Annotated in this window: 41 protein-coding genes, 1 tRNA gene and 2 pseudogenes (2 of these 44 only partly in view); 30 read left to right on the top strand and 14 right to left on the bottom strand. The window is 45.8% G+C overall.

Annotated elements, in window-relative coordinates:
- The 4 genes and pseudogenes from CEQ48_RS16505 to tyrS form a co-directional block, all read left to right on the top strand.
- Positions 1-6 carry the 3' end of a type IV pilus twitching motility protein PilT gene (locus CEQ48_RS16505; protein ID WP_089071979.1) on the top strand. Its footprint begins 1,032 nt before the window's first position, so only the last 6 of its 1,038 coding nucleotides appear in the window; its start codon lies beyond the left edge, outside the window; it ends in the stop codon at positions 4-6.
- A gap of 14 nt (positions 7-20) precedes the next feature.
- Positions 21-1,127, top strand: coding sequence for a PilT/PilU family type 4a pilus ATPase (locus CEQ48_RS16500; RefSeq protein ID WP_055043564.1), 1,107 nt, complete (start codon positions 21-23; stop codon positions 1,125-1,127).
- A 118-nt stretch (positions 1,128-1,245) separates the two neighbouring features.
- Positions 1,246-2,043 carry a helix-turn-helix transcriptional regulator gene (locus tag CEQ48_RS16490; RefSeq protein WP_198301182.1) on the top strand — a complete coding sequence of 266 codons (798 nt, stop codon included), beginning with the start codon at positions 1,246-1,248 and terminating at the stop codon, positions 2,041-2,043.
- A 108-nt stretch (positions 2,044-2,151) separates the two neighbouring features.
- Positions 2,152-3,433, top strand: a pseudogene (gene tyrS, locus CEQ48_RS16485) (tyrosine--tRNA ligase).
- Between the two features lie 38 nt (positions 3,434-3,471).
- Here the strand turns inward: tyrS and ruvX are convergent.
- From ruvX to metK, 7 genes are all read right to left on the bottom strand, one after another.
- Positions 3,472-3,894, bottom strand: a complete 423-nt coding sequence (gene ruvX / locus CEQ48_RS16480) for a Holliday junction resolvase RuvX (protein WP_000091869.1) — start codon at positions 3,892-3,894, stop codon at positions 3,472-3,474.
- Between the two features lie 80 nt (positions 3,895-3,974).
- Positions 3,975-4,538, bottom strand: coding sequence for a YqgE/AlgH family protein (locus CEQ48_RS16475; protein ID WP_001054771.1), 564 nt, complete (start codon positions 4,536-4,538; stop codon positions 3,975-3,977).
- Positions 4,539-4,573: 35 nt separating this feature from the next.
- The gene (gene gshB / locus CEQ48_RS16470) at positions 4,574-5,530 is read right to left on the bottom strand and encodes a glutathione synthase (RefSeq protein WP_089071976.1); all 957 of its coding nucleotides are present in this window, start codon (positions 5,528-5,530) and stop codon (positions 4,574-4,576) included.
- 13 nt (positions 5,531-5,543) lie between these two features.
- Positions 5,544-6,275 carry a 16S rRNA (uracil(1498)-N(3))-methyltransferase gene (gene rsmE / locus CEQ48_RS16465; RefSeq protein WP_089071975.1) on the bottom strand — a complete coding sequence of 244 codons (732 nt, stop codon included), beginning with the start codon at positions 6,273-6,275 and terminating at the stop codon, positions 5,544-5,546.
- A 138-nt stretch (positions 6,276-6,413) separates the two neighbouring features.
- On the bottom strand, positions 6,414-7,109 hold the full coding sequence (gene xds, locus CEQ48_RS16460; protein WP_089071974.1) for an extracellular deoxyribonuclease Dns: 696 nt from the start codon (positions 7,107-7,109) through the stop codon (positions 6,414-6,416).
- Positions 7,110-7,236: 127 nt separating this feature from the next.
- Positions 7,237-7,725: a SprT family zinc-dependent metalloprotease gene (locus CEQ48_RS16455; protein ID WP_000251289.1), complete on the bottom strand. Its 489-nt coding sequence runs from the start codon at positions 7,723-7,725 to the stop codon at positions 7,237-7,239.
- Between the two features lie 122 nt (positions 7,726-7,847).
- Positions 7,848-9,005 (bottom strand): methionine adenosyltransferase, encoded by a 1,158-nt coding sequence (metK, locus tag CEQ48_RS16450; RefSeq protein WP_089071973.1) that lies wholly within the window; start codon positions 9,003-9,005, stop codon positions 7,848-7,850.
- 329 nt (positions 9,006-9,334) lie between these two features.
- Between metK and tkt the strand changes: the two genes are divergently transcribed.
- Positions 9,335-11,332 (top strand): transketolase, encoded by a 1,998-nt coding sequence (tkt, locus tag CEQ48_RS16445; RefSeq protein WP_198301181.1) that lies wholly within the window; start codon positions 9,335-9,337, stop codon positions 11,330-11,332.
- Between the two features lie 66 nt (positions 11,333-11,398).
- Here the strand turns inward: tkt and CEQ48_RS16440 are convergent, their stop codons facing one another.
- Positions 11,399-12,295 (bottom strand): LysR family transcriptional regulator, encoded by an 897-nt coding sequence (locus CEQ48_RS16440; protein WP_089071971.1) that lies wholly within the window; start codon positions 12,293-12,295, stop codon positions 11,399-11,401.
- Between the two features lie 144 nt (positions 12,296-12,439).
- Here CEQ48_RS16440 and CEQ48_RS16435 point away from each other — a divergent pair, with 144 nt between their 5' ends.
- The 5 genes from CEQ48_RS16435 to mscS all read left to right on the top strand — a co-directional run bounded on the left by CEQ48_RS16435 (position 12,440) and on the right by mscS (position 19,282).
- Complete coding sequence (locus CEQ48_RS16435) at positions 12,440-14,398, top strand: ligand-gated channel protein (protein WP_089071970.1); 1,959 nt, start codon at positions 12,440-12,442, stop codon at positions 14,396-14,398.
- Positions 14,399-14,555: 157 nt separating this feature from the next.
- Positions 14,556-15,581: an erythrose-4-phosphate dehydrogenase gene (epd, locus tag CEQ48_RS16430; protein ID WP_076007799.1), complete on the top strand. Its 1,026-nt coding sequence runs from the start codon at positions 14,556-14,558 to the stop codon at positions 15,579-15,581.
- A gap of 148 nt (positions 15,582-15,729) precedes the next feature.
- Entirely contained in the window at positions 15,730-16,893 is a 1,164-nt protein-coding gene (locus tag CEQ48_RS16425) for a phosphoglycerate kinase (protein WP_000111267.1), read from the top strand.
- Positions 16,894-17,048: 155 nt separating this feature from the next.
- Positions 17,049-18,125: a class II fructose-bisphosphate aldolase gene (gene fbaA / locus CEQ48_RS16420; RefSeq protein WP_089071969.1), complete on the top strand. Its 1,077-nt coding sequence runs from the start codon at positions 17,049-17,051 to the stop codon at positions 18,123-18,125.
- 293 nt (positions 18,126-18,418) lie between these two features.
- Positions 18,419-19,282 carry a small-conductance mechanosensitive channel MscS gene (mscS, locus tag CEQ48_RS16415; protein WP_089071968.1) on the top strand — a complete coding sequence of 288 codons (864 nt, stop codon included), beginning with the start codon at positions 18,419-18,421 and terminating at the stop codon, positions 19,280-19,282.
- 63 nt (positions 19,283-19,345) lie between these two features.
- Here the strand turns inward: mscS and CEQ48_RS16410 are convergent, their stop codons facing one another.
- Positions 19,346-19,981, bottom strand: coding sequence for a LysE/ArgO family amino acid transporter (locus tag CEQ48_RS16410; RefSeq protein WP_001104702.1), 636 nt, complete (start codon positions 19,979-19,981; stop codon positions 19,346-19,348).
- Between the two features lie 164 nt (positions 19,982-20,145).
- Between CEQ48_RS16410 and CEQ48_RS16405 the strand changes: the two genes are divergently transcribed.
- The 3 genes and pseudogenes from CEQ48_RS16405 to CEQ48_RS20490 all read left to right on the top strand — a co-directional run bounded on the left by CEQ48_RS16405 (position 20,146) and on the right by CEQ48_RS20490 (position 22,301).
- On the top strand, positions 20,146-21,042 hold the full coding sequence (locus tag CEQ48_RS16405) for a LysR family transcriptional regulator ArgP (RefSeq protein WP_089071967.1): 897 nt from the start codon (positions 20,146-20,148) through the stop codon (positions 21,040-21,042).
- 100 nt (positions 21,043-21,142) lie between these two features.
- Positions 21,143-21,839 (top strand): annotated as a pseudogene (locus CEQ48_RS16400) (oxidative stress defense protein).
- Positions 21,840-22,169: 330 nt separating this feature from the next.
- Positions 22,170-22,301 carry a hypothetical protein gene (locus tag CEQ48_RS20490; RefSeq protein WP_000931888.1) on the top strand — a complete coding sequence of 44 codons (132 nt, stop codon included), beginning with the start codon at positions 22,170-22,172 and terminating at the stop codon, positions 22,299-22,301.
- 72 nt (positions 22,302-22,373) lie between these two features.
- On the opposite strand, the gene pykF is transcribed toward CEQ48_RS20490, so the two are convergent.
- Complete coding sequence (gene pykF, locus CEQ48_RS16390; protein ID WP_089071966.1) at positions 22,374-23,786, bottom strand: pyruvate kinase PykF; 1,413 nt, start codon at positions 23,784-23,786, stop codon at positions 22,374-22,376.
- Between the two features lie 427 nt (positions 23,787-24,213).
- Here pykF and CEQ48_RS16385 point away from each other — a divergent pair, with 427 nt between their 5' ends.
- The 17 genes from CEQ48_RS16385 to CEQ48_RS16305 all read left to right on the top strand — a co-directional run bounded on the left by CEQ48_RS16385 (position 24,214) and on the right by CEQ48_RS16305 (position 51,903).
- Entirely contained in the window at positions 24,214-24,984 is a 771-nt protein-coding gene (locus tag CEQ48_RS16385; RefSeq protein ID WP_089071965.1) for a DeoR/GlpR family DNA-binding transcription regulator, read from the top strand.
- 62 nt (positions 24,985-25,046) lie between these two features.
- A complete protein-coding gene (gene glmS, locus CEQ48_RS16380; protein WP_089071964.1) occupies positions 25,047-26,879 on the top strand; it encodes a glutamine--fructose-6-phosphate transaminase (isomerizing) in 1,833 nt (610 codons plus the stop codon).
- 158 nt (positions 26,880-27,037) lie between these two features.
- Entirely contained in the window at positions 27,038-27,865 is an 828-nt protein-coding gene (locus tag CEQ48_RS16375; RefSeq protein WP_089071963.1) for a TnsA endonuclease N-terminal domain-containing protein, read from the top strand.
- Positions 27,849-29,942 carry a TnsB C-terminal domain-containing protein gene (locus tag CEQ48_RS16370; protein WP_089071962.1) on the top strand — a complete coding sequence of 698 codons (2,094 nt, stop codon included), beginning with the start codon at positions 27,849-27,851 and terminating at the stop codon, positions 29,940-29,942. Before CEQ48_RS16375 ends, CEQ48_RS16370 begins: the two co-directional genes overlap by 17 nt.
- A complete protein-coding gene (locus tag CEQ48_RS16365) occupies positions 29,939-31,579 on the top strand; it encodes an AAA family ATPase (RefSeq protein ID WP_089071961.1) in 1,641 nt (546 codons plus the stop codon). Before CEQ48_RS16370 ends, CEQ48_RS16365 begins: the two co-directional genes overlap by 4 nt.
- 264 nt (positions 31,580-31,843) lie before the next feature.
- A complete protein-coding gene (locus tag CEQ48_RS16360; protein ID WP_089071960.1) occupies positions 31,844-32,029 on the top strand; it encodes a hypothetical protein in 186 nt (61 codons plus the stop codon).
- A gap of 278 nt (positions 32,030-32,307) precedes the next feature.
- Complete coding sequence (locus CEQ48_RS16355) at positions 32,308-32,517, top strand: hypothetical protein (protein ID WP_089071959.1); 210 nt, start codon at positions 32,308-32,310, stop codon at positions 32,515-32,517.
- Between the two features lie 179 nt (positions 32,518-32,696).
- The gene (locus CEQ48_RS16350) at positions 32,697-34,208 is read left to right on the top strand and encodes a TnsD family Tn7-like transposition protein (protein ID WP_089071958.1); all 1,512 of its coding nucleotides are present in this window, start codon (positions 32,697-32,699) and stop codon (positions 34,206-34,208) included.
- An 11-nt stretch (positions 34,209-34,219) separates the two neighbouring features.
- Positions 34,220-35,827 (top strand): Tn7-like element transposition protein TnsE, encoded by a 1,608-nt coding sequence (locus tag CEQ48_RS16345; protein WP_198301180.1) that lies wholly within the window; start codon positions 34,220-34,222, stop codon positions 35,825-35,827.
- Between the two features lie 235 nt (positions 35,828-36,062).
- Positions 36,063-39,665, top strand: coding sequence for a hypothetical protein (locus CEQ48_RS16340; RefSeq protein ID WP_089071957.1), 3,603 nt, complete (start codon positions 36,063-36,065; stop codon positions 39,663-39,665).
- Positions 39,666-39,681: 16 nt separating this feature from the next.
- Positions 39,682-41,670, top strand: coding sequence for a hypothetical protein (locus tag CEQ48_RS16335; protein WP_198301179.1), 1,989 nt, complete (start codon positions 39,682-39,684; stop codon positions 41,668-41,670).
- The gene (locus CEQ48_RS16330; RefSeq protein ID WP_089071956.1) at positions 41,670-42,899 is read left to right on the top strand and encodes an ABC-three component system protein; all 1,230 of its coding nucleotides are present in this window, start codon (positions 41,670-41,672) and stop codon (positions 42,897-42,899) included. The genes CEQ48_RS16335 and CEQ48_RS16330 overlap by 1 nt, the downstream gene beginning before the upstream one ends.
- A complete protein-coding gene (locus tag CEQ48_RS16325) occupies positions 42,889-43,554 on the top strand; it encodes an ABC-three component system middle component 1 (protein WP_089071955.1) in 666 nt (221 codons plus the stop codon). The genes CEQ48_RS16330 and CEQ48_RS16325 overlap by 11 nt, the downstream gene beginning before the upstream one ends.
- Complete coding sequence (locus CEQ48_RS16320) at positions 43,529-45,856, top strand: AAA family ATPase (protein WP_089071954.1); 2,328 nt, start codon at positions 43,529-43,531, stop codon at positions 45,854-45,856. The genes CEQ48_RS16325 and CEQ48_RS16320 overlap by 26 nt, the downstream gene beginning before the upstream one ends.
- A gap of 36 nt (positions 45,857-45,892) precedes the next feature.
- Positions 45,893-49,645, top strand: coding sequence for a hypothetical protein (locus CEQ48_RS16315; protein ID WP_089071953.1), 3,753 nt, complete (start codon positions 45,893-45,895; stop codon positions 49,643-49,645).
- A 246-nt stretch (positions 49,646-49,891) separates the two neighbouring features.
- The gene (locus tag CEQ48_RS16310; RefSeq protein ID WP_089071952.1) at positions 49,892-51,013 is read left to right on the top strand and encodes a type IV toxin-antitoxin system AbiEi family antitoxin; all 1,122 of its coding nucleotides are present in this window, start codon (positions 49,892-49,894) and stop codon (positions 51,011-51,013) included.
- Positions 50,998-51,903 (top strand): hypothetical protein, encoded by a 906-nt coding sequence (locus CEQ48_RS16305; RefSeq protein ID WP_089071951.1) that lies wholly within the window; start codon positions 50,998-51,000, stop codon positions 51,901-51,903. The genes CEQ48_RS16310 and CEQ48_RS16305 overlap by 16 nt, the downstream gene beginning before the upstream one ends.
- Before the next feature lie 349 nt (positions 51,904-52,252).
- Here the strand turns inward: CEQ48_RS16305 and CEQ48_RS16300 are convergent, their stop codons facing one another.
- From CEQ48_RS16300 to rpoD, 4 genes are all read right to left on the bottom strand, one after another.
- Complete coding sequence (locus CEQ48_RS16300; protein WP_089071950.1) at positions 52,253-53,332, bottom strand: TRAP transporter substrate-binding protein; 1,080 nt, start codon at positions 53,330-53,332, stop codon at positions 52,253-52,255.
- Positions 53,333-53,588: 256 nt separating this feature from the next.
- Positions 53,589-55,349, bottom strand: coding sequence for a bifunctional lysophospholipid acyltransferase family protein/GNAT family N-acetyltransferase (locus CEQ48_RS16295; protein WP_089071949.1), 1,761 nt, complete (start codon positions 55,347-55,349; stop codon positions 53,589-53,591).
- A 473-nt stretch (positions 55,350-55,822) separates the two neighbouring features.
- Positions 55,823-55,898, bottom strand: a tRNA-Ile gene (locus tag CEQ48_RS16290).
- A 144-nt stretch (positions 55,899-56,042) separates the two neighbouring features.
- Positions 56,043-57,671, bottom strand: partial view of an RNA polymerase sigma factor RpoD gene (gene rpoD, locus CEQ48_RS16285; protein WP_000372618.1) — the 3' portion only. It continues 249 nt past the right edge of the window; the window shows 1,629 of its 1,878 coding nt (coding positions 250-1,878); its start codon lies beyond the right edge, outside the window; the stop codon is at positions 56,043-56,045.

Genomic DNA, 57,671 nt, shown 5'->3' with positions numbered 1-57,671 from the left:
TTTTAGGTAGGTAAAGATAGATGGAGTTGAATCAATATCTGGACGGCATGCTGACTCATAAGGCATCGGATCTGTACATCACAGTGGGTGCGCCGATTTTATATCGAGTCGATGGTGAACTGCGCGCACAAGGTGAAGTACTCAGTTTGACAGAGGTGACGGCCTTACTGCATGCGATGATGGATGACGCAAGGCAAGCAGAATTTAAGCAGACGCGCGAAGCGAACTTTGCTGTGGTGCGTGACAGTGGCCGTTTTCGGGTCAGTGCGTTTTTCCAGCGTGAATTGCCGGGCGCGGTGATCCGCCGGATTGAAACGCGCATTCCCACCTTTGAAGAGTTGAAATTGCCTGAAGTGCTGCAAAATTTGGCGATTGCCAAGCGCGGTTTAGTGCTGGTGGTGGGCGCAACCGGTTCGGGTAAATCCACCACTATGGCGGCAATGACCGGCTATCGTAACCAGCACCGTACCGGGCATATTTTGACGGTCGAAGATCCAATTGAGTTTGTGCATGAACACAAGCGCTGCATAGTGACTCAGCGAGAAGTGGGGCTCGATACCGAAAGCTATGAAGTGGCGCTGAAAAACTCGCTGCGCCAAGCACCGGATATGATTTTGATTGGTGAAATTCGCAGCCGAGAAACCATGCAATACGCGATGACCTTCGCGGAAACGGGGCATTTGTGTATGGCCACACTGCACGCCAACAACGCCAACCAAGCGTTAGAGCGGATTTTGCATTTAGTTCCGAAAGAGCAGCGTGAGCAGTTCTTGCTCGACCTGTCACTCAACCTAAAAGGGGTGATTGGCCAGCAACTGTTGCGGGATAAAAACGGCAAAGGGCGACATGGGGTGTTTGAAGTGTTGCTCAATAGCCCACGAGTCGCGGATTTGATTCGCCGCGGCGAACTGCATGAGCTTAAAGCGACCATGGCGCGCTCCAAAGAAGTCGGCATGCAGACTTTCGACCAAGCTTTGTATCAACTAGTGGTAGACGACAAAATCAGCGAGCAAGATGCCCTGCACAGTGCCGATTCGGCTAACGATCTGCGCTTGATGCTCAAAACCAAGCGTGGTGATAACTACGGCAGCGGATCTTTGCAAAATGTGAAGATTGATATGGAATAGCGGTTGGTTGCTTTGTGCGCTTTGCTTTCACTCCCTGCAACTCAAGCGAGTTTGGGATAGAGCTTCGAGTCTGGATTGGGCATACTGCCACTTTCTCGGCTGAATGGGTGAAGTGCGCATGCCGATCACGACTCAAGAATATCTCGCATTAGGTGACGCGATTGCGGCGTTAAAGACGCCGCAATTTACTTCCCGCCTCGTGGTTGTGTTGCGTTGTATTGCTGATTTTGATTGCGCAGTGATTTTGGGTTATCGCCCAAACAAACATCCGATTTATCTGTATGACTCGCTCTCGACCCAGCGTGAGTTGCTGTTTCAGCGTTATCTGACACATGCTTATCTTGATGATCCTTTCTACAGCGCTTTGCAGCACAACACGCGTTCAGGGGTGTTTCATCTTTCCGATTTAATGCCGCTCAATCCACAGCAAAAAGCCTATCGACACCAGTTTTATGCACAAACCGGTTGGCAAGATGAAGTGAGTTTGGTGGTCAATCTCGATGGCGAGCGTTCGATTGTGGTGTATCTCGGCTGCTTTAAGCCGCGCTCTTTTCCACGTGAACAGATTGCCGCGTTGCAACAGCGGTTTACCGTGTTGCAAGCCTTGTGTCAGCAGCATTGGCAGCAGCAGCCACTGCGGTTAGCGGAAAGTGCGCAACCAAACCAAGAGTTACGAATTTGGGTTGAACAGGCGATCCAGAGTTTTGGCGCGCAGCGTTTAAGCCCGCGAGAGCAGGAGATCACCGCACTGCTCATCCAAGGTTTAGATTCACAAGAGATTGCCGATGCACTGGCGATCAGTCATGGTACGGTCAAAAATCATCGCAAACGCATCTATGCGCAGCTGCATGTCAGCTCGTTAAGTGAGCTGTTTCAACTGTTTCTCAATCATCTGATTGGCGCAGTCGCGGATTAGGCTGTCTCTCTTCCTTCGGTCATCAATCACCAAGATTGTCCCTTTAGGGACATCGCTCCTCAGGTTTAAAGTTGGTTACTCTGTTTGCCAAGACTTTTGGGAGGCAGAATGAATTCACAGCAACTTTTTGATGATTTACAGCAGCGCGGTTTGATCGCGCAAAGCACACCTCTGGAGGCGCTGGTTGAGCGCTTTGCCACACCGCAAGTGCTGTATTGCGGTTTTGACCCCACTGCAGGCAGTTTGCACATCGGTCATTTGGTGCCACTGTTGATGCTTAAACGCTTTCAAAACGCCGGACATCAAGCGATAGCGCTTATCGGGGGGGCCACAGGCATGATTGGCGATCCAAGCTTCAAAGCCAACGAGCGGGTGCTCAATAGTGCGCAAACTGTACAGCAGTGGGTGAGTGATTTAAGCCAGCAAATCACGCAATTGATGACCTCGCAGAGCGAGAATTGCGCATCGCTGATGACTGTCAATAATGCTGATTGGATCGGCAAAATCAATCTGATCGATTTTTTTCCGAGATGTGGGCAAGCACTTTTCAGTCAATACCATGATCAATCGTGAATCGGTAAAGCAGCGTTTGGCACGTCCGGATCAAGGCATCTCTTTTACCGAGTTCAGTTACTCTTTGCTGCAATCTTATGACTTTGCGCATCTCAATCGTGAGTTTGGCTGTGCGCTGCAAATTGGTGGCAATGATCAGTGGGGCAATATTGTCAGCGGAATTGATTTGACTCGACGCCTTAATGGGGCTGAGGTGTGTGGTTTAACTCTGCCGCTCATTACCAAATCCGATGGCACTAAATTTGGTAAAACTGAAAGTGGCGCCGTGTGGCTTGAGAGCAGCAAAACCTCGCCGTATCGTTTCTACCAGTTTTGGTTAAACAGTGATGATGCGGATGTGTACCGTTTCTTGGCGTATTACACCTTTTTGAGTACCGCTGAGATTGAGGAAATCCGTCAAACCGATGCGTTACGCGCAGGCAAGCCACAAGCGCAGCAGATTTTGGCGGAACAGGTGACCCGTTTTGTGCATGGTGAAGAGGGACTCGCTGCGGCGCAGCGGATTACTCAAGCGCTGTTTAGCGGCGATGTCAGCTATCTCAGCTTAAGTGAGTTGGCTCAGTTAGAGTTGGATGGTTTGCCTTGTGTGGCGGCATCACGCAGCGACTCCTTACTCGATTTGCTGCTTAGCTCAGGTTTAGCCAGTTCTAAGCGCCAAGCGCGCGAATGGTTGGAGAATGGGGCGATTCGCGTCAATGGTGAGCGAGTACAACAAGAAGGTGTGTTATCCGGCTTTGCACTGTTTGATCGCTACTACGTGTTGCAACGCGGCAAGAAGCAGTTTGCTTTGATCAAATTGGAAGGTTTTGCTGAGTAATCACAGCGGTTCTACTCGGCCAAGAAAAAGCAGTGGGGTTAGCCCCACTGACTTTCAAACCAACTCTCTAGAATGATCACCGCCGATTGGCAGTCAACATTGCCTTTGCTCAGTGCTTTGTAACCGCCCATGGCGAACAGTTCTGCGCGCGCTTCAGTGGTGGAAAGGCGCTCATCGTGCAGTTCCACTGGCAAACCAAAACGGCCATGCAAACGCTGAGCAAATTTCTTGGCGCGTGGGGTGATGGTGTCCAGATCTTTGCCGTGCAGATCGGTGGGTAGGCCAACAATCAATAAATTGGGTTGCCACTCTTTGATCTGTTTTTCAATTTCATCCCAATTGGGGATGCCATCATTGGCTTTAAACGCTTTCAGCGGAGACGCCGTGCCCGTGATCTCTTGGCCGATTGCACTGCCAATGCTTTTGGTGCCGTAATCAAAGGCCATAACGGTACGTGACATGCGATTTCTCTTTTAATAAAAAATGTTCAATAAAAAATGACAGTAAAAATGAGGCTGCGTGATCGCAGCCTTGGATTTGGTTAGGCGTGTCCGGCGTCGCTGGAAAGCTGCGCAGGGGAGATGCCGAGTTTTTGGATCGCCTTTTGCCATTTTTCATGCACGGGCGTGTTAAAAATCAGCTCAGGATCCGCTTCTATGGTGAGCCACGAGTTTTCGGTGAGTTCCACCTCTAACTGGCCAGCAGACCAACCTGAATAGCCGAGCGCGACAATATAGCCTTCAGGCTCCGCCTCAGTACCGAGTACAGTGAGAATATCCTTCGAGGTGGTGACGGCGATGTCATCAGTCATCTTCATGCTCGATTCGTAGTGATCGCGCGGACGATGCAGAATAAACCCACGATCTTCCGACACCGGACCACCATTGAACACTGGCTTTTTCAGACTCTCTTGGTGCGACTGTGGGTAAGCTGGCTCGATATCGACCTGCTTGAGCATACCGCCCACCGTAATATCGATCGGCGCGTTGATCATTAACCCCATCGCACCATCTTGGTTGTGCTCGCAGATATAAATCACGCTGCGCTTGAAGTAAGGATCCTTCATGCTCGGCATGGCAACCAGAAAATGATTGGTAAGATTCATACTGTGTCCAACCTCTATTTCACTGCTGTGGGTGCTCACATCGCGCCTGCTTTAAGGCGGCGCTCGATGGCATCCATCAACTTACCGGTAATTGAAATATCGTACGCAGCTTCAATCTCTCGAATACAGGTTGGGCTGGTGACGTTAATTTCGGTCAGTTTATCGCCAATGACATCCAAGCCTACAAACAGTAGCCCTTTCTCTTTTAGGGTCGGTGCAACCGCTAGGGCAATTTTCTTATCGGTTTCACTCAGTGGGCGTGGCTCACCACGGCCGCCGGCTGCCAAGTTACCGCGAGTTTCTCCTTTGGCGGGAATACGCGCCAAGCAGTAGGGCATAGGTTCACCATCGACCACCAAAATGCGTTTGTCGCCGTTGCTGATATCTGGCACAAACGTCTGCGCCATGCAGTAATTCTGGCCGTGGTTGGTTAAGGTTTCGATGATCACTGAGAGGTTAGGATCTCCCTCTTTAACACGGAAAATCGAAGCGCCGCCCATACCGTCGAGGGGTTTTAGGATCACGTCCCCGTGCTGCTCACGGAAGGCTTTAATCTTCTCGGCTTTACGCGTCACCATGGTGATCGGCGTCAGCTCTGGGAACCAAGCGGTGAACAGTTTTTCATTACAATCGCGCAGACTTTGTGGTTTGTTCACCACCAATACGCCTTCATCTTCCGCGCGTTCCAAAATGTACGTTGCGTAGATGTATTCGGTGTCGAACGGCGGATCCTTACGCATTAAAATCGCATCCAATTCAGAAAGTGCGATAGTTTGCTCGGATTTGAATTCATACCAACCGTTGGGATCTTCTTTCAGCTCGACGACCTTGGTATCGGCCAGTGCCACACCTTGCTCTAAGTGTAGATCATTCATTTCCATATAATGGATTTCATAACCGCGACGCTGCGCTTCAAGCATCATGGCAAAGCTGGAATCTTTTTTGATGTTAATGGAAGCGATGGGATCCATCACAATACCGAGTTTAATCATGGTTTATCTCCATTTAGCCAAGATCGCCGAAACGAACTTGTAGTGCAGTTATCGCCGTGAGCGCCGCCGTTTCTGTGCGCAGTACGCGTGGGCCTAATAAGGTTTCTTCAAACTGGTAACGACGAGTCATATCAATTTCTTCCGCTGACAAGCCGCCTTCAGGCCCAATCAGCAAACGAACTTTGCTCACTGGGGTGGGTAAGGTGTTGATCGAGTATTTAGCGCGCGGATGCAAATTGAGTTTCAGTGCCTCGGTGGGCTCTGCGCACCAAGCTTCGAGCTCCATAATTGGGCGGATTTCTGGCACGGTATTACGGCCACACTGCTCGCAAGCGCTGATCGCAATTTTCTGCCACTGCTGAATCTTCTTCTCGAAGCGTTTTTCATCCAGCTTAACGCCACAACGCTCAGAAAGCAGAGGCGTGATGGTAGTGACGCCCAATTCCACCGATTTTTGGATGGTGAATTCCATCTTATCGCCGCGTGAAATCACCTGACCAAGATGCAGATCGAGCGGCGATTCAATACTGTTTTCCACGCGCTCGGTGATATTGACCAATACCTGTTTTTTGCCAACTTCACTGATCACGGCTGGGAATTCAGCTCCAAAGCCATCGAATAGCAGCACTTCTTGTCCAGCTTGCATACGCAATACGCGACCGATATGCCCTGCGGCATCTTCACTCAGGGCAACGGTGCCAAGCTGGTGGATCGGTTCTGGATGATAAATTCGAGGGATGCGCATGCGGATAATTCCTAATCATTAAACGAGGTTACCGTCTTCCAACGTAAAGCGGCAACTTCAGTTGGAAGAGGGATATCTGGCCTCTAACATGGATGCAAGTTCAGTAAAATACAAGGGGGCAGGGTGAGATTCTGCCCATCAGTTCGGGCATTGTTCACGCACAAAGCGGTTCGAGTTGCCTTGCACGTTTTCAATCCGTTGGTCACGCACACATTCCCATTCGCTGACCGGATACTGATTGTTCCATGCCTTCATTAATTGGTTTTGCGCCTTGGAAAGTCGCAAACCGTACTGCTCACTCATGTACAGATAAGTGCGCGCAATCGCCCCGCGCGCTCGTTCTGGCGGCATGGCTGTGCGCTCTTTGAAGTTCACTTGCATTTCACATTGGCCATAGGTGACGCCATCGACACCATTCCACTGACTGAAACCGAAGTTGGAGCGATCGCCATTCACTTCGCCAATCGCCGGAGTGAGGTTGTGCAGATCGGCTTCCATTTGATTGAACTCAGGGCTAGTACGAGTGCAGTTTTTACGGCCACCTTGTTGCCAGCATTGCAACTGATGACCAAATTGCCAAGCCGGCACCACATGTTCCCATTCAATCCGCGAAGCGCGATTCTCATTTTTACGCACTTGATAGCCGCAACTCTCCAGATCCGGGATGCCTTTTTTGCCTTGCCAGCGAATCTCGCAGCCGCAGTAAAAAGAGACCGGATGATCACGATAAATCTTCACCGCTTCATTTTTGGCATGACTAAAAGACATGGGGGCGGCAAAGGTGAGCAGAGGTAAGCTAGCAGCAAGCGTGGTAACGAAACGAAAAATCATCATAAAAGACGTAGATAAGTAGGTTTTTTATCAGTTTAACACTCATAAATTGCCTTTGTCGTTGATGCTTTTGTTAGTTTTTGGCGAGAGCAAGGCAAAGCCTACAGAAGTGCCCTCAGCCAATCAAAGGTTAGGCTTGGTAGATCAAGTTTTGTTGGCAGCTTTGACAGCGATAGGTGGCTTCACCACGCAGCACTTTATTGTGGCGACGAATGGTGAGCGGATATTCACGGCACGCACAGCGGTAATGGAAGGTTTTGCCCTGTACTGAAGCGACAGAAAACGTGTGAGTGGTTTTCGGCTCAAGATTAAAGACTTGGCTCATCACTTGTTGCCATTCGACGCCGTGTGGGCGTACTCGGCCATAAAGCTGATACGTAATCAGATGCGCGATTTCGTGTGGGATCACTTGCTGGAGGAAGTCATCGACGTTTTCGGCAAACAGCACGGGATTAAGGCGGATTTCCCACAGCTGCAAATAGGCCTTGCCGGCAGCGCGTCCACGTAAACGGTAATTGAGTTTGGGCAGTTTAAAGGGGCGTTGCAAAGCCTCGCTGGCGGTAGCGATACACTGTTTGATTTTCTGCTCAGCTTGGCAGTGCAGATCAAAACGAACCATTAGCGAATTTCTACCTCTAAAAACCCTATCATCGAACTCATAAAAAAGGCCCTTTCATGAGAAAGGGCCTTGAACTGTATTGCAATCTTCGCCGTTTGTCAGCGATGACTTGAAATCAATGCTTATTTTAGACCAGCGAAGTCACGCAGTAGCGCGGCTTTGTCGGTGGCTTCCCAAGGGAACTCTTCGCGGCCGAAGTGACCGTAAGCAGCAGTTTTCTTGTAGATAGGTTGCAGCAGGTTCAGCATCTCTTGCAGACCGTATGGACGCAGGTCGAAGAACTGACGAACGGCTTCGATGATGATCTCTTGTGATACTTTCTCAGTGCCGAAAGTTTCCACCATGATCGACGTTGGATCCGCGACACCGATGGCGTAAGAGAGTTGGATTTCACAACGATCGGCCATGCCCGCCGCAACGATGTTTTTCGCAACATAACGTGCTGCGTAAGCCGCTGAACGGTCAACCTTGGATGGATCCTTACCTGAGAATGCACCACCACCGTGACGCGCTGCGCCTCCGTAGGTATCAACAATGATCTTACGACCGGTCAGACCACAGTCACCCATTGGACCACCGATAACGAAACGGCCGGTTGGGTTGATGAAGTATTTGGTCTCTTTGCTCAACCATTCTGCTGGCAGAACTGGCTTGATGATCTCTTCCATCACCGCTTCACGCAGATCTGGCGTTGAAATAGAGTCACAGTGCTGAGTAGACAGAACCACGGCATCAATACCCACGATCTTGCCTTGGTCGTACTGGAAGGTCACCTGAGATTTTGCATCTGGACGCAACCATGGCAGCGTGCCGTTTTTACGAACTTCTGCTTGGCGCTGCATCAGACGATGTGCGTAGGTGATTGGTGCTGGCATCAGCACTTCAGTTTCGTTAGTTGCATAACCAAACATGATGCCTTGGTCGCCCGCGCCTTGCTCTTTAGGATCGACTTTATCAACACCTTGGTTGATGTCTGGCGATTGCTTACCGATGGTGTTCAGTACCGCACAAGAGTTGGCATCAAAGCCCATGTCTGAGTGCACGTAACCAATTTCACGAACGGTTTGACGAGTTAACTCTTCGATATCAACCCAAGCGGAAGTAGTGATTTCACCACCCACCATCACCATGCCAGTTTTTACGTAAGTTTCGCAAGCAACGCGAGCTTTAGGATCTTGCTCAAGAATCGCGTCCAACACTGCATCAGAGATCTGGTCTGCAATTTTATCTGGATGGCCTTCTGATACTGATTCTGAAGTAAACAGGTGCTTAATCGCCATGATAGCTCCAATATTTGTGGTTATTCGGTAACGGCATTAAGTGGCGCTACCGATCAATTTCGTACATTTTGTAGGCGTTTCTACATCTAGACGGCTATTCTAGTGTCGGGCGCTCAAATTACAAGCTCTTTTTCTGTTTAGCCCATAACCAAACGTTTGCTTAAAAAAGTCAGCTTTGCCACTACAAAGCGAGAATGTGCTAAAAAGTGTGACAAAATCGGAGCAAAGCACCAGTAAATCGTTTGCAGCAGCAGGGGGGCTTTGCGACAATAGCCGCCACTGATTTTCCGCATCTGTTCATTTCGCTTACTTCCCATTTAGGAGTCGACATGTCTTCTCGCAAACAACTTGCCAATGCTATCCGCGCCCTGAGCATGGACGGCGTTCAAAAAGCTAACTCTGGCCACCCGGGAGCCCCAATGGGCATGGCGGATATCGCCGAAGTGCTGTGGCGTTCACACTTAAACCACAACCCACAAAACCCAAATTGGGCTGACCGCGACCGTTTCGTACTGTCTAACGGCCACGGCTCTATGCTGATTTACTCGCTGCTGCACCTGAGCGGTTACCAGCTGTCGATTGACGATTTGAAAAACTTCCGTCAACTGCACTCAAAAACACCGGGTCACCCAGAGTACGGTTACGCACCGGGCATCGAAACCACCACGGGCCCACTAGGCCAAGGCATCACCAATGCCGTAGGTATGGCGATTGCTGAGAAAGCTCTGGCGGCGCAGTTCAACAAACCGGGTCACGACATCGTTGATCACTTCACTTATGTATTCATGGGTGACGGCTGTTTGATGGAAGGTATCTCGCACGAAGCCTGTTCACTGGCGGGCACACTTGGCCTTGGCAAACTGATTGCATTCTGGGATGACAACGGCATCTCTATCGACGGTCACGTGGAAGGCTGGTTCTCAGACGACACACCAAAACGTTTTGAAGCCTACGGCTGGCATGTGATCCCTGCGGTTGATGGCCACGATGCAGATGCAATTAACGCTGCGATTGAAGCGGCGAAAGCAGAAACCTCTCGCCCAACCCTGATTTGTACCAAAACCATCATCGGTTTCGGCTCACCAAACAAAGCGGGTTCACACGACTGTCACGGTGCGCCTCTGGGCAACGATGAAGTCAAAGCTGCACGTGAATTCTTGGGTTGGGAACACGCTCCATTTGAAATCCCAGCTGACATCTATGCAGCGTGGGATGCAAAACAAGCAGGTGCAAGTAAAGAAGCGGCTTGGGATGAGAAATTCGCGGCTTACGCGAAAGCTTACCCAGCCGAAGCTGCTGAATACAAGCGCCGCGTAGCGGGCGAGCTGCCAGCGAATTGGGAAGCAGCCACCAGCGAGATTATCGCCAATCTGCAAGCCAACCCTGCCAACATCGCATCGCGTAAAGCATCACAAAACGCGTTGGAAGCGTTCGGCAAACTGCTACCAGAATTTATGGGCGGCTCAGCTGACTTGGCGCCTTCTAACCTCACCATGTGGTCTGGCTCAAAGTCTCTTACAGCAGAAGATGCGTCAGGCAACTACATCCACTACGGTGTGCGTGAGTTTGGTATGACCGCCATCATCAACGGTATCGCGCTGCACGGCGGTTTTGTCCCTTACGGTGCAACCTTCCTGATGTTTATGGAATACGCGCGTAATGCGATGCGTATGGCAGCACTGATGAAAGTGCAAAACATCCAAGTGTACACGCACGACTCGATTGGTCTGGGTGAAGATGGCCCAACTCACCAACCGGTTGAGCAAATCGCTTCTCTGCGTATGACACCAAACATGAGCACATGGCGTCCGTGTGACCAAGTAGAGTCAGCGATGGCGTGGAAACTGGCGATTGAGCGTAAAGATGCGCCATCTGCGCTGATTTTCTCGCGTCAAAACCTCGCGCAGCAACCACGCAGTGCTGAGCAAGTCGCGAACATCGCCAAAGGCGGTTACATCCTGAAAGATTGCGCAGGCCAACCTGAACTGATTCTGATTGCGACTGGCTCTGAAGTTGAACTCGCGGTTGCCGCTTACGAGCAACTGAGCGCCGAAGGCAAAGCGGTTCGCGTGGTCTCTATGCCATCGACCGACGCATTTGATAAGCAAGATGCAGCCTACCGTGAAGCCGTTCTGCCAGCCGCTGTGACTAAGCGTATCGCGATTGAAGCGGGCATTGCCGACTTCTGGTACAAGTACGTCGGCTTTGGTGGTCGCATCATCGGTATGACCAGCTTCGGCGAATCCGCACCAGCGGGTGAGCTGTTCAAGCTGTTTGGTTTCACGACTGAAAACGTAGTGAAACAAGCCAAAGAACTGCTGGCGTAATTGAAAGCCATTCTTTGTGAAGCAAAGAAAAATAGACGATAAAAAATCCCGCTGCGGCGGGATTTTTTATTGCCACTCATCAGGCCTTGCTTGGCGAAGCGCATCAATAAATAGGCGCAGCCGAAGTGGGTGACGGCCAAGCGGATAGAAGCAGTTGATTTCTGTTGGCTGTGATTGCCAACCATCGACGCAAGAAATCACACTACCGGGGTGGGCACGTTCAAACCCATTGGCAAACCAAGTCGGGAGTAAACCAATACCGCGACCTTTGGCAATCGCATCGGCTTGCATGGCAAGATTATCGCTTTGTAAACGACTCTCTAGTGCTGGCAGTGAATAACTGCCGAACTCTGGATGGTGCAGTTCAAGCTCCGCGCGCCGACAAGCAATAAAATCAATCCATGGGTGATGAATCAGCTCACGAGGATGGGTCGGTTTATCTCGATGAGCCAAATATTTGGGAGAGGCGTAAGCGGCATAGCGCCAATAGCCTAAGCGTTCTTTGCGATAACCCATGGGGGCGGCGTGTTCAATCCAAATGATCAAATCGGGCTCAAACACCTCATCACTGTGTTGAAACTGGCTGAGTAGACGGATCTTCAATGTCGAATGCTGCTGCATAAACTCATCCAACACTTGGCTGAGCCAGCCGCGGATCAAATTCGGGTGTACCACCAGCGTGAGTTCGCCAGTGACTTGATTGTTCAATTCTTGCAACGCTTCCTGACTTTTATTGGCCAGTTCAAGTAGCTGCTCCGAGTAAACCGCAAACACTTCTCCTGCTTTGGTGAGCGTTAAGCGGTTGCCTTGACGCATCAACAAGCTTTGTCCCAAGTCCTCTTCGAGTTGCGCTAAACGGCGACTCAGGGTGGATTTAGGCTGTTCAAGCGCTTTGGCAGCGGCAGTCAGGCTCTTATGTTGGCAAAGCGCATGGAAAGCTTTTACGGCGCTGAGATCTTGCATAGGTATTTGACCCTTAAAGAATAATTACCACAGACGTTCCATATTTGGACCGAACTATTCCATGTGTCGATCTATCTCCAGTACAGAATATATGAATAATCCGCCCTTGAAATTAAGAATAATTATCATTTAAAGGAGAGGTAAATGTCCAGACACAATCCATCCCCCGTCAGTTTATCTGTGACACTAGGCTTAATGTTTTCGGCTAGCGCTTTTGCTCAAGAAGCGACGAAAGCCGATGAAACCATGGTGGTCACTGCGGCGGGATACGCGCAAGCCATTCAAAATGCGCCAGCCAGTATCAGCGTAATTTCCAGAGAGGATCTGGAGTCTCGCTATTACCGTGATGTGACCGATGCACTAAAAGGTGTTCCGGGCGTAACCGTGACGGGTGGCGGAGATAAGACCGATATCAGCATTCGTGGTATGGGTTCAAGCTACACTTTGATTTTGGTGGATGGTAAACGTCAAACCTCGCGTCAGACTCGTCCCAATAGCGATGGCCCCGGCATCGAACAAGGTTGGTTGCCGCCTCTGCAAGCAATTGAGCGCATTGAAGTTATCCGCGGCCCGATGTCTACGTTGTACGGCTCGGATGCGATTGGCGGTGTGATCAACATCATCACTCGTAAAGATCAGCAGCAGTGGTCAGGCAATGTGCAGCTATCGACCGTGGTGCAAGAAAATCGCGCCTCAGGCGATGAACAAAGCGCTAATTTCTTCGTAACGGGACCTTTAAGTGATGCTCTATCGCTGCAAGTCTACGGGCAAACCACGCAACGCGATGAAGACGAAATTGAGCATGGTTACGGCGATAAATCACTGCGCAGCTTAACCTCAAAGCTCAACTACCAGCTCAATCCAGATCATCAACTGCAACTGGAAGCCGGTGTATCAGCCCAAGATCGCGAAAATAACGTGGGCAAGTCGGCGCAATCCAGCGGATGCCGAGGTACATGCAGCAATACCGATAACCAGTACCGTCGCAACCATGTTGCCGTCTCTCACCAAGGGGATTGGCAGGATGTTGGGCAGTCTGATACTTATCTGCAATATGAAGAGAACACCAATAAATCTCGTGAGATGAGCATTGACAACACTGTGTTCAAATCCACGTTAGTGGCTCCTATTGGTGAGCACATGTTGAGCTTTGGTGTGGAAGGTAAACACGAAAGTTTAGAGGATAAAACCTCCAACAAAATTTCATCTCGCACGCATATCTCAAACACTCAATGGGCGGGATTCATTGAAGATGAATGGGCGCTCGCAGAGCAATTCCGCCTGACCTTTGGTGGCCGTCTGGATCATGATAAAAACTACGGCAGCCACTTCAGCCCACGTGTGTATGGCGTATGGAATCTCGATCCGGCATGGACAGTAAAAGGCGGCGTTTCTACTGGCTTCCGTGCACCACAGTTACGTGAAGTAACGCCGGATTGGGGACAAGTCAGTGGCGGCGGTAATATCTACGGCAACCCTAATCTCAAGCCTGAAACATCGGTTAATAAAGAGTTGAGCTTGGTGTACAGTGCAGGCTCAGGTCTGGCGGCATCGTTGACCGCTTTCCATAATGATTTCCAAGATAAAATCACTCGCGTCGCTTGCCCTGCCAATATCTGTACTGATGGTCCAAACCAATGGGGCGCCGATCCTACTTATCGTGTGAATATTGATGAAGCAGAAACCTATGGCGCAGAGGCGACGTTAAGTCTGCCGATCACCGAAAGCGTTGAGTTATCGTCTAGCTACACGTACACCCATTCGGAGCAGAAAACGGGAGAATTTGCTGGCCGTCCGTTATTGCAGTTACCTAAGCATCTGTTTAATGCCAACTTGAGCTGGCAAACCACAGATCGCCTCAATAGTTGGGCTAACCTCAACTATCGTGGCAAGGAGATGCAGCCGGAAGGCGGGGCGTCGAATAATGATTTCATCGCGCCAAGCTACACCTTTATCGATACTGGCGTGACTTACGCACTCACCGATAGTGCAACGCTTAAAGCTGCGGTGTACAACCTGTTTGATCAGGAAGTGAACTATGCCGAATATGGTTATGTGGAAGATGGCCGCCGCTACTGGTTGGGCTTAGACATCGCCTTCTAATTATTAGAGGTAGAGGTTCAGAGGATTGGCAGCAGCGCCAATCCTCTGCTTGTTTTGCGATCGGCGGTGGAATCATTTATTGCACAGGATCGCCGTGCCAAAGCGTAGAGTATCGGTTACTATTGCCAACCAATCTGAGAGCGATAGGCGGTACAAGATGCTGAGGGTAGCAATTAACGGTTTTGGGCGCATTGGGCGTAACGTATTACGTGCCGTGTATGAAAGTGGCAAAAGTGATCGCATCCAAGTGGTTGCGGTGAACGAGCTTGCCAAACCGGATGCGATGGCGCACCTCCTGCAATACGATACTAGCCATGGTCGCTTTGGCAAAAAAATCAGCCATGATCAGCAGCATATCTACGTTCACCATCAAAATGGTGAGTATGACTCAATTCGCATTCTGCATCTTTCTGAAATTCCTCTCTTACCTTGGCGTGATTTAGGCGTGGATTTAGTCCTCGACTGTACAGGTGTGTATGGTTGCCAAGAGGATGGTCAGCAACATATTGATGCGGGCGCGAAGTTAGTTTTATTTTCCCATCCTGGTGCTAGCGATCTCGACAACACTATCATTTATGGTGTGAATCATGAAACCCTAACCGCTGAGCATAAAATCGTTTCTAATGGATCCTGCACCACTAACTGCATTGTACCCATCATCAAGGTATTGGATGACGCATTCGGCATTGATTCTGGCACCATCACCACCATCCATTCCTCGATGAACGATCAACAAGTGATTGATGCGTATCATAATGACTTACGACGCACACGAGCGGCCAGTCAATCGATCATTCCCGTTGATACTAAGCTGCATAAAGGTATTGAAAGAATATTTCCGAAATTTTCTAACAAATTTGAAGCGATTTCGGTGCGTGTACCGACAGTAAATGTGACCGCGATGGATTTAAGTGTCACAATTAAATCAAATGTGAAAGTTAATGACGTAAATCAAACCATTGTGAACGCATCTCAGTGTACATTACGTGGCATTGTTGACTATACTGAAGCGCCTTTGGTTTCCATCGATTTTAACCACGATCCGCACAGCGCGATTGTGGATGGGACACAAACGAGAGTCAGTAACGGGCAGTTAGTAAAAATGCTCGTTTGGTGTGATAACGAATGGGGCTTTGCCAACCGGATGTTAGATACCGCATTGGCAATGCAGGCCACGCAGTAGCGGCTAAGCATGCACTTCAAATCAGGTTTGAACATTGAAACCCGAAGGACGCAGCCCCATATCGGTAAACAGCTAAGATTTTACCTACTCGGCAGGGTCGCCGAGTTGCAGAATTTTCATTTCTTTAAATAGTTTGAGAGGACAAATCATGTCTGTAATCAAGATGATTGACCTGGATCTTGCAGGTAAACGCGTATTTATCCGTGCTGACCTGAACGTACCAGTAAAAGACGGCAAAGTGACTTCTGATGCACGTATCCTTGCATCACTACCTACCATTAAGCACTGCTTGGAAGCGGGCGCGAAAGTAATGGTCACTTCTCACCTAGGTCGTCCAACGGAAGGTGAGTACGCTGAAGAGTTCTCTCTACTGCCTGTGGTTAACTACCTGAACGATGCTCTCGATTGCGAAGTTCGCCTAGTGAAAGACTACCTAGACGGCGTTGAACTGAACGCAGGTGAACTGGTTGTTCTGGAAAACGTTCGCTTCAACAAAGGCGAAAAGAAAAACGAAGAAGCGCTGTCTAAGAAATACGCGGCACTGTGTGACGTATTCGTGATGGATGCGTTTGGTACTGCGCACCGCGCTCAAGCTTCTACTCACGGTGTTGGTATGTTTGCTCCTATCGCTTGTGCAGGCCCTCTACTGGCTGACGAACTTGAAGCGCTAGGCAAAGCGATGGACAAACCAGCTCGCCCAATGGTAGCTATCGTTGGTGGTTCAAAAGTATCAACTAAGCTGACTGTACTTGAGTCACTGTCAAAAATTGCTGACCAACTGGTGGTTGGCGGTGGTATTGCGAACACCTTCATCGCTGCAGCGGGTCACAACGTAGGTAAGTCTCTGTATGAAGCTGACCTTGTTGAAACAGCGAAAAAACTGATGGAAGAGTGTGCGATTCCTGTGGCGACTGACGTAGCTTGTGCCAAAGCTTTCGATGAGAACGCAGAAGCCGAAATCAAACACGTTTCTGAAGTTCAAGACGACGACATGATTTTCGACTTGGGTCCAAACTCAACGGCTGAACTGGCTGAGATCCTGAAAAACGCGAAAACTATCCTGTGGAATGGCCCAGTAGGCGTATTCGAATTCAAGAACTTTGAAGCGGGTACTCGTGGTATCGCAGAAGCGATCGCACAATCAGAAGGCTTCTCCGTTGCAGGTGGCGGTGACACGCTAGCGGCGATCGACAAGTTCGGCATCAAAGCCGATGTTTCTTACATCTCTACTGGCGGCGGCGCGTTCCTTGAATTCGTTGAAGGCAAAAAACTGCCTGCAGTAGAAATGCTAGAAGCACGCGCTAAAGCGTAATAATCGAATGAGAGCGGGGGTAAGACTCCCGCTTTCTTGTTTGCTGCACGGCGAGCATTTGTTTGGTAGAATGCCGCGATTGGTGAGCAAACGTTTGCAAGAATTGAAACTTACCGTTTTTATTTTTTAAAACGACAGAAAATAGGATTCCATCCATGTCTAAGATCTTTGATTTTGTAAAACCTGGTGTTATCTCTGGTGATGACGTACAGAAAGTTTTTGAAGTAGCAAAACATAATGGCTTTGCACTTCCAGCAGTAAACTGTGTAGGTACTGACTCTGTAAACGGCGTTCTAGAAGCAGCAGCAAAAGTGAAAGCGCCTGTTATCGTGCAGTTCTCTAACGGCGGCGCAGCATTCTTTGCTGGTAAAGGTCTGAAACTTGAAGGTCAACAAGCACAAATTCTGGGCGCGATCGCGGGTGCGAAATACGTTCACACTGTAGCGGAAGCTTATGGCGTTCCAGTGATTCTGCACACTGACCACGCAGCGAAAAACCTACTACCTTGGATCGACGGTCTGCTAGACGCGGGTGAAAAACACTTCGCAGAAACTGGCAAACCACTGTTCTCTTCGCACATGATTGACCTGTCTGAAGAGTCTCTGGAAGAGAACATCGAGATCTCTGCAAAATACCTAGAGCGCATGGCGAAAATGAACATGACTCTGGAGATCGAACTGGGTTGTACTGGCGGTGAAGAAGACGGCGTTGATAACTCAGATATGGATTCTTCTGAGCTGTACACTTCTCCAGAAGACGTGGCATACGCTTACGAGAAACTGAACGCAATCAGCCACCGTTTCACTATCGCGGCTTCTTTCGGTAACGTACATGGCGTTTACAAGCCAGGTAACGTGGTTCTGACTCCAACTATCCTACGTGATTCTCAAAAATACGTTTCTGAGAAGTTTGGTCTGCCAGAAAACTCTCTGAACTTCGTATTCCACGGTGGTTCAGGTTCTTCTCTGGAAGAAATCCGTGAGTCTATCTCTTACGGCGTGATCAAAATGAACATCGATACTGATACTCAGTGGGCAACATGGGATGGTATTCGTCAATACGAAGCGAAAAACCATGACTACCTGCAAGGTCAAATCGGTAACCCAACGGGTGAAGATGCACCGAACAAGAAGTACTACGATCCACGCGTATGGCTACGTGCTGGTCAAGCAGCCATGGTTGCTCGTCTAGAGAAAGCATTCTCTGATCTGAACGCGATCGACGTACTGTAATTCGTATTTCGTATTCGATTGAATGAAGAAACCCGCCAAGTGCGGGTTTCTTTTTTTATGCAGTCTCAGTGGGATGGGTAGCAGAGAGATTGAATATTGTTTAACCTGTAACGGGAGCGTAGCAAATTCGTTGTAACCTTTTGTTTTGTTGTTCTTTACTAAACTCTGACTTTGCGAAATGTTGATTTTGCGTTATCGTGCCAAAATTCTGACTTTTGGCGGTTTATCTATGAGCTCTAAATTTGAGTTATTGATTTCTGCTGAGTTTTTATAAATTATGAGAGGAAAGCACTATGGCTGGTGAATCGGTTGGTGTTGAAGCACCTATCGTTGAGAGTTTGAATCAGGTTAACACTTGGCTAACGAACAATTCAGATCTGCTTATTCAATACGGTGTGAACATCATTTCTGCAGTCCTGATCCTGTTTATCGGTAATATTATCGTGAAAGCGGTAGCAGGCAGTGTTGCGAAAGTATTGAAGAAGAAAGATATGGATAAGGCCGTCGTGGAGTTTGTTCATGGCCTAGTTCGCTATTTGCTGTTTGTGATTGTACTTATTGCTGCTTTGGGTCGTGTGGGTGTAGAAACGGCTTCGGTGGTAGCGGTGATCGGTGCGGCAGGTTTGGCGGTTGGCCTCGCTCTGCAGGGCTCACTGTCTAATTTCGCTGCAGGTGTACTGATTGTGGCTTTCCGTCCATTTAAATCGGGCGACTACGTGGAAATTGGTGGGGTAGCGGGTTCGGTTGATGCGATCCAAATCTTCCAAACCGTATTGAAAACACCAGATAACAAAATGGTTGTGGTACCAAACTCGGCGGTCATTGGCGGTGCTATTACTAACTATTCACGTCACGAAACGCGTCGTGTCGACATGGTGATTGGGGTTTCTTACAAGTCTGATCTGCAGAAAACCAAACGTGTTCTGCGTGAGACGCTGGAAAAAGATCCTCGTATCCTCAAAGATCCAGATATGACCATTGGTGTGCTGACGCTGGCGGATTCATCAATCAACTTTGTGGTTCGTCCATGGTGTAAAACTTCGGACTATTGGGCGGTGTACTTTGATTCAATGCAAGCGATCAAGGAAGCGCTGGATGCCAACGGTATCGAAATTCCATTCCCACAAATGGATGTGCATCTGAACAAAATCAATTAATGGTTTTGCTATATACAAAATACCAAAGCGGAGTGTTTACTCCGCTTTTTTGTCGGTAATAGCTTAATTTAACCAGTGATTGAGATATAAGTTCTTAGTCAACGCGAAGGCAATAATGAACATCATCGCGGCGACTGCCATATCAATCACTTGTCTGACTCTAGGTTTAGAGAGTGTGGTGCTCAATTTTGCTGCTCCGAGTGAAAGAGTAAAAAACCACACGAATGAGGCGAGAATGGTACCAATCGCAAATGAGATACGCTCATCACCTTGGAATTGGCCTCCGATTGACCCTAAGATCACCACGGTATCCAAATAGAGATGCGGGTTAAACACAGTGACCGCAAAGGCACCAAAAATGACCGCTTTACGTCCTGCAGCCATCGGATTTGCCGTGGATTCAGATGCTTGGGGCGGTTTGAGCGCAGCACGCAAAGAAAGAAACCCATAACCACACAGAAAAAGAATTCCAGCCAAAGTGACACCAATTAACAAGCTGGTATTTTGCGAGATGAGAGCACCACCGCCAAAAATCCCCAGCGTGATAAAAATCATATCCAGCACCCCACAAGTGGCTGCGGTGGTTAAGTGGTGATGACGTTTAATCCCTTGATTTAATACATAAGCATTTTGAGCACCAATGGGAATAATCATGGTCGCTCCCAAGCTGAATCCTTGTAGCAGAATCCACCAGTTCATTTTTTACCTCATACCGCATGATTGGAGTGTGATTTCGTTCCGATTTGAAGTTGCAACGTCAGATCGAAGGGATAGGCTGAGCAAGATAATAATTTGAGGTGGATAAGTATAATTAATGATTTTAATATCATATTAACAAGGCTAATAAATAGATAAGGAAAGCAATGCGTGGTCTGGATTATCGGTGGATTGAAGCTCTAGATAGTGTGGTGAGTAAAGGCAGTTTTGAACGAGCGGCTGAGCAGCTCTTTATCTCCCAATCTGCTGTATCACAACGGATTAAACAGTTAGAAAAATACTTAGCTCAGCCAGTGTTGATCCGAGAGCAGCCACCAAGGCCAACCTTGGTTGGCAAAAAGTTGCTTGGGCTCTATCGCCGAGTCTGTTTAATCGAACAAGAGTTGGTTCCGGAGTTGACGAACCAAGAGCATGTTCGCCCGGTTTCTATGTCGATTGCGACCAATGCAGATAGTCTAGCCACTTGGTTGTTACCGGCGCTGGATAAGGTAATGAAAAGCCGCCAAGTGGAATTGAATCTGGTGATTTATGGTGAGTCACGTACCCTCGATAAGCTCAAAAATGGTGAAGTGGTCGGTGCAATCAGTTTGGAGCCACAACCGATCACTGGGTGTAGTGCGGAGTATTTGGGTCAGATGGAGTATCTGTGCGTCGCAAGCCCAGAGTTCTATCAAAAATACTTTGCTAAGGGGGTCACCCCGCGTTCATTAATCAAAGCGCCTGCGGTGTCTTACGATCAATATGACGAATTACACAATAAATTCTTATGGGATTACTTTGCTGTACCACGCGATAAAGTCATCAACCACACGGTTGGCAGCTCAGAAGCTTTCGTCCGTTTAGCGCTTTCTGGCGCGGCTTACTGTTTGATCCCACGTTTGCAGATCATTTCGGAATTGGAAAGCGGTGCTCTCATCAATATGACGCCTGATTTTATGCTGTCATATCCGATTTTTTGGCATCATTGGCAGCTTGAAACGGGCGTCTTACTTGAAATTAGCGAAGCGATCATCGCTTATGCGAAAAGCGTACTACCTCAATAATTGACCGAGTCAAAGTTGTGTAATTTTTATGCGTAGAGACTGAATCTATGCACTGCTTCGCTTATGATGTGGGCAGTCGATGACATTAAGGATCGAAACGATGAAATTATTTGCACCGGTGGTTTTACTGCTCTCTGTTCTTTCAAGCCCTACCTTTGCACAGGAATGGGATTTTCCACATATTTCGACTTCAGGTTATGGTGAAGTGACTGCTGTACCTGATATGGCGGAGTTTTCCGTGAAGGTTGTTGAATCGACAATGAATGCGGAACAAGCGAAAGCGGCAGTGGATAAGGCGGTAACGGAATTCACCTCAAAATTGGTGAAATCCGGTGTCGCACAGCAGAATATCTCGAGCTCAAATCTGTACATCAACCCGCAATATCACTATCCAGCAAACGGTAAGCCAGAGTTAGTGGGCTATCAAGCTTCTCGCTCGATTACCGTAAGGGTCGAAGAGGTGAGTAAGCTGAATCAGTATCTGGATATCGCGTTAGAGTCTGGTATCAATCAAGTCAATAGCATTCAACTGAAGGTGCGTGATCAAGAGAAATACCAGCAGCAAGCGCGTATGGCGGCGATTGAAGATGCCAAGCTCAAAGCTCAGTCTCTTGCTAAGGGATTTGAGCGCCGCTTAGAAGGCGTTTGGCGGATAGACTACAACACGCCAAGTGTTGAGCCGATCATGATGCGAGCGGCGAATCTAAGCGAAAAAAATGGATGTGGCAGATACCTATCAAGAGTCCTCCTTGGTGATTCGTGATCGAGTGGATGTGGTATATAAGTTGGCACCATAGCCAATGTTAAGTCAGCATAATGAGAAAAGTGGGGGCGACGAAAGTCGCCCCTATTTACTGATTTTTATTCATATTCTATACAAAGCCGCTTTTCGAAATGAGCGGCTTTTTTCTATCTTATTGTATTTATTTTAAAAATGATCGATTGTCATTTTTTCATTACAGTTAGACTAAAGTCTAATGTTGATGATTTATTGAGCTAGACTGAGTAATAAGTAAACTGCTGACCTTTTCATCAATAATGCTCATTGATTGAAAGAAAGTGACAGTTACTTTCTGTGGTGCTTAGGCATAGGGAATCAAACACACTGAGCAACTGAGAGGCAGTGTATGTTGAATCATCTTCTGGTCAGACTAACGATTGGCTGTTTGTTGGTATTAGGCATTAAGCTCAGCGCACTTTATTTTCTACCTATGGTGCTTTTGCTCAATACTCATCACAAAGAGTTTTTCGGTTGGTAATAAGAAACGGAGCCCGATGGGCTCCGTTTTTGTATCGTATTTAGCGGGGCATTAAGCCGCCACGTTATTCGATTACAGTACGTGTACTGATGCCGTGTTCGTTGTGCCAGAAGCAACCAGTGCGCCTGAAACCATCACTACGATGTCGCCTTTCTTACCAAGGCCAGATTGCAGCGCAATCTCTTTACCTAGGTGATAGAAAGCGTCAGTGTTATCAATCGCGTCAACCACCACTGGCGTTACACCTTTAGAAAGCACTAATTGAGCAGCGGTTTTCTTGTTGGTGGTTACTGCAATGATATTGGCAGTTGGGAAGTATTTGCGGATTGAACGCGCTGATTTACCCGCTTCAGTCGCCACAATGATCAGTGGCGCTGCCAGTTTCTCAGCGGTGTCTACTGCACCTTTACATACGGCTTCAGTGATACGTAAACGTGGGCTGTCTAGGCGTGAACCTAGCTCAGCTTTCAGTACTGAGTCAGTGCGGTTAGCGATTTGCGCCATGATTTTCACCGCTTCAACAGGGTACTTACCTTTCGCTGTTTCGCCAGACAGCATCACAGCGTCAGTACCGTCCATGATCGCGTTTGCAACGTCACCCGCTTCTGCACGAGTTGGGCGTGGGTTCTTGATCATAGAATCCAACATTTGTGTTGCAGTGATAACCACTTTACGTGCGCGATTACATTTCTCGATCATCATCTTTTGAGCGAAGATAACTTCTTCTGCTGGGATTTCCACACCTAGGTCACCACGAGCAACCATGATGCCGTCAGACAACTCAAGGATCTCATCGAAGTTGTCCAAGCCTTCTTGGTTTTCGATTTTAGAGATGATTTGGATGTTTTGACCGCCGTGAGTCGCTAGAACTTCACGGATTTCTTTAACGTCAGAACCTTTACGGATGAAAGAGGCAGCAACGAAATCAACGCCTTGCTCACAACCAAATTTCAGGTCATTTTTGTCTTTTTCAGACAGTGCTGGCAGATTGACAGAAACACCTGGCAGGTTAACACCTTTGTTTTCACCCAGAGCACCGTTGTTCAGGACTTTACACTTCACTTCAGTGTCAGTGGTCGCCAGTACTTCCATCTCGATTAGGCCGTCATCAACCAGAATACGGTTGCCAACGTTCAGGTCTTTTGCAAAACCTGAGTAAGTCACTGCTACGCGATCTTTGTTACCAACAACTGTGATGTCAGTTGTGAAAGTGAACTCTTGGCCTGCGACCAGATCCACATCATCACCGTTTTCCAGCTTGATAGTACGGATCTCTGGACCTTTAGTATCCAGTAGGATCGCCAGTTGTTTACCGGTCACTTCCATCACTTTACGGAAGTTAGTGATACGAGTGCCGTGCTCAACGTAGTCACCGTGAGAGAAGTTGAGACGCATAACATTCATGCCAGCGTTTACAAGCTCAGTCAGTTTCTCTACAGACTCAGTTTTTGGGCCAATCGTACATACGATTTTGGTCTTTTTCATGGAAGAGTTTCTCCGATAAACAAAATGATTTTGAAGTTGGTGGTGGTTTTGAAGTGTTCTCGGCGGTAGCAACCTTATTTCGTCAATTGCCAAGTCTAGCTCACGAGTTCACAGCACTCCAAAACTGAAAGTCTTTCAACAGATTTAGTCATTTTATGACTGACTGTTTGATCAAAAATTTCAGAAAATTCGCCACTTAGCGCCGATGTACTGGGGGCTGTAGGCGTACTTTTTACTCAGTTCTGTAATTTTTTTTCTTTTCGAGGCCGAATTCTACCACTGAATGATAGCAATATCACTGTCTAAGAATTGTCTTAGGACAAGGTTTTAGCGTGAAATATTAATTTTTTGGATCGAAATAAATGGACTTAATTGTTTCGACTTAACTATAATTGCTTTCGATTCGTAACTTAAAATGTGTTTGTAAATGTCGAAACGAAATACACAACTGAGAAGACACACTATTGTGAAGTTAGTAAACGAGCAAGGTGAGGTGAGTGTTGAAGCTCTCTCTTCTCAGTTTGAAACCTCAGAAGTCACTATTCGTAAAGATCTCGCTTCCCTTGAGAAAAATGGCCAATTGCTGCGTCGCTATGGTGGTGCGATCGCTCTGCCAAAAGAAGTCATGCACGATGAAATGAATGAAAAAGTTTCAGTTCGAAAGATTTCTCTGGCTAAGGCCGCAGCTAAATTGATCCGAGACCATAACCGAATTGTTATCGATAGCGGCAGTACAACCGCGGCCTTAATTCAGCAATTAAATGACAAACGTGGCTTGGTCGTGATGACCAACTCATTGCACGTAGCCAATGCTTTAAATGAGCTGGAAAACGAACCCACACTGCTGATGACTGGCGGTACATGGGATACCCATTCTGAATCCTTCCAAGGCAAAGTCGCAGAATCGGTACTGCGCTCTTACGATTTTGACCAGCTGTTTATTGGTGCTGATGGCATCGATCTTGACCGGGGGACGACCACGTTCAATGAGCTGGTTGGGCTTAGCAAAGTGATGGCTGAAGTCTCGCGTGAAGTGATCGTGATGATTGAGTCAGACAAAGTGGGCCGCAAAATTCCGAACTTAGAGCTGATCTGGGACAACATTGATGTCTTAGTCACAGATCATGAATTGAGTGACGAGTTTGCCAAACAAATTGAATCTCACCAAGTGCGCGTGATCCGTGCAACCGTGAAATAAAAATCCCTTAGCGCGACTTATCAAGTCAGGGCGTGACAGTATAAAAAATACGGAGTTTAACTATGTGTGGAATTGTTGGTGCGGTTGCACAACGCGATGTTGCTGAAATTTTAGTACAAGGCCTACGCCGTCTTGAATACCGCGGTTATGACTCTGCGGGCGTAGCTGTCGTGGATAGCGATAAGCAGCTCACGCGTTTACGCCGTTTGGGTAAAGTACAAGAGTTGGCGGATGCGGTTGAAGCGGCGCAAGTAGCGGGCGGTACAGGTATCGCGCATACCCGTTGGGCAACGCATGGTGAGCCTTCTGAGATCAATGCTCACCCCCATCTTTCTGGTGACATTACGGTGGTACACAACGGCATTATCGAAAATCACGAAATGCTGCGTACTATGCTGCAAGAGCGTGGTTATGTGTTTACTTCACAAACGGATACTGAAGTCATTGCTCATTTAGTGGAGTGGGAATTGCGCAGTGCTTCCTCTTTATTAGAAGCGGTACAAACCACCGTTAAACAGCTTACAGGAGCTTACGGCACTGTGGTGATGGATCGTAACGACCCTTCGCGCTTAGTGGTCGCTCGCTCTGGTAGCCCTATTGTGATTGGTTTTGGCATCGGTGAAAACTTCCTCGCGTCAGACCAACTCGCGCTACTTAACGTCACACGCCGCTTTATGTATCTGGAAGAGGGGGATGTGGCGGAAATGACTCGTCGTGATGTGCGCGTATTTGATGCTCTGGGGCAACCTGTACAACGTGAGATCAGGGAATCCAATCTAGAACATGATGCTGCGGACAAAGGTCACTACCGCCACTATATGCAAAAAGAGATTTTCGAGCAGCCAAAGGCGCTGATCAACACCATGGAAGGGCGTATTACCCATGACAGCGTGGTGGTGGAAAGCATTGGTGTGCACGCGGCAGAGATTTTGGCCAAAGTGGAACATGTACAGATCGTCGCCTGCGGTACCTCTTATAATGCAGGGATGACGGCACGTTACTGGTTTGAATCGTTAGCGGGTGTGAGCTGCGATGTCGAAATCGCGTCTGAATTCCGCTATCGCAAATTTGTCACGCGCCCTAATAGCCTACTGATCACTCTATCTCAGTCTGGTGAAACGGCAGATACCTTAGCCGCGCTACGTTTAGCGAAAGAGAAAGGCTATATGGCGGCGATGACGATTTGTAACGTTGCGGGCTCCTCTCTCGTGCGTGAATCGGATTTCGCCTTTATGACTCGCGCAGGCACTGAGATTGGTGTGGCTTCAACCAAAGCCTTTACCACTCAGCTAGTCACATTGTTGATGCTGGTGACTGCACTTGGTAAGCAGCAACAGCGTATTGGTCGCGAGTTAGAAGCTGAGATCGTACACGCATTGCATCAACTGCCGAAGCAGATTGAAACCGCATTGTCGTTTGAAAAACAGATCGAAACGCTCGCGGAAGACTTTGCCGATAAGCATCACACCCTCTTCTTGGGGCGCGGTGAGTACTACCCGATTGCGGTAGAAGCCTCTCTCAAGCTAAAAGAGATCTCTTACATCCACGCAGAAGCTTATGCGGCGGGCGAGCTAAAGCATGGCCCATTAGCGTTAATCGATGCGGATATGCCAGTGGTTGTGGTTGCACCAAGCAATGAACTGTTAGAAAAGCTTAAATCCAATATTGAAGAAGTGCGTGCGCGCGGTGGTTTATTGTACGTATTTGCCGATGAAGTGGCGGGCTTTGAAGCGGATGAGACGATGAAAATCATTGCGATGCCGCATGTCAGCGAGATTGTGGCTCCGATTTATTACACCATCCCGATGCAACTGCTCTCTTACCATGTGGCTTTAATCAAAGGTACCGATGTTGACCAGCCTCGTAACCTTGCTAAAGCGGTAACTGTCGAGTAAATGTTCAATAAATCAAAGGGCTACTGTGGTCTGACATAATAGTTCTAAACAAGACAAAATAGTCTTAAAGCGTGACACTAAAGAACTAAACAGAACAAAATAGTTGTAAACCATTAAAGTCCGGTTATGCTGTTTAAAAAGCATACTGGACTTTTTTTATGGCTAGAGCGCAGCAATCGCTTTCAGAAACTGAAATTGCCCGTCGTATCAAGAATGGGCGCGGCCAGGGTCATGGACAGTATTATAAACCCTGGTTTCATGTTCAGGATGTCCCTTCAGATGGGCGTTCTCATCGTATTTACTCTCATAAAACGCAGCGGGTTCATCATCTGCTTTCCGATCTGGAATTAGCAGTTTTTCTTGTGCTTGAATGGTCTTCAGACATTACAGATATCAGGGAGCAATTCCCTTTAAAGCGAGATGAAACTCGTGCTCTCGCTGCAGAAAATCAACTGAGACATCCTTCTGTCCGTGGTGTTGACCAGGTTATGTCGTCAGATTTCCTTGTCGACGCTACTGCGGGTCCTGACAGACAATTCGCTATTCAGGTTAAGCTAGTGAATGAGTTAGCCAAGCCTGAGATCATCGAGAAGCTTGAGCTGGAAAGGCGCTACTGGCAGTTAAAGCAAATCCCTTGGTTTATGGTCACCGAAAAAGAAATCGATCTGGTAATAAAGCAGAATATCGAATGGTTATATCCAACAAAGAATGATGCTGCAGTGGATCCGGCTTTGTTAGCTCAGTTGCCTTTCTTATCTAAGGCATTTAGCAAAGCTCAAGACTCGAAGGTCATTGATATTTGTAAGAATCTGGATACCGCATATGAGCTTGAGCTCGGCCACAGCTTACGAGACGTTCGGACTTTGGTCGCCAATGGCTTTATTAAATTTAATATCAATAAGGCGTTTCGTTCTGTGAAGGCCTCAGAGCTTAGGTTTTGTCAGTTTGAAGATATGGAGGCCTTGTTACATGTGGCAAATCAATGAGGTTCTGAGATTTGACGAACAGCCCTATCGTATCTTAGCTGTGCATCCGGGCGAGCTCGTCTGGATCCAAATCGACAGCGATAAGGGGTTCCCTGAATTTATCCTGGAACTGAAGCTTATTTCCTACCTGGATGAAGGCCGGTTGCTTAGAAGTACAGACCCTTACGCATTTCTGCATGATGAAGAGCCCGAAGTTGGGTCTGTTGCATTTAATCGGCGTGAAAAAGCATTGGCCATTATTCAGCCCATTATTGTTGATGAGCTGTGTTTTGAAACTAAAGCCAGAGCGCGACGGGTGACTGAAGTGGAGATGGCTGGTGTAGCAACCAAAGCGACTATTTATAAGCTACTTCGCAGGTTTTGGCAGCGAGGCCAAAAGCCCAATGCTTTATTGCCTGACTTCAAAAACAGTGGAGCCCCGGGGAAATCCAGAGCGGCATCAGGCACAACAAAAGTTGGTCGTAGCCGGTTATACGGCGATGGTTCAGGTATTAAAGTCACTGTCGACGTTGAACGAATATTTCGGGTCAGTATAGAAAAGCACTTATTAACTCAGAAAAAACTTCAAACAACGGTCGCGTATCGTCGTTTCAGAGATTTGTTTGCACAGTACCACCCTGAAGTCTTGCCTGAAGATTTCCCCACGTTACGGCAGTTCCGGTATTTCTATAACCGGGAGTATAAGAAGCCACAGCGGTTACTTGAAAGCACTAACCCCGGCATCTACAAAAAGGATATTCGCCCTTTAACCAGCACAGCCACTGCCCATGTGCTGGGCCCAGGCAGCCGATATGAGATTGACGCAACTATTGCTGATATTTACTTGGTTGCAGATGACGACCGCAGCAAAATTATCGGCAGGCCTACCCTTTACATCGTGATTGATGTGTTCAGCCGAATGATAGCGGGCTTTTACATCGGTTTTGACAACCCTTCCTATGTGGTTGCTATGCAGGCTGTGGCAATTGCGTGTACTGAGAAGGTCACTTCCTGTAAGTCTCTTGGTATAGATATCACTCCGGACGAATGGCCATGTGTTGGTTTGCCTGATGTCATTCTGGCTGACCGCGGTGAAATGATGAGCCATCAGGTGGACGCGCTGATTAAGGGGTTTAATCTGCGGGTCGAAAGTGCACCTCCGAGACGTGGTGACGCCAAGGGGATTGTTGAAAGTTGCTTCCGTACTCTTCAGGCCGAATTTAAACCTTATGTGCCAGGTGTTGTTACTGGTAACAGAGTGAAAAAACACGGAGAGCGGGATTATCGTCTTGATGCTGTAATGACGATCACTGACTTCGCCCAAATAATGCTGAAGACTATTCTTTTCCGAAACAACTACCATGTTATGGATAAGTACGATCGTGATGCAGACCTGCCAGCTGATATCCCTTCAATTCCAATTCATTTATGGAACTGGGGTATGCAGCACAGGGTGGGTAATTTAAGGCATGTTGATTCTGAGCAGTTAAGGATTGCTTTGTTGCCACGGCAAAACGTTAGCATTTCCCAATTTGGCGCAAATATGTGGGGTATCTACTACAGCTGTCCGGAATTTCTTCGAGAAGGATGGCTACTGCGAAGCCCGGATATTCAGCGTCCTCAGAAACTGGAAGCTGCTTACGATCCAGGCTCTGCAGATACCATTTATCTGTTTCCACAACCTGGTAGCCGGACCTATTGGACTTGTACTCTTACTGATCGCAGTCGCCAATTTAGAGGCCTTACATTCTGGCAAGCTTGGGAGCTTCAGGCCCAGCAGAAACATAACATGGCAAATGCCAGACTGGATGAAGATGCGAAACGGCGAGAACTGGATGCTTTTATAAAAGAAAAAACGACCAGTGCTATCCGTGCAACTCCAGCCATCAAAGAATCTGATCAAAAGCGTATTGCACAGATCAGGGGTAATAAAAAAGAGGCACGTGAAACTGAACAACTGCAGCGAGCCAAGCCTGCAAATGAAATAAAAGGCAAAGTGCTTGCACCAGTGATTCCTTTGCGCGAAGCCGAAGAGGATTACAGTTTTCCAAGCTATGTTCCGGACTTGTTTGGTGACCAAGATGGAGAACCTGAATGAGCGCAACAAAAATTGATGCCGTCTATCGGGATGCCGATGTCACTGCTTATAAAGGCAATCCGTTTATCGAAGCTTTGCCGCCACTGCAGGAATCTGTAAACAGTGCTGCAGCTCTGCGTTCAACATCACTTTTCGAAGCGTCAGATCTGCAGAAACCAAGAGTTGTTCGCGCCCACAGTATTTGCCGTATCACCAATGACTTTTTCCAGCCGTTGGGCTCGCACATGCTCCTGAGTGAGCGTGTTTCGCTAATGATTCGTGGTGGCTATGTTGGCCGCAATCCTAAAACAGGCGACCTGCAGCGACACTTACAAAATGGCTACGAAAGAGTTCAAAGTGGTGATTTGTCTAGTTTTAGATTTGAAGAGGCGAAATCCACAGCTCAAAGTATGTTGCTTATTGGTTGCTCAGGCAGTGGAAAAACAACATCTTTAGCGCGCATCCTGGACACCTATCCCCAAGTCATTTATCACCCGACTATGAATTTTGAGCAAGTGGTCTATCTGAAAGTGGACTGTTCACACAATGGTTCGCTTAAAGAAATTTGCCTGAACTTTTTCCGGGCGCTGGATAAAGCGTTGGGCTCGAATTATGAGAAAAAATATGGTCTTAAACGCAATGGTATTGAGACCATGCTGGCACTTATGGCTCAGATTGCCAATGCTCATGCGGTAGGCCTACTGGTCATTGATGAGATCCAACATTTAAGCCGGGCGAAATCTGGAGGTCCGGAAGCGATGCTGAATTTTTTCGTGACCATGGTTAATACCATTGGTGTGCCAGTCATGCTGATTGGGACGCCTAAAGCCCGGGATATTTTTGAAATTGATCTCAGATCAGCCCGCCGTGGTTCAGGTTTAGGTGCGATTTTTTGGGAACCGATGAAACAAGGACCCAATGGTAAGCGTAATCCTGAGTGGGTTGCCTTTACCGATAACCTCTGGAAACTTCAGTTATTGCAGAGCAAGGATTTGGTGTTAACCGACCAGTTACGGGACCTTTGGTATGACCTGAGCCAAGGCGTTATGGATATAGTCGTTAAGCTCTTTGTGTTGTCTCAGTTACGAGCCTTAGCTTTGGGTAAAGAGCGGATCACTCCAGGCTTAATGCAGCAGGTTTATAAAGACGAGCTAAAACCTGTTCATCCTATGCTGGAGGCCCTTCGATCTGGCGTTCCGGAAAAAATTGCGCAGTATTCTGATTTGATGCTGCCCGAAATGGATAAGAGACTTATACAGCTGCAAAGGGACATTGCTGGCATGAAGGTCGAAACCCCAGAGGAACTCGCGCTAAAACAGCTGGCAACCGACGACGAACGCAGAGTCTACCTAATGCTCAAAGACGATTATGACTCAAGCTTGCTTGTGGCCACGGTGCGCAAAGCATTTGCTGAGAATCCGAAGCTGACTCGTCCTCAATTGTTACCTGTGATCTTGAATTGGCTGTCAGATGCTGACAATTCAGTTGAACCAGAACAACCGAAAATACGTGCTAAGAATACCAAACCTGATCAGTGGGATACTTTGGATTGGGATGACTTGCGCTACATCAGCTCTCAGCAACAATCCGCAACAGCTATGCACTCGGCTTTGGGCGCTAAGGGTTTGTTATTTGATTTAAATAAATATGTTAGCTGAGGCTGAATACCCGATCGCGCTCGTTGCTCTGCGCTGTATAAAAGAGTACTTATATGATGTTTGAGTAATTATTAAGTATCCCTATGGTACTCAGGTATTATTTTATTTTTTATTGGGTTAAGTGTAGGTTTGCATGCAGATAGGACTTAATTTAGTTGCTGTTGTTTCTGAAATTGAAAACAGCACGAAAAAGTAGATACGCGGCTGCAAGCTTTACCTGAAAGTAAATATGTAATGTAATATTTGTGTTAGAGGTATTTATGAATGGATGAACAGGCTGTTTCCATCATTGCTGAAAAGGTCGTCAGTGACGTTAGCTTCTGGACTTCCCTTATTGGGTTGGGTGGAGTCATTGTAGGTGCAGCAATTGCCATCATTGGTAATATTATCATTTTCAAAATGCAGAATAAGCAGCAAAAAGTATTGATACAGCGAGAAAAGAACTACTAAACAAGATGCTAAGCGATACAAGATTTGAAGAGGGAAGGTCCATAGATACTTTGTCTAAGGTAACTGGTTCTCAACCTGAAGAATGTCGTAGACTCTTGATAGAAATTGGCGCAAGAGGTTTTACCCTTTCTGATGGGAGAGAAGGTTGGGTCTATCTAAAAAATCGCCCTTTATCTACGCAATAAATCCGCTGATTTGACCAATGATGGTCAACTGATAAAGCAGCTTTGATTCGCAATTGATTTTTGCTTAGTTTTACCAATCAGACTGGAGTTGTAATGAAGAATAGAAAAGTCTTGGGTTCCAAAGATGGGTTGTCTTTAGTCCAAGTTAATCACTTGGATGGTAATGGTGTTTTAGTCCGAGTTAGCTATGAAGTATGTGATGCAGACGGAAATGTCTTAGGAGAATTTAGTTCTATCGGCGAGGCACAAGAGTTTATAAAAGGCTATCGTCCAGAGCCGCCTGGTCCAACATTTAATATGTGAGGATGAACTATAAAACGCTACAAGTTTTAAACCCACAAGCGCCTTGATAGACGCTTGTATATCGAATGTTGGCTTGGTCATGTGTCGTCTCTTTTTGACTCATGTTAGTGAAATAATAATGAATTTTGAACACTTCCGCTATATTTGAAATCTCACATCCGATTTGTTAGTTAACGACTATGCGCAACTTCCCGCTTCCCTACCCAAATGAGCTCATTTACAGCACAGTAGCTCGGACCGGCACTTATCTGGGTATATCCAGCCCTAAACAATTACTGGATGAGGTTTATGGTGATCGCAAAGTAATTGCCACTATGGATTTACCTTGCCACTTACTAGCTATTTTTAAGCAGTTAAAAAGAACTGGCCGGTATTCTGTTGATGAGCTGATTTATCAGCACACTCTATTCCCTCTGTATGCCCCCTTTGTTTCTGAGAATCACAGGCTAATGGCATTAAAAATGATGGCTACCAGCTCACAGGGCGCTGTCCACCTAATGCTTGGAGTTGCCGCTTCCCGAGTTAAATCGGTGAATGGGTTCCGCTATTGTGCCGCTTGTGTGCAGCAGCAACTAAAGACGCACGGGGAATGCTTCTGGTTACGTGATTGGTATTTTCCTGGTCTTGCTGTCTGTCCTTGCCACGGTCCATTAACTTTGCTATCTGAAAACATAGGCGACCACCGGCATTTATTTTTACCTTTGCAGCAAGCTATCGGCAAAACACAAAGCTGCGCCGACGTAGGTTCAGAACAGATGGCTCTTGCATGCTTAGCTCGTGAGTTGATGCAGTTGCCCCCGAGGACATCACCATCATTTGAGCAGTGGACCGAGTTTTATCATGGTCTGGCTACAGATCTCGGGTTCTCCCGAGGGAAACAAGTTTTGCACGATCAGGTCTACGACCGTATCAGGCAACAATTCCCTGTTCGAGCCCTGGGTGAATTCCATCTACATGGTCCCGACAATGAAAGCTTTTGGCTGAGAGCGGTATTTCGAAAGCATCGCAAGGCCTTTAGTTATCTGGAGCATTTAATTGTATGGGCTGTCTTATTACCGGGAATGATGCCTGCCGAAATTCTCAATAAAGTGCGGAAATTGGGTGGCAAGGTTTGGCCTGCATTAGAGCTTACTGGCGCCCCTGCGATTCCAACAGTTGTCGACACGCAAAAACGCCAAGCCTGGCAGAGATTGGTTCTGGAACGTGGTACTAAAGCTGCCCGAAAGGTTGAATCCGGTGGTGCTCTCTACGCATGGTTATACCGGAATGACAGAACCTGGCTTATGGAATTTAACAAGCAACACAAATTGCCAAGAGATTTGCCGGGTCTTAAAGTCGACTGGCATCGACGAGAGCTGGCCGCGATTAGACAGTTGCGTAAGCTGCTTGCAGATACTGAACCGCTTTATACCGGCCCTAGGTTTTCCGCAAACTACCTTTTAGGTCGCTTACCAAATCGCAGCACGATAGAGAAAAATCTTGATAAATTACCGCTGGTTAGGATGTATTTACAGCGGTACACCGAAACTATTACTGAATATCAGTTAAGGCGATTAGCTAATACTTGTTTTGGGCTTTACCAAAACCCCGGACTATTGAAGAAATGGGTTGTACTGCGTAAAGCGGGATTGAGCAAAGAGCGGCTGACACCAGATACTATAAGGGTTCTGAAAGAATTGCAGTTGTTTTGAAAGGGGTTGGATTGACGAAAATCAAGGGATTTGGTGACGACTCTTTGGTGGTGCATATCGGTGACTTTTTCCGTTACAACAATGTATCTGACTGGTCGATCGCTTTGTGGTGTCGTCCTATTCAGGAAAAAAAATATACACGTCTAGCAAATATCCCCATTCTCAGTCGGGGGAAACTGATTAACAGCCAAAAACGACAATCTCGCCGGGTAGATCGAATATTCACTTTCAAACCTGGTTATCAGATTTCCGCTGGCACTTTGTCCGAATTCCCAGAATTAAGCACTTTCCAATCAGTCAGAGATAAAGAGGGCATTCAGAACGCATTCTGTTTCGCTGGCGAAAAAGGTGATCTGGTTGTATTGCCGCAACTTGAGCTCGCGCGGGCCATTTTCCTGGTGAACTCTTATCTATGCCGTGCTTGCCTCAGCAGTGCAACCTTACAATTAGAGTTTGACGTGCGCCCGGATCTGGATCGGAACCATGTTGACATTCATGTGCTGAAAACCAGCACCTTTCCTAAAAGTGCTTTTAATCAAAGCGGCACTAAACGATTGCTAGCATGGCTACTTACTGACCCAACAGCAATGGCGTCCTATCAAAGTATTTATCGTCATTATCAATTAAATCGGGAGCAGAAAGGGGCACTGGAGAGCTGGCGTTTTAGTTTTGAACCACCTCCGATGACCAATTGGCAACTTCATGTCAGGGGTAGGTACAGTGCAGATAAACGTCATTATTTAGTCGAAGAAATCATCGGTATTGTGTTTGATGTTGATATACCAAACAGCATTGCATTTATTAATTCTGCCTTTGTTAGAAAAGAGCAAAATGAGGAAGGTGTCCGTGCTGGTTCTGGCGGTGTGAACTGGCAAGACAGTGCTGAGGAGTTTGACGTCGATGACGAAGAATCCGCCTCTGACCAAAATGAAACTTTGATTTTAGAGGGGGATTTATCCTGGGTCAGTTTCACCAAGCCATTTGATGTCTACAAACAAGAAACGGTAAAAGACAGCAGTAAGTTCATGATGGACGAGCTGAGTGATAGAGAGGCGGGACGGGAGGTTAGTACAGATGAACCTTGGCAAGGTGGTACTTTGCCTGCCGCAGATGTTGGCGGCAAACAGGATATCACTGATCGGGAGCGACAGTTTGCCAGCCGCTTTAAAAGTTTTGATCACATGCTGCAGGTGTTAGTTACAAAGTACAAATGTTCAATATTGCAGCAAGAAACGCAGTCCCTTCCAAAAGTAGGACGCAGCAAACAACATCAGCTTGAAGATGGTTCGCCCAGGGCTATTAAAGCAGTCAGGATTCGTTACAAAGCAACTGAGGTTGTACTACTGGAAGTCGATACTTCTGATGGTATTAAGATGCTTTCAACCAAAGTGCTATTCGGCTCTAAACCGGAGGATTGGATTGACCATTTCATGCAGATCCGCAAGGGTGTTGTCGCAAAATCAATTAGCTGGCCAAATGAGTTGTTAGATAGCCTGTTCGGTGAGCACAACCACTTTGGTATCAATCACCCAAAGCATCAGGGCGCTGAAGCTGGGAATATCCCGTTAGAGTCAATTGAAAGCTGGGCGTTGAGGTTTGTCCAATGTATCGCGAGCTAAGCTGACTTTTTGAAAACTACAAATTGCCCCAGTAAGCACCGAGGAGGCATTATTCAAGGGAGTTTAAACTACAAATCGCCCCCAGTTGTTCTTTTCAGTGTTCGCGTAAAGGTGTTGATGCCTAACGTTTGACCTTGCCGGTATGGCAACGGCTTGATTGTGCAAATTTACCTCAAGGTGGTACATTGACTATTAAGTTAGTCGTTTAAAATTTTGTCAGCAAAGGAATGTGCGTGTGATAGAAAGCAGTCATTACAAACGGTTAGTTAAGGCATTTACTAGTACTGAAATTCCTCGAATGGAAGCGAATAATCCAATATTCAGCCTATTGAGAGACCATTTTTACCGTGAGCAGGTGATAAAAAATCAATTGGGTTGTTATATGCCGATGCCCTTTCCTACAGGTGTAGGGAAAACACATAACACGATATCTTTGATTCTTGAATTTATCCTTGATGACATTTGTGATGAGATTTCGGCTGGTGAGTCATATTCACCCAAGTATTGTTTCTATATTACAAACTCGGTTGATAACGTCTTTGATGCTTATTGCAAGCTGAAAAAAAGAATTGAAGATAATCCTTTGTTAAGCGAGAGTCAGAAAGAGGTAATTTATGAGCGTATTTTATATGCTCCCGCAAATGCCGCATCGATTTTGAGCCTCCTTAGCACCAAGAACGGTGATTTGGAAAAAGTCAAAAAGCTATTCTCTATTGACGATAAGTCGTCACTCGGTAAAGAGTTGGAGCTTATCGCAAATGAACAAGAAACTTTAGCTCTAATAAATGTATCTCCAGCACAGAAAAAGCTTTTATCAGATAGGCTTAGTGATGCTGCAAGTAAATGCTACTCATCGTTGATCAGGTACATTCAAAAGGTACAGCTTGGGAAAAATCCCGTACTGCTTAGCGATAAGAGTATTGAGCTGCTAAGAACACTAATTCCTGGAGTTGAATTGGAAGTTGGGCGAACGAGGGTTGTATTTATGACAACCAAAAAGTTCTTGTTTGGGCTTCAACAAACCACCTCCAAATTTCATCCGGCGCGTAATCTATCTGGAAACATACTTATTATTGACGAAGTAGACAGGCAGCACCATGAAATCCTGACACACTTAGTATCTGCTAATGATACAGATTTACTGGCAACGATTCGTACAATTCACTCCAATTTAAAAGAGCAAAAGCTTTGTACAAAACCTCAGTACGCTGGTATTTCGGAGTTGTTTCAGGAGTATCTTGAAGAAGTAAAAGTATTATTTGAAGATTGGTCGCTCCAACATAGCTTTGATATTCATTCTAGTGCGATTGAAAACGAAAAACAGGTTCTTTTGTTCAGTGACAAGCTGACAACTCACAACACCAGTTTGAGTAAACAACTTGTTGTCAGTTTCAACAAGGAACATCAGCAGCACGATATATCCCTCAAAGGTACATTAAGCGATCGGAAGGAACATGATTTTCCTAAGTTTCTTGGAAGGCTTGAGCGTCTAGTTAATCGTGAATTTCAGTCAGTTGTTCGTCAAGCTGAGGAGTTGTATCAAGAAAATTTATCTAGTCAGATGCATAAGTATGAGCTCAAGCACCTGACTTCAGTGCAAGCTGTGGCAAGTATTTTAGATCAGCTTAATCTTCATTCACTTCGCGAACAACTCAATCAACAATTAAGTTACCTGGCCGGTCGGCAGTATAGTCCAAGAAAAAGTGCTGCAAACTATCATACCCGTGGTATTCGAATGATAGAGGTTGATCATTTACCAGAAGCGCAAGACTCCGTCATGTTTAAACATCACGGGTTTAATGTCACCCCTACTGGCATGTTGGCGTCATGGGTGGAATCAGGTTGTAACATTTTGGGGGTTAGTGCGACAGCTGAGTGTGAAAGTGTTGTCCATAATTTCGATATTCGTTATCTCAGAGAGAGCTTGGGTAACAAATTTATTGAACTTGACCAAATTCAAAGAAATTTAATTCATTCATATTATGAAAATGAACGAAATTATCTCGGATGTGGTGTAAAAATTTCAGTTACAGCTGTGAATACTGATTATGTTTTCGTCCGACGTCTAATCAGCCAATGGCAACCAAACAACAAAAATATCAATTTACTCTGTCAGCAATTGTTTAACACTGACACTAGTGGTGTTGAGTTTGGGCTTCAATGGTTGAGTAAACTTTGCAAAGCGATAGAAGCTTTTGCTAAAACAAAGTTTAATAGGTATATGGTTGTGATGCTGAATCGTGGTATTCGACCTCCAATTGCTTCCTTTCTGAACTGGTATGCTAGTAATCTTGAGAGCTCAGAATCTACAACATTAAAGCTTTTCCCTAGTGTAGATGCGAATTTTTTAAGGCAAGGTAGATTTGATAGCGAAATTATCCACTTCCTTGAAACCTGCCCGGGTAAGTTGGTCGCTGTTACATCCTATCCCACTATGTCATCTGGTAAAAATCCTGACTATGAATTCAATCCAGACTTTGAAAACGGTTCTTTACGGCATGTCGGCCATCGTTCTAATGATCGAACAGATATTGATTTCATGTACCTGGAAGAACCTACACACCTCATATCTGTAGTCGGTGAACCTGAGACAAAAACAAGTGATCGCTTATTGCTCTTGAGTTATGGAATGGCTTTGCAGGAGGCTGGGGCTATTACGATAAATCAAGCCCATTCGTGGAGTCGTGATGTTGTTACACACGACAGCCCTTACAATGTGTGCCGAGAGCTAAAAAGTAAATATTATCAAAAGGATTCTGAAGACGGCTTGTTGGCTGTCTATCGCATGATAGAGCAAGCGGTAGGGAGAGCTGCTCGCACGGAAATGAAGCGTGAAACTATACATATTGTTGCCGATGGAGAACTCGTTAAATTATTAGCAAACGATAACCGCGATCCATCGTTACTCTCGCACGAATATAGAGAATTGGTTAACTTTTCTAAATCGAAACTACCTTGGGTCTCGCCCATGAGCGGTGACGGCAAAAGACTACAAAACTTAGCTGTGCTTCAGACTGCACGATCTCTAGGCGCAATTGATAGAACTCTCAGCCTAATTAATAACGCTCCATCTATTAAAAGTATTGAAGCATGGGCTGATTTACGTGCACAGGTACTACAGCTGCCAGCATCAGTGCTGCCGCCAACCTACAGAGAATATTATGTTTTATCACCGGATAGTGGGGCATATGATTATACTCCCCCAACGAAAGAGCGTGAATGGAAAGCCGATGAGTATCGTTTTTTTGAACTTTGTGAAAAGCCAGTAAAGCAAATTAGCGAGACCGCAGCTTTATTACCAACGTTAATGAGAAATCCAGTTATAAAATCCCATTTTGACGAAAATAAATACTGTACAGCTTGGCCTGAAGATGCCCGATACATTCTGACACCTCCAATGTTTATCAATATTTATCTGGGAGCTCTCGGCGAAGAGGTCGGAAAGTTAATACTGTCTAAGCATGGTTTTACATTTGAAGATTTACCTCTGCAGCACTTTGAAAAATTTGATGACATCATCATTTTGGATGGAAGAAAAGCGCTTATAGATTTCAAAAATTGGGACCTAGGTGCGTGGCAAGCACAAAAGGACGAAGACCGCAAAGTGCAAATGGATAAAATAAGTCATAAGCTGAAAAGCTTAGGAGTAAATAAACTTGTAATTTGTAATCTTTTTAAAAAGTCCAATGAGCAGATACAGTTTTTTGACCTTGACTTTTGTCAAGTGGATGATGAATCGTTAGCTTCAATAATTTGTATTCCAAGCTTAATAAACGAAAGTGATAGCGGCGTGGACGTGAACGCTGTAATGATGTTAGCTAGGTGGATATTAAAGTGAATCGGGGAAACCAGTGATGGATATACTAGTTAACAGAATAGATGTAGCATTTTTTTACGATGCGATTTCCCGAGACTTTGATATTTATAAAATATCTACTGATATATCTGGGAAGCAAAACTATGGAAGGATAGTTAACAAAATCTACCAGAGTTTTTCGCCACTATCTCTTTGTAGCTTAGGTAAAAACGGTTATGCGGTGTTGGTACCAAAGAACCGTAAAAATAATATGAGTGACCCTCATTACACAGTCAATCAAGTACTACCCGGGGACTTACCAAAGAGCAGTTGTATAAAACTCCTTATTGGTGCTCTTCCTCATTTGACTGACACTCATACACGTTCGAGTGAAGGTGTTGGTCTATATTATTTAGCTGATGTAGAGGTCATTAGACAAGTTGAAGTTCTAAGGGCATACGAGATCAAAGTTGACTGGGAAAATGGAGAGCATCTGGTCCTAAAAGTAGAGGCGGCAACTTTCACCCCTATTAGCTACCATAAAAATGCTGAAGGAGAGTTGTATGGTGATTGTACTCATCTGCCAAAAGTAACATTTGACCGTTGGTCACAACAGCTAAGTCGTTCGAAAAATGGAGAATTTATCAAAAAGAGACATCGAGATAGGAATATGAAAAGTGAAGTTGTCTCACTTGATACTAAAAACCCATCTAAGTTCTGGAGCTCTAAGATGGGAGTCCTTGCCATGTTTATGAACGATGTAGAGCAGCATTTAAGAAACTATATATCAATCAAGCTCCAAAGCTTAAATCCGGAATACAGAGTAAGATTCAAAGAGTCCGATATTGTTAGCTCATATGGCAGAATAATGGACCTTCTGAAGAAGCGAAATATAAACATAATAAATCTGACTGATTGCAATATATCTCCACTGATTGATGCCTTAGAGAATGACAATTTTATGTTTTCTCAATCAGATAATCCGAAGTCAGATTCCTTAAACTTAGCAGTACATCATGACAAAGAATACTATGAATCGATAAACGCTACTGATCCTTATGACAGTCTGCGTGGTGGAGATCGCGTAATTATTCAATCTGTGTACCCGGGGACAATTCTGAAAGCAGGCAAGTTATCGAGAACAGAGTATGAAGCATGTCTTAAAGAGATCTTTATAAAAACGGAAGTGTTTGATAGGCAATTAAAACTGTTTATACCAGAAGGAAGTTGGTCTTTTGTAATTTGCTCTAAACCTGATAAATCCGACGCTGTTTTTCACATGATGACCTGTGACAATGGTGCTCTCAGTTTCGAAACTTTGAGCATCGATGATGCTCAAGATAAGTTTTTACTCGATCTGCATCGGCCTATGAATGACGGTGAACACGCCGTTATCGCTAATAATTCGGGAGATACTTTCATATTCGAAGACACAAATTACGTGGCGGTTCCTCAATTTCAGGAGCTTGCATGCGTAATGAATGATCTCATGGAAGGTTACGCCCATGGTGTCAAAAGAGAGTGGATTGCTGAGTATCTTGACCTTTTGAATGGACGAGAGCTTGCTGTTGCAAACCCTAAGCTAGTCAATGAAAAGTTAGGTAACTTATTGGAAGAAAAACCGCATAACGAAATATTTTATAAAAATGATTTATTCGGGAATAAAGAACAAAAAATATCGTACAAAGGCAGTCTTCAATCATTTTTCGATTGGGTTGCCCTTGAAAAAGGGCTGCGTTTGGGAGCATCGTTAAAAGCGCAGGATAGCGGATATATAGAGGCGTCTCTCGGGTTGTTTTATAACGAACTAGAACGTCTCTATTTTGTTGGTGATAAAGACAACGTGAAGGCAATCCCACGTTTTTGTCGTATGCGCAGAATCTTGACCGATGCAGATGAAGTACCGATATCACTTTTGAAGATGATGGAAGTTTTCCATGTCAGGCATAAACAGGCGACAACTCTTCCTTTTGCGTTCAAGCATTTAAGAGAATTTTTAATACTCTCTTCTGGATATGCTAAGCCATCAAATGAAGGGAGTCTATAGTGGTCGAAGACAATGAAAATTATCCGGCCAGTGCCATTTCCAGTTGGAGTGGCTTCGTTTACCAGGGAAAAGTAGCCCTTTACCATTGCCTCAAGCTGCTACTTGAAGGTGCTCCGAACTTTGAACTTCAGCTGGATAGCACTGATGACTTTGCAATATATAAGAATGGTGTGCTTGCCAGTACTCACCAAGTAAAGGCAAAGGTTGGTAAGTACCGAAGTAGCTATAACGAAGCTCTAACAAAGTCAGCGACCATCGAACTCGATCGTATTGCAGGAACTGCTCGCTATTTCCATGTATCTGTTGCCATAACGGACACTACCGATTACATAGATAGTAATGGTGAGGTTGTTAAGTTTTACTCTTACGGCGACAATAAATATTGTGGTCTAGGAGACATCGAAGCCCTAACTAAATCGGTCATTTTGCAAATTTGCAAAGCTAAATCCATTCAACTCAGTTCAAATCTTCTAGACGCAAACTACTGTGTGCTCTCAGAGAGAATAAGCACAAAAGCTGTTGATATTCATAGAAAAATACAAGTCAACGGCGATTCCGAAAAAAAGGCTGCATACACAAATCGAATAAGCGGACAGAGCATTTTAGATGATATTATAAACATCAATCTATGCAATGATATTGAATACTTCGCTATCGAACTCAAGTCCAGGCTGCACTCGTATCTTGAGGATAAGCTAGAGCAGTCCCTCCCTGGGATGACTGAGGCTGTCTATCAGAGGGCGAGACGGCTGTATGAACATATTCGAGATTCTGAAGCGAGAGAATTACAGACTCTTTGCCAACTAATGAAACCATCAGAACGGTTTTCTCGAGTTCAGAGAGTAGATATCAGGCGTTACTCTGGACTCATTCATGAACTCGATGTTGAGCCAATATTCGAAAAGCTCCCTCACTATCGGGATAAACATAAGAAGTTCTATATTCCAACAGCGCTTGATTTACCTGAAGTCAAGGAGCATGACGATTGTACTTCGGACATACTAAGTGAAATAAAAGGTAACGATGACTTACTCAAATTGCTATTTGAGTACAATAATCTTATAGCATCCAGAGTCAAAGAATCGTTCATTATCGATACAAAAATTACTGTTAGTGCAGATCTTAGCGATCAGGAAACGCAAGATCGTATTGATAGCAATATCATCAAGACTCTCTGCATAAGCATTTTAACCAAGGAAGAGGCCGAGGTTCTATTAAATGATTACTGATCTCATAGAAGAAGCTTTAATTGCACATCAATTTGTAAAAGCGCATGTAACTGAGACCTCTCGCTTTTATATTCGCGATATTGGTGCTGCCATTAGGTTTACGATACTACATAATTTAGATGAACTTATGAAGCCAGAAGAAATAAATGCAGCGTTATCGAATTTAGTACCGGAAGAGTTGTCAAATAATCCATCGTTTAGAAAAAATTGTGATTTAATTTGTATTCACAAATTAGATAAATTATCCGAATTCAAAAATCATGAAGAACAGATATTTGCTATTGAAGAGGATCCTCATTTTTTTAAGAAATACGTTCTATATTATAGTGACGTCGAGGAACAAGCTCTAAATAGTTTAAATTACACGGACCTTGAGGCAATTATTGCTGATAAAAGTCTATTTAATACTTACAAGGAAATGCCTTTATCTGCAACTCTATACAGCGTAGTGGCCAAGGTTTTTATAAAACTACCATTCCTCGAACTACCTTTTGTCAAAGGTGACCTCGTTCCCTTGCGATTGCAAGCGGAGGAGGCTGTGAGTGAGGTCGGTCTATCAAAAGTGTATGAAAAAATACAGAAATACAGCAGCTTGACTGTTGACGCAATGATCAAGGAAATGATTAACGATGAATTGGCAAATATCAAGAATTGAAGTTTCTAGCTTCAAAGCGTTCAAGCACATATTACTAGACTTTGAGAATTCATCGCTACTGACCTTAGATGGACCAAATGGTTTCGGCAAAACTAGTATTTTCGATGCGATTGAGTTGTTACTCACAGGGCAAATAAAGAGGATTGAGAACCTTTTCTCCAAGGTGATGATCGGCACCAAGCAGAACTATGACGATAATCTTTTCTGGAACATCCGGTCTGGCGAGAAAAATCTGGTCATTAAAATCGAATTCTTTAAAGAAAATTCAAAACTTACGTTAGCCCGCTATGCATCTGCTGAAGCGCTGAAGCAAAAATCACTTAATCGAGCAGATAGCTTTTCACAGTTCAATCTTTACGAATTACCAGATTTCTCGTCAAATGACTTTTCGGCAGATAATTTGCGCAACAATGATTATATCGAAGAGATCTTTGGTGAAAACTTCAGAGAAAATTTTTGCTATCTGAACTATCTCGAGCAAGGGCAGAACCAACTTTTGCTCACAAAGGTTGATAAGAGGAAACAAGCCTTAGGCAACTTGTTCAATATCACTGATATCGCAGCTGAGATCGACAATTGCAAAAGCGTTGAACGTAAAATTAACAGCTATATCAATGACACTGCTCGTAAATCTCAAGAAATGGCCCTGCTTTCTGACATCGAGTCTCTGAGAGTCTTAGTTCAGGCAGATTTGGGGGCTGTTGAATATAAAAAGTTGTCGACGTCTGACCTGCAACCAGGTTGGGATTATGAAAATCTATTTCCTACATATTCCTTAGAAGTCTTCAAAGAATATCAAGATGTGATACTGAAACTTCAGGAGCTTCTGCCTCTTAAAAGTGCTATCAAAATCAGAGCTCAGAATGAGCAAATTGAAAGCTATATTCACAATAATATGGCGCTGTTACAAAGCTTGGTTCAATTCGGTATTGATACAGATAAATTAAGCGCGTTGGATAGCACGAAAAACGAGCTAAATCAGTTAATCAAGGCTAAGGCAATTATCCAACGGGGTGCGGCAGTCATTACGCTTCCTGAAACGCGTTCTCTGCCTTACTGGGAAGCAGAACGTCTCAATAGGTTTGAAGATCAAATTACGGTACGTAAAGATCTCCAGCTAAAAAATCAATCAAACAGCGGTATCGCTGCTGAACTGACTCGTTTGAAGGATAAACTGCTGAAGGAGCATGGCAAGCTCAGTCTCAATGATCCAACTTGCCCTCTTTGCGGAGCTGATTGGATCCAACATCAAATCATGCTTGACGCTGTTGACGCCAGATCACAACAAATCACTAATAGTTTGAGCGCGGATGGGAAAGCTCTTGTTGAACTATTAACCTTGATGAATAGTGAACTGGCGCTAATCGCTACTCAAATACAGTCCCGAGAAGCGGCGATTCAGAGTGAATATAATGAGTCTCTGCACAATGCTCTAGAAAGTGAAAGAGTTCGTCTGGAAAGCATCACAAAACTAGCTAAACGGCTTGAGGCTACAGGTACAACGATTGATTATCGATATTCGGATAAAAATGAAGTTGTTGAAGAACGCTTAAGAAATCTCATTTTTTTGATCCGATCAAGGAAAACTGAGGAGACTGATGAATTACCCGATGATTGGAAGCAAGTTATCAGCGTTGCTTTTAAGTCGATTGAAGACTTCTATATTGTCGAGCAGAAAGATCTGACCGATAAAATTTCGTACATTACTAGCAAAGCGAACGAAGCACGTAATATTAAACTGAAAAATTCTCTTGAGTCGTTGCAGACCATTCAGTGTGAGAATGAAGCTGCAAAGATATCGAAAGACAAAGTTAAAAAGCTACGTGAGACGCTAGAAAATGTTGAACGAAGTTATACGGATCAGACCATTTCAGAGATAGAGCTGATATTCCATATCTATAGCGGACGGCTTATCCAGAACTACCAAAGAGGTCTTGGTCTATTCATTGAGAGCCGTGACGGTAAACAACTGAGATTCTTAACTGCTGAAAAGTCTGAACATGATGCCATTCTCTCTATGAGCTCTGGACAAGTATCAGCTCTTAGCATGGCTTTTTTCCTGTCGCTCAACAAAGTCTACGCACGTGTTCCGATAATCCTTATTGATGACCCTTCACAATCTTTAGATGAGGTGAATGTGGCTTCACTAACGGACTTACTGCGTTGCGAGCTTAAGCAGCGTCAATTAATTTTATCGTCGCACGAAGAGGATATTTCGTCATATATGCGATACCGTTTTGCCAAGGCAGGAAGGAGCACGCGCTCACTCAACATGCAGCGTCTGGCCAAAGAAGCGTCTTAAGCTGAATTTGCAACTCAAATGAAATAGGGAGCGTTTTTGAGAATATCCGCAACTAATCTGTCACATTGGTCAAATGAACGTCGTGCCCAAGATGTTTTGCCTATTCTTATTAGGCGCTTGATCTCTGCAACATCGACGGTCAACTCGATCACTATGCCGGGTGGGGATTCAGTGAATTTACCCGGTTGGGATGGTGTTATTTCTGTTCTGTCTGGTAATCCGTGGGTTCCAGATGGACTGAGCTATTGGGAGATGGGTACCTCAAAAGACCCTGCTGCAAAAGCACAAAGCGATTATGCAAAAAGAACTGAACAGCTACAGCCAGAGCAAAGAGCCGTTGCCGCTTTTGTTTTTATTACACCTAGACGATGGGCTGGAAAAGATAACTGGTTATCAAAAGTTCGTTCTGAAAATCAATGGGCCCGTGTACTTGCGTGGGATGCTGATGATATAGAAGCTTGGCTCGAAAGTTCTGCAACAACCTCATTATGGTTTGGTGCGCAGATTGGCATTAATGGTTACGGCGTCGTTGCAATTGAGCAATATTGGTCAGATTGGCAAGGCCAATCTAATCCAGCCATAACTTACCAATCTTTAGTTACAGGAAGAGAGCAATCTGGCTTAGCATTAAGGAATGCCTTGGATAAACGGGAGTCCTTGGTCGCTGTTGTTGCCGACAGCCAATCAGAAGCCGTAGCATTTGTATGTGGTGCATTATTAGAACATGGCTATTCTAAAGTCGCAGCTTGCGTTACCAGCGAAGAGGGCTGGCAGTTCATTGATTCAAATTCAGGTATTAGCTTTGTTGTTGTTTCTGACAATCAACTGAGTAACCAAAAAGCTCCCCGGGATGATATGACATTAATAGTCCCATTGGCAGCTGGAGATCGCGAATTCAACCTAAAAGGGATCGGGCGTGAAGCCTCGTTACACACTCAAATCGAGTTGAGGCGATCAAGGCCTGATGAGTTTGAGAATGCTTTACTAAGTCTCGGATTAGATCATGCTGATGCAGCGCGCTTTTCACGCTCTATGGGACGCTCTTGGACGGTATTTAGGCGTCAGTTCGCAGCAAACCCTGCAATTAAAAAACCTCTATGGCTATCTGTGACCAGCACAATAGCTTTGCAAGTTTTAACCTTGGTAGGTGCCTGGAACTCACGGTCGGAAGGAGATCGACTCTGTGTAGAGCATCTGGCAAACAGGGCGTATGAGGAGGTAGAAAATGACCTGATAGAACTTGCAGCTTTGGATGATGCCCCTGTAATTAAAATTGGCTCGCTATGGAAAGCGAAAGCTCCATTAGAACTACTTAACTTAATGGCTCCAAAGTTAACTGATGCAGTACTGTCTCGTTTTTTTAACTTTGCAAAATCGATTTATGAAGAGCCAGACCCCGTGCTTGAGCTGGAAGAAAGTGAGCGCTGGATGGCATCTATCTATGGAAAAGTTCGTGCGCAATCTGGGGTGATCTTAGATGGAATTGCTGATTCTATTGCAAAGCTTGGGAGTTTCTCTGAAGTAAACGATGAGCTTGATATAGCAGGCCGTCATGTCAGAGAGCTTGTGCGTCATCTTTTGTACGATGCTAATGAACAGCGATGGTTATCAGTTTCATCTTACTTGAGAGAATTTGCAGAGGCAGCTCCGCATGAATTCATTGGTGCTGTAGAGCGAAGTCTTCGCAGTCCTACTCGAGCAGTTTTGTCTTTGTTATCAGAAACTAGTGCTGCTGGAGTTCATGGCCGATGTTGGCATGCCAACCTGTTATGGGCTCTTGAGTTACTTGCATGGTATCCAACTCGTCTCAACAAAGTCGCTCTGATTTTGGCTGAACTCTCTAAAACTGAAATTAAAGGTAATTGGGGTAATACGCCGTTCAGTTCCCTGCTTTCTCTATTTCGTCCATGGATGCCGCAGACTTCAGCGCCACAGGGGGCGCGAATTCAAGTTATTAACAAAGTGATTGCTAAGTTTCCAGATATTGGTTGGCAGCTATTAGTTAAGTTGACTCCCCGGGGAAATGACTGTGCTTTACCAAATGCAAAACCTAGTTGGCGTGACGATGATTCAGGGGCTGGCAACGGTGTTAGCAATGCTGAGTATTGCAGTTTCGTTTTAACTATTGGTCGAATGTTGGTAGAAAAAGCTGCCGGCTCTCCAACACGAATAGCGGACCTGGTCTCTTTAGTAGATTCGCTTGATGACGACTTTAGAGATTCGGTTATTATTCTTGTTAAGAGTGCTTGTGAGTTCGATGATGATGGTAAAGAGTTGGTGCGCTCTGAGGTTAGAAAGTATTTAAACTGGGAAAACTCATTTAACCAAAATGGTGAAAGTCATGATCGGTATGCTGCGGATGCATTGCGGCCTATATATGACGGTCTCACCCCAAATGATTTAATATTGCGGCATAAATGGCTGTTTTCTTCTGGCTGGATTGAGTTACCGGATGGGCGGGAAAACGACCGAGAAGAAACGCAGCGATTCAAAGCCAATTTACAAGTTGATGCGTTTAATGAAATTTTTGATTGTTACGGCTGGTCAGGCATCACAAAATTGGCTGAAGTTGCCGGTGATTGCTGGTTGATTGGGAAGTTGATTGCAGAGTGTTCTGCACGAGCTGAGTCTGCTGAGTGGATATCTAATTGGTATCTATCAAGGAGCAACACTGGGTTTGACGCTTTGACTTCGGGTGCTCTCAATTGTATCGATCAGAACGAGCTTAGTTGCTTTCTAACAACTTGTATTTCAACGTTTTCAAATTTGTCGGTTTCAGCAACAGTCCTTGGCGGATTCCTTACAAATGCTCCTCAAACCATCGAATTATGGCAGCAGTTAGGAGAATTAGATGAGGGTATTCGAGACCATTTTTGGGATACAGTAACTATCCGATATCTTGTCTCTAGTCCGGAAGTTTTAGCTTTCTGTGTTGAAAAACTTTTGGTTGCTAGTAGACCCCGGGCTGCAATTCAAACGATACATGGCCGAGAGGCCGAATTATCTAGTGAGCTTCTTATTCGGGTTCTAAACCAATTAGCCTCTGAAGGGGAAGAAGCTGTTGATTTTCCTCAATCTTGGCACATTGCCGATTTGTTTGAGGTTCTGCACTTGCGTCAACTTCATTCTGAGCTTTTGACTTTGGAGTTTACTTACTACGAAGTGCTTCATCATTCGAAGTATGGTACGCCAAATCTTTATTCAGAATTGGTGACAAATCCTGACCTATTTATGGAGCTTGTTTGCCTGGTGTACAACCCTGCTAACTCAGAAAGAGAGACGCTGTCAGAGCAAATGTTTGGAGTCGCCAGAACAGCTGGTTCTGTTTTGAACAACCTGAACGCTACCCCGGGAATGGATTCTACTGGCTTAATCGACGAGGACAAGTTTTATAGCTGGGTTAGTGTCGTGCGAAAAATGGCTCAGGAGCATGATAGACAAGAGGTTACAGATCATCTCATCGGAAAAATGCTTGCAGACTGGCCGTGTAAAAAAAGTTTAGAGATTTGGCCTAAAGCGGCGATATCCACTCTTTTAGAGCACGATGATGCAGAGGAAATTAGGGCTGGGTTTTCTTTAGGTGTCAGAAATTCAAGAGGTGTCACCACTAGAATGCCTTACGATGGCGGAAACCAAGAACGAACTGTTGCGCAAAAATTTAGGGATTATGCAGCTTACTGGGACATCACTCACCCCACAGTCGCAGCGATGATTTGTGATATCGCTCGTTACTACGATTTTGATGCCAAACGTATGGATGAAGACGGCTTGTGGAATGAAGAGTGTTAAGACAAAGCGACTGAAGACGCTGTTGAGATCACGCTGAAACCTATTAGATCCATTTTGAGTACGAATTCGTCAGATTGCCGAACTCGAAGCTGAGTTATCACTTTCCTTTCCGTGGTAAGCATTGTAGGAAAAAATATTAGCATAAAATCGTATATTAGCTGGTCAGCTAATGGTGAGTTATGTGCTAATATTAGCAAAAATTACCATATTTGCTGTACAGCTAATAATAGATGAGAGGCTAAAGTTATGGGGCAATCCTCACATAGTATCGGTTTTGAATTCGAAAAGGAGATGCTTGGTGCACTGGTGGAGGCTCTTACTGAAGCACTTGGCTCCGAAGCCTCAGTGCTAGATGCTTCACACGAGCTTGGTAGGAATGATTCTGACGGTATGATCGTGATTAGGGCTCCGGGGAAAACTCTGCAAGTACTCGTCGAAGTCAAAAAGGAAGTCTACCCAAGAGACATCAGGAATGCAGTGCACCAGCTCCAAAGATGCATGGAAACAACTTCTCATCGCTATGAAACTATTGGGCTTCTCGCTGCTGCCGTCTTGAGTCCCGGGGCCAAGCAGGAGCTTAGAGAGGAGAATATCGCAACATTCGAGCTGGGAGGAAGCCTGTATTTAAAGCACGATGGCTGGCTCATCAATATCGAAAAGCCTTCTAGCCGTGCCAAAAAGAACTTTCAGGGCATTGATCTTTTCACTGGGGCTCGTGAAAGTGTAATACATACTCTTTTGATGGATAGCCATGAGTGGTTAACTGGTGCAGAACTAGCCGAAAAAGCCGAAACTTCTCCATATACATGCTCTCTTGTGTTGCAGGAACTGACGTTGCGTGAGTGGATGGAGTCAACCGGCGGAGGACCGAGCAAGCGTAGAATGCTTACTCAACCTGGCAAGCTTTTGGACGCCTGGTCTAAGCAGTGGCAAGGGCGCAAAGAAAAAAAGTCAAAGTGGTACACATTTGTTGAAAATCCCAAGTATATCCTTGCTCATCTAGCGGATCAGATAGATCGTCATAACGTTTATTATCCATGGGCGTTCACAGGTGCTGCTGCGGCTAATATATACACCCCATCACTAACGAGCACTGAGGGAGCTGAAATAATTGTGCCCAATGGCTACGCGGAGAAGATGGCTGATGTTTTAGGCCTGAAGCCTGTAAGTAAAGGGGCGAACGTTACGCTCATCGAGCGAGAACCTGCGAGTTTGCTTTATCGAAGTAATTACATGTACTCGGACCATTTTATGTTTTTAGCAAGCCCTTATATTCTTTACTTAGACTTATTAGATGGTCGAGGACGCAACAAAGAACTGGCGGAAAATGTTAGAGAACGATTGGAGTCTTTATGGCAACGGGATTGAAGCCTCAAACAGCGGCTGGATACGATCAAAATGTTACATCGGCATGTGAGATGACTTTGGTCACACTGCTTAGTGCCTTTGGAAGCCTTAAGGAAACTCTGAGACTTGTCGGGGGCTTGGTACCACGATACCTTACTCCAGAGAGAGCCCCCGATGTTCCTTTACATATTGGTACTTCGGACGTTGATATAGTACTTAACCTAGAGGTACTGGCGGCAGGCAACGAATACTCTAGCCTTGCGGACCAGCTAAATGCCCGCGGTTTTACGCGTGGAGGTGAAGAGGGAAATACGGCTTCTTGGCGTTGGCGTCGAAGAGTCGATGACCGCATTGAGGTGGTTGTTGAGCTTTTGAGGGATGCAGGGAGTCAAAGCCCCGGTCAGGTCATCAGTGTCGATGGGGAAAGAGTATCAGCACTAACAATTAAGCATGCCCGAATTGTACACGACTGGTATCAGGAAAAGGATATTGCAGCCAACCGCCTCGATGGTGGTGGTCTATCTGTTGATAAAGTACGATTTGCGGATGTGCCCGCATTTGTCATTTTGAAAGCACTTGCGCTGGACCAACGCCAAGAGGGGAAGGATGCTGCGGACCTAATCCATGTGATCAGATACTCAGGTACGATAGCAGAAGTCGCTGCTATGTTTGTTCATCGTATTCGATCAGGTCAGCACCCTGAGGCCGTGCAGGACGGGCTAGTTGCGCTCGCCAAGCGTTTTGTAGACGACGAACATGGTGAAGGCTACGTAAAGGTGGGGTCTGTTGCTTACGCTCGCTTCTATGGCGAAGATGGCGACGATGAAGATGATTTTGTCAGTAGGCAGCGTTTTGCATCTGGCTTAGTTCAGAGCCTGCTGAAAGAGATTGAAAAGCAACGGGAAAATTAAATCAGATATCAAGCATCATGTTTTGGGAATCGTTTAGATACTCAGCTATGGATAATGTTTTTTGAGAGAACTCGAAAAAATGCACTTGGTGGCAGCAGTATCTATCCATGAAAAATATGCTGGTTGTAACAGCCATTCTAAATGTGCAGCTCCCAGCATTATTTTAGAACTGTATTGTCATTTTTTAATGAGATACGTAAAGCTCCTCAAAAAATACTTTAGAAATATTTTGTCACCAATTGAATATTGGAAGAGACATATTGGTATTTTTGAGTTAAATTATTTTAGAAATATTTTGTCATCTCACAGCTACCAGATGGTAGCCCTTTGTTTATCCAGCGCATTGCCATTAAGGATTGGTATTTAAGTACGCTTGTGTCGAGATCCGAGTCCAATCACGCACTTTGGTTAAGTAAGCCTGCTGCGAGTCGATGATCTCTTTAGCGAGCGGATCGCTTGCTGCCTGCTCTTGCAGAAGTTCATTGTTGGCTTGGCGTAGCGCGGCAAGTACTGCGGGTGGAAAGTCACGAACTTTGATGTTTGGGTACTCACTTTTCATCGCTGCCCAGCTCGTCGCATTCGCATCGATCGCTTGGTTGTACATATCGAAAGCGGCGACACGGAAAGCGGTTTCTAAAATCACTTGGATGTCTTTTGGTAGCGTATCCCACTTCTTCTTATTGACTAAAAATTGCGTTTCTGAGCCAGGCTCATGCCATGCGGTGTAGTAATAAGGGGCAATTTTATGAAAACCCATTCGCAGATCAAAGGCTGGGCCAACCCATTCCAGTGCGTCGATGGTGCCGCGTTCTAGCGAGGTATAAAGCTCCCCCGGTGCTATGTTCGTGGGTTTCGCGCCAAGTTTTGCCAACACTTCACCCGCAAATCCCGGAATACGCATTTTCAGCCCTTGCAGATCGTCAACGCTGTTGATCTCTTTTTTAAACCATCCGCCCATTTGAATATCTGAGTTACCGCCTGGAAACGACAGGAGGTTATGCGGCGCGTACACCTTCTCCATCAAAGACATCCCACCGCCATAATAGAACCAAGCGTATTGCTCAGTTGCGATCATGCCAAACGGCATCGAAGAGAAAAAGAGGGTATTCGGAACCTTGCCTTTCCAATAATAAGAGCTGGAGTGACCGAGATCGTATTGACCGGATTTCACCATATCAAACACGCCCAGCGGTGCTTTGTGTTTGTTGGCCGAGTCGATACGGATTTGAATGCGGCCATTGGACATTTCAGCGGCCAATTTCGCCATGTTTTTCGGTGCATCGCCGAGGATCGGAGTATTCGCCCCCCACGTTTCGGCCAGCGTCAGTTTATAAACGGATGGTTCGTTAGCCTGCGCGGTTCCTAAAACTGTGCTCAGGACAAGAGCCAGTACGATGCGGCTTTTATTTAAATAGGTTGTGATTGACATAACTTCCTCATTGTTATCGTTATTGAAGCTGTAGAGTCTAAGTTGCTGAAAAAAGAGTCAATCATCAAGGGTGGCAGAAGGGGAGGAGTGTTTTAGTCTGAAATACTAACTTTGCGTGTAAATGAAGCATGATACCAATGACTAGTCAGTATCAAACTGGCGATATTGAGAGGAAATTTTGACTCGGTAGCATTTTATTTTGATTCAAGAAATGTTTGATGGGTCACGCCAAGATGAAGCACCTTGGCATGACGGGTTAGATATCGCTGAAATATTGGTGGGTGGCAAGATAGCGCAGAGCTTCAGATTGCCCCATGTAACGCGCTAAGGTTTTCGTGGGCACATTGCGAAGATCAACCACGATCAAGCCATCTAGTGCGTTATTGAACGCAGGATCCACATTAAAGCTCACCAGCTTTCCGTTTAATCCTAGATACTGGCGCAGTAGCACCGGAATTCCCTTTCCTTCATCGAGCCGAGCAATCACTCGTGACAGGAGTTGTAAGTCGGCGAGTGACGTCAAAAGGCTGGCATTCCATTGTGCTTGGCCTGTAGGTAGAGGGTTGGTGGCCATCACTAACTCGGCTTGCTCACTATCGTAATAGTGCAGAGTCATGGTATCGGCGAGTAAACGTCTGGCTTGTTCACTGTAATCGTTGCTGATACTCACAGGGCCAAAAAGGTGGGTATATTGTGGGTGGCGTTCGACATAAGTAGCAATGCCTTTCCAAAGCAAAAGCAGGGCCGCCATGCTTTTTTGATATTGGCTGTCAATCACCGAACGCCCCATTTCAATCGCATTGCCCATGTTATTGAGGAAGCGTTGATCATAATGAAATAGGGTACTGGAGTAGAGGCCGCTGATCCCCTTGTGCTCAATAACCTTATCAACGAGCCCTAAACGGTATGCGCCCACCAGCTGACTTTTCTCTCTATCCCAAATAAATAGGTGAAGGTAATCGCGATCAAATCGATCAATATCCAGCGCACAGCCCGTTCCTTCGCCCACCTCACGGAAATTCAACTCGCGAATGCGGCCAATTTCATGCATCAACGAAGGAATGTTATCCGCTGTGGTGCAATACACATCAAATTGGTTATGGCGCAGCATATGGTCGGCGTAAGGCAACTGCGCGATATCTTCGAGCAGATCGGCTAATGGAAGGCGCTCTGCAACGGGAGGTAAGGATCGATCACTGGCGGTCTTGTTGCGCACGGGAGAAGATTGCAAAAGATAGGTATTGAGGCGCAGATAATTGACCAACTGTTGATCACAAAGATGTTGTACTTCGCTGTGTGAAATCCCCTCACCAATCGCGATACCAATTTGAGTATGCTGCTTATTGAGCAGCTCGCGCCCCAGCATTAAGGTGCGCAGCATAGGGTGAATTTTTCCTGCAAGGTAAAAAGGGGTTGAGTTATGGCCATCAATATAAACTGGAACCGTATGCGCTTGATGTTTTTTAACGAGGCGGCTGACCGATTGGCTCCACTCTTTGTCTTCCAAACGACCTTGCTTGCTGTCAACCAATTGGGAGACTTCCCCAGCAGGAAACATCAGTAGCAACCCACCTTGCTCAAGGTGTTTATGCGCTTGGCGAAGTGCATGCAGATTCGATTTTGCGGCATCGGCGCCTTCAAACACATCTACGCCGATAAATAGTGAGGCAAGCTCGGGCACCAGTTTTAAATACTGATTAGCGAGAATTTTTACATCTGAGCGAACGCAAAGCAGCAGCTCAGCCAAAATCACCCCTTCAACGCAGCCTAAAGGATGGTTAGCGACCACGACAGTTGCCCCTTGAGCAGGAACATGTGTGAGTTTGCCGCGTACTACTTGATAATCGATACCAAGAACATCCAAGGTAAAGCGCAAAAACGCTTGAGTATCACCGCTTGCTGGGCGTTGAGCATAGAATTGATTGAGACGTTTCAGTCCTGTTGCCCATTCCGCTAAGTGTTCACCTAAACCAAATGGGGTTTTTCGTGGCAGAACAAATGGAGAAGTAGAAAGCATAGCAACCTCTTATGTGATGGTTTACCAAGAGGCTAGAGGCTGCATATTGCAAAATAGCGACAGTCTGATGAGCTTTTTGTTGCGTGGCGTATCCTTTCCTACTGCAACTTCAAATGGTTTAGGGGAGCACAAGAAAAATAAGTTGAAATTTGTGTGACAATTTCAGGAATAAGTACATTTGCTCACAAATTATACACAAAATGTGATGTGCAATGAATTTTAATGCTAGTTTAGATAAGCGGGTAAAACGCAACCAATCAAAACAACATTACACCTTTGATTTGCTGATCTGGAATAGACGGGAGCTTATGCTCCCGTTGCTTTTTATGAAGTCGAGCAATTGGGTTGAGAGCACGGCGTTAAGCCATTAGAAAAGAGTGCCTGGTCGGGGGGTACCCAACCCATTACCTGACCTAAAATCGTCAGGAACAAAAAAGGTTAGTAAGCACTAGGCCTACTAACCTTCTGGAATTTGGTGGCCCCTCCCAGGTTCGAACTGGGGACCAAGCGATTATGAGTCGCCTGCTCTAACCACTGAGCTAAGGGGCCAAATTAGGTGTCAGATTATATTGGAAGGGGTTAGGTGTGTCTAGCCAAAGCGGGTTCAATAGTGCTTACAATTTATTCACTTAGCTTGTATAAAAAAGAAAAGGTGAGCTCAGCTCACCTTTTTCAGTTCATAACCAACTTGAATTATTCATCCAAGAAGCTGCGCAGAACTTCTGAGCGGCTTGGATGACGCAGTTTACGCAGTGCTTTCGCTTCAATCTGACGAATACGTTCACGGGTTACATCAAACTGCTTGCCCACTTCTTCCAGAGTATGGTCGGTATTCATATCGATACCGAAACGCATACGTAGCACTTTCGCTTCACGAGGTGTTAGGCCTGCTAATACATCGCGAGTGGCAGCTTTAAGGCTGGTTGCGGTCGCAGAATCCAGTGGTAGCTCGAGGGTGGTATCCTCGATAAAATCGCCCAGATGCGAATCTTCATCATCACCAATTGGTGTTTCCATGGAGATGGGCTCTTTGGCAATTTTCAGCACTTTGCGGATTTTGTCTTCTGGCATTTGCATGCGTTCTGCCAATTCTTCAGGCAGAGGCTCACGACCCATCTCTTGCAGCATTTGGCGCGAAATTCGATTCAGTTTATTGATCGTCTCGATCATGTGTACTGGAATACGAATCGTACGTGCTTGGTCAGCAATAGAACGAGTGATTGCCTGACGGATCCACCAAGTCGCATAAGTTGAGAATTTATAACCACGACGGTATTCAAACTTATCGACGGCTTTCATCAAACCGATGTTACCTTCTTGGATCAGATCCAAGAATTGCAGACCACGGTTGGTGTATTTCTTAGCAATCGAAATTACCAGACGTAAGTTTGCTTCAACCATCTCTTTCTTCGCACGGCGAGCTTTCGCCTCACCGATTGACATACGACGGCTGATGTCTTTGATGCGTTCAACAGACAGTGATGTCTCTTGCTCGATCATTTGTAGTTTCTGAATGGAACGGCGGATCTCTTCTTCTTGCTCACGGACTTTCGCTACGTAAGGCTTGTCAGAAGCAAGGACTTTATCCAGCCACTCTTCATTCGATTCATTGCCTGTAAATAGGGCGATGAACGATTTCTTCGGCATCTTCGCGACTTCAACTACCGCTTTCATCACCAAACGTTCTTGGGTGCGAACACGATCCATTGAAGTGCGCAGAGTTTCAACCAAGTGGTCGAATTGCTTTGGTGTTAGGCGGAATTCACGGAAGATATCAAGCACTAAGTCTGACGCTTCAGAAGCTTGATGACTGTCACGACCAAATTCATTAACCGCTAATTGCAGGTTTTGGAACTTGCCACGCAGTTCATTGAATTTCTCTCGAGCCAGTTCAGGGTCGATACCGACTTCTTCTTCGCTGTCGCTGCTTTCACCGTCGCCATCTTCGTCTTCATCTTCGTCTTCATCTTCGACGACAGCATCATCTTCATCCGCGAGGTCCGCTTCAGAAAGCTCAGAACCGATGTGAGTCGCGGTTGGCGCTTCGGTTTCCATGTCGTTAGGGTCAACGAAACCTGAAATCAGGTCAGTGAGACGTAGCTCTTCGGCCTGAACACGATCAAACTGCTCAAGAATATAAGGGATGGTTCCAGGATACTCAGCAATCGCACTTTGAACTTGGTTAATACCATCTTCAATGCGCTTGGCAATATCGATTTCACCTTCACGTGTCAAAAGCTCAACCGTACCCATTTCACGCATGTACATACGTACTGGGTCGGTGGTGCGGCCAATCTCACTCTCTACGCTAGAAAGTGCCGC

The sequence above is a fragment of the Vibrio tarriae genome (assembly GCF_002216685.1).
GTDB lineage: Bacteria > Pseudomonadota > Gammaproteobacteria > Enterobacterales > Vibrionaceae > Vibrio > Vibrio tarriae.
This window is presented reverse-complemented; position numbering and strand designations above follow the sequence as displayed.

What these genes read in the sequence shown, in the direction of transcription:
- CEQ48_RS16410 (WP_001104702.1), bottom strand. Translation starts at nt 19,981, where the DNA reads ATGAACTGGTGGATTCTGCTACAAGGATTCAGCTTGGGAGCGACCATG.
- CEQ48_RS16500 (WP_055043564.1), top strand. Translation starts at nt 21, where the DNA reads ATGGAGTTGAATCAATATCTGGACGGCATGCTGACTCATAAGGCATCG.
- CEQ48_RS16305 (WP_089071951.1), top strand. Translation starts at nt 50,998, where the DNA reads ATGGCAACGGGATTGAAGCCTCAAACAGCGGCTGGATACGATCAAAAT.
- CEQ48_RS16350 (WP_089071958.1), top strand. Translation starts at nt 32,697, where the DNA reads ATGCGCAACTTCCCGCTTCCCTACCCAAATGAGCTCATTTACAGCACA.
- CEQ48_RS16295 (WP_089071949.1), bottom strand. Translation starts at nt 55,349, where the DNA reads ATGCTTTCTACTTCTCCATTTGTTCTGCCACGAAAAACCCCATTTGGT.
- CEQ48_RS16490 (WP_198301182.1), top strand. Translation starts at nt 1,246, where the DNA reads ATGCCGATCACGACTCAAGAATATCTCGCATTAGGTGACGCGATTGCG.
- CEQ48_RS16385 (WP_089071965.1), top strand. Translation starts at nt 24,214, where the DNA reads ATGTCGAAACGAAATACACAACTGAGAAGACACACTATTGTGAAGTTA.
- CEQ48_RS16310 (WP_089071952.1), top strand. Translation starts at nt 49,892, where the DNA reads ATGGGGCAATCCTCACATAGTATCGGTTTTGAATTCGAAAAGGAGATG.
- CEQ48_RS16440 (WP_089071971.1), bottom strand. Translation starts at nt 12,295, where the DNA reads ATGCAAGATCTCAGCGCCGTAAAAGCTTTCCATGCGCTTTGCCAACAT.
- CEQ48_RS16335 (WP_198301179.1), top strand. Translation starts at nt 39,682, where the DNA reads ATGGATATACTAGTTAACAGAATAGATGTAGCATTTTTTTACGATGCG.
- CEQ48_RS16320 (WP_089071954.1), top strand. Translation starts at nt 43,529, where the DNA reads ATGAATTGGCAAATATCAAGAATTGAAGTTTCTAGCTTCAAAGCGTTC.
- ruvX (WP_000091869.1), bottom strand. Translation starts at nt 3,894, where the DNA reads ATGTCACGTACCGTTATGGCCTTTGATTACGGCACCAAAAGCATTGGC.
- rsmE (WP_089071975.1), bottom strand. Translation starts at nt 6,275, where the DNA reads ATGCGCATCCCTCGAATTTATCATCCAGAACCGATCCACCAGCTTGGC.
- xds (WP_089071974.1), bottom strand. Translation starts at nt 7,109, where the DNA reads ATGATGATTTTTCGTTTCGTTACCACGCTTGCTGCTAGCTTACCTCTG.
- fbaA (WP_089071969.1), top strand. Translation starts at nt 17,049, where the DNA reads ATGTCTAAGATCTTTGATTTTGTAAAACCTGGTGTTATCTCTGGTGAT.
- mscS (WP_089071968.1), top strand. Translation starts at nt 18,419, where the DNA reads ATGGCTGGTGAATCGGTTGGTGTTGAAGCACCTATCGTTGAGAGTTTG.
- CEQ48_RS16360 (WP_089071960.1), top strand. Translation starts at nt 31,844, where the DNA reads ATGGATGAACAGGCTGTTTCCATCATTGCTGAAAAGGTCGTCAGTGAC.
- metK (WP_089071973.1), bottom strand. Translation starts at nt 9,005, where the DNA reads ATGGCGATTAAGCACCTGTTTACTTCAGAATCAGTATCAGAAGGCCAT.
- pykF (WP_089071966.1), bottom strand. Translation starts at nt 23,786, where the DNA reads ATGAAAAAGACCAAAATCGTATGTACGATTGGCCCAAAAACTGAGTCT.
- CEQ48_RS16435 (WP_089071970.1), top strand. Translation starts at nt 12,440, where the DNA reads ATGTCCAGACACAATCCATCCCCCGTCAGTTTATCTGTGACACTAGGC.
- CEQ48_RS16405 (WP_089071967.1), top strand. Translation starts at nt 20,146, where the DNA reads ATGCGTGGTCTGGATTATCGGTGGATTGAAGCTCTAGATAGTGTGGTG.
- CEQ48_RS16375 (WP_089071963.1), top strand. Translation starts at nt 27,038, where the DNA reads ATGGCTAGAGCGCAGCAATCGCTTTCAGAAACTGAAATTGCCCGTCGT.
- CEQ48_RS16370 (WP_089071962.1), top strand. Translation starts at nt 27,849, where the DNA reads ATGTGGCAAATCAATGAGGTTCTGAGATTTGACGAACAGCCCTATCGT.
- CEQ48_RS16300 (WP_089071950.1), bottom strand. Translation starts at nt 53,332, where the DNA reads ATGTCAATCACAACCTATTTAAATAAAAGCCGCATCGTACTGGCTCTT.
- CEQ48_RS16455 (WP_000251289.1), bottom strand. Translation starts at nt 7,725, where the DNA reads ATGGTTCGTTTTGATCTGCACTGCCAAGCTGAGCAGAAAATCAAACAG.
- CEQ48_RS16425 (WP_000111267.1), top strand. Translation starts at nt 15,730, where the DNA reads ATGTCTGTAATCAAGATGATTGACCTGGATCTTGCAGGTAAACGCGTA.
- CEQ48_RS20490 (WP_000931888.1), top strand. Translation starts at nt 22,170, where the DNA reads ATGTTGAATCATCTTCTGGTCAGACTAACGATTGGCTGTTTGTTGGTA.
- CEQ48_RS16475 (WP_001054771.1), bottom strand. Translation starts at nt 4,538, where the DNA reads ATGAATCTTACCAATCATTTTCTGGTTGCCATGCCGAGCATGAAGGAT.
- CEQ48_RS16325 (WP_089071955.1), top strand. Translation starts at nt 42,889, where the DNA reads ATGATTACTGATCTCATAGAAGAAGCTTTAATTGCACATCAATTTGTA.
- gshB (WP_089071976.1), bottom strand. Translation starts at nt 5,530, where the DNA reads ATGATTAAACTCGGTATTGTGATGGATCCCATCGCTTCCATTAACATC.
- CEQ48_RS16355 (WP_089071959.1), top strand. Translation starts at nt 32,308, where the DNA reads ATGAAGAATAGAAAAGTCTTGGGTTCCAAAGATGGGTTGTCTTTAGTC.
- glmS (WP_089071964.1), top strand. Translation starts at nt 25,047, where the DNA reads ATGTGTGGAATTGTTGGTGCGGTTGCACAACGCGATGTTGCTGAAATT.
- epd (WP_076007799.1), top strand. Translation starts at nt 14,556, where the DNA reads ATGCTGAGGGTAGCAATTAACGGTTTTGGGCGCATTGGGCGTAACGTA.
- CEQ48_RS16365 (WP_089071961.1), top strand. Translation starts at nt 29,939, where the DNA reads ATGAGCGCAACAAAAATTGATGCCGTCTATCGGGATGCCGATGTCACT.
- tkt (WP_198301181.1), top strand. Translation starts at nt 9,335, where the DNA reads ATGTCTTCTCGCAAACAACTTGCCAATGCTATCCGCGCCCTGAGCATG.